The organism is Burkholderia sp. Ac-20349 (assembly GCF_017104865.1).
GTDB lineage: Bacteria > Pseudomonadota > Gammaproteobacteria > Burkholderiales > Burkholderiaceae > Burkholderia > Burkholderia aenigmatica.
Map to the genome: position 1 here is coordinate 1 of NZ_JAAGPM010000068.1, position 41,403 is coordinate 41,403.

The window sequence follows — 41,403 nt, forward strand, 5'->3', positions numbered from 1 at the left end:
GCGGCTGGCTCGACGACCGTCGTCGCGGGCGTCGCGCCGTCGCGCGGCGGCACGACCGCGAACGCGCGCAGCCCGCCGACGATGCCCGTGCCGAGCGCCTTGAGTAGTGCCTCCTTCGCACACCAGACGCGCATGAATTCGCCGGCGCGCGCGGCAAGCGGCACGCTGTCGAGATAGGCGGCCTCGGCGGGCGCGCAGACTTCGCGCGTCAGCGCACGCCAGTCGGCCGCACGATTGCAGCACTCGATATCGACGCCGACGCGGCCCGCGGGTGCCCACGCAAGCAGCGCATGGTCGCCCGCATGCGACACGTTGAAGTCGAGCGATGCGCGATGCGTGCCGTCGAGCGACGGCCGCCCCGATGCGTCGACGACGATCGCCACCGCCTGCGGCGCGATGCCGAGGGCCGTACCAAGCACGTCGCGCAGCGCGGCACGCGTCGCGGCGCTGCGCACCGCATCCTCATGCCGCATGAAGCGCGCCGCCCGCGCGCGCTCGTCATCGCTGAGTGCCGCATACGCGGGCGACGCAAGCGGTACGCGCCAGTCGAAATCGACACGCACGATCCGCACGCCGGCGCGGGACGCGGCGGACGGCACGTCAAGTTCGTGCACGCTCCAGGCGCGAGGTGTTTCGGATGGGGAAGCAGAATCGGACGGGACGAGCATCGACGGGCGGCGGCGTGTGGAACGAAACGTCCGATGTTAATCGATCGGTCGGTGCGGCGAGCCGTTGCGGCCCGCCGGCGTCAACGCCGGCACCGTGGGCCGCGCTGGCACGTGTGATCCCGGCCTGCGCCTGCGTGGCGTGGCCCCACCCCGTCACCCGTTCGCGACGACGCCCGGCACACCGCCGCCCGTTCCACGCCCGCGCGATGCCGGGTGAAGCGCATGCACTTTGCCCGCCGAGTCGGCCGGCAGCACACCGTGCTGCAGCCAGTACAGCGCAAGCGGCCACAGCGTATCGGTGAAGCGGCTGTGGAAAAACGCGAAATGGCCGATCGCATCGACGCCGATGTCGGCCGGCGCGATTCGCAGGTGCGTGACGTCGCTGCCCGTGTAGTAGCCGACCAGCCGCTCGATCGCCTCGACCGTGCCGAACCCGTCGTCGTCGAGACCGATCGCGAGCATCGGCGCGGACAGCCCCGCGAAGCGGGCGGGCAACGCGGCGCGGCTCGCGGCGGGTTCGGCGAGCGGGCCGCGCGTATAGCCCTCCTCGAAGCGCGCCTGCGAGCGCACCCATGACAACGCGACGCCACGCGGCGTGTCCTCCATCCAGCCGAGCCGCTTCGCGGGCACGTAGCCGAACACGGCCGCGAGCACCGGCATCGCGACGTGCCACTTCCACCACATGCGCCGCCGTTCGGCCGGCAGGTAATCGCGCCAGTACGCATACTGCGCGCCGACCGTCACCGCATGCCGCACGTGCACGTTCGATGCCGCGAGCCCGAGCGCGAACCCGCCGATGCTGTGCGCGACGACGTCGATCGGCTGGCCCGGAAACGTGTCGCGTGCGTATTGCAGCGCGGCTTCGCAATCGAGCCGCCCCCAGTCGAGCCAGTTCGCGCGCAGCTTCGCGAGCTGCGCCGGGCGCGACCCGCCGATGCCGCGATAGTCGTAGACGAGCACGTCGCGCCCCTGCGCGAACAGCCAGGCCGCGAAACGAAAGTAGTAGTCGCAACGTACCGACGTCGCGCAATTGATGACCGTCACGGGCCGCGCGACACTGCCGCCGCGATGGCGCCAGACATGGCCGCGCAATGCATAGCCGTCGGCGGCGCGCAGCGTCACGGGCTCGGGCGGCAGTGCGTCCGCCGTGCGGGTGCGCTGCTTCATCTCGCTGCCTTCGTTCGAAATCGTCATCGTGTCTCCGGTCCCATGCTTCAGGGTCGTGCCGAATTGGTGCCTCAGTGCCTGCTCATGCCCATGCCCATGCTTCGCAGCCGGCCGGGGCGTCAACGCACGTGCATCTGCTCCCGCGCCATCCTTCGCTGCCCGCACCAGCCTCCATTGAACTTGACGCGCCCCGCGTTCTCAACCAATCTTGCTGCTCCGTTCGCATGAGTCACGCGCATGTCAACGCCGCTCGTCCGCCTCCCCTCCCTCGACCTCGTCCGCGGTTTCGTCGCCGTCGGCCGCCGCATGAGCATCACGCTCGCCGCGCAGGACCTGTGCGTCACGCAATCGGCGGTCAGCCGCCAGGTACACGCGCTCGAAGCGCATCTCGGCGTCGCCTTGCTGCAGCGCGGCTACCGGAAGATTGCGTTCACGCCGGAAGGCGAGCGGCTGTTTCGCGTCGCGGATGCGGCACTGCACAGCCTGCAGGACACCGTCGCGTCACTCGCCGCCGCGCGCGAGCGTCAGCCGGTCACGATCACCGCGAGCATCGGCGTCACCGCGCTATGGCTGCTGCCGCGGCTCGGGCGGCTGCAGGCGCGCCTGCCGGAGATCGACCTGCGCGTCGCCGCGAACGACAAGGTACTCGATTTGCGCGCCGAAGGCATCGACCTCGGCATCCGCTATTGTCCGCGCGACCGCGCGCCGGCCGGCGCGCTGCGCCTGTTCGACGAAATCGTCGTGCCGGTCGCGCACCCCGCGCTCGCCGCACGGCCCGTCACGAACGCGGCCGCAATCGCCGACCACGTGCTGCTCGAATTCGACGGGCCGCCGCAGCCGCAATTGCAGTGGCGCGCGCACCTGCACGCGGCCGGGCTCGGCGACGCGCGCCCGAAAGGCGTGCTGCGTTTCAACCAGTACGACCAGGTGATCCAGGCCGCGATCGCGGGCCAGGGTGTCGCGCTCGGCCGGCTCGCGCTCGTCGCGCCGATGCTCGCGGACGGCCGGCTCGCGGTGCTCGGGCCGCACACGCAGGCGCTGTCCGATGCGTACGGCTACTGGCTGTTCCAGCACGATCCGGCCCCGCGCCGCGAAGTCGCCGACGTCCGCGACTGGATGCTCGCCGAAGCGGCCGAATGCGATACCGCGATGCGTGTGCACGACACCGCATCGGCGTAAGCCGGCGCGGCGTTTGCGAACGATCCTGATCGATGCCGGGCGCTCCCGCCCCACTCCCTGCCCCCTCGTCGCATTCCCCGCACGCATGCCAACCTGACCGAATGATCGCTTGAGCGACGACGGGCCCGATCGTCTAATCGGATCGAGCGCGGCCGTCTTGCCGCGCGCCCTCATCCGGAGACACGCATGACCCCGATCGAACAGGAAGTCCGCCGCCGCTGGCTGCCCGTACTGGCCGGCGGCCTGATCATGGGCGCCGCGCTCGGCATCCGCCACGTGCAGGGCCTGTTCCTCGCGCCGGTATCGCTCGACCACGGCTGGTCGCGCGAAGCGTTCGGGCTCGCGCTTGCGCTGCAGAACCTGATCTGGGGCGTCGCGCAGCCGTTCACGGGCATGGTCGCCGATCGCTTCGGCTCGCTGCGCGTGATCGTCGCCGGGATGCTGCTGTATGCGGCCGGACTCGTCACGATGGCGCATGCGGCGACGACCGGCATGTTCACGGTCGGCGCCGGGCTCGTGATCGGCATCGCGTTGTCGGGCTCGGCGTTCGCTTCGATCTATGGCGCGCTGAGCCGCCTGTTTTCGCCCGACCGGCGCGGCTGGGCGCTCGGCGTCGCGGGCGCGATCGGCGGGCTCGGCCAGTTCTGCATGGTGCCCGTCGCCCAGACGCTGATCGGCGGCATCGGCTGGCGGCATGCGTTCATCGCGCTGGCGCTCGTCGCGGTGGTGCTCGCGCCGCTCGCCGTGCTGCTGCGCGACCGGCCCGCACAGGCTGCCGGCGCCGCCGGCCCCGACCAGTCGATCGGCGAAGCCGTGCGCGAGGCGTTCGCGCATCGCGGCTTCTGGCTGCTGAACGCGGGCTTCTTCGCGTGCGGCTTCCAGCTCGCCTTCATCGCGACGCATCTTCCCGCCTACCTGCTCGACCACGGGCTGCCGGCGCGCCACGCGAGCGTCGCGCTCGCGCTGATCGCACTGACCAACGTGGCCGGCACCTACGCGTGCGGCCATCTCGGCGGGCTGCTGCGGCGCAAGTACGTGCTGTCGGTGCTGTACCTCGTGCGTGCGCTCACGATGGCCGTGTTCGTCGCTGTGCCGCTGTCGCCCGCGAGCGTCTACGTGTTCGCGGCCGTGATGGGGTTCACGTGGCTCGGCACCGTGCCGCTGACGAACGGCGTGATCTCGCAGGTGTTCGGCGTGCGCTACATCGCGACGCTGTTCGGCTTCGTGTTCTTCGGGCACCAGCTCGGCAGCTTCTTCGGCGTCTGGCTCGGTGCGCTCGTGTACGACGCGACACATTCGTACATGCCGCTGTGGATCGGCTCGATCGCGCTCGGCGTGCTCGCGGCGTTGCTGCACCTGCCGATCAACGACGCGCGCGTCGCGCGTCCGGCGTCGGGCAACGCGGCATGGGCATGATCCGCGCGGCGCTGGCCGCCGGCACGCTCGCGTTCGTCGCGTGGTGCGGCGCAGCCTATTTCAGCTCGGGCGTCGCGTACGCCTTGCTCGAACACGTCGCGTTCTGCAATTGATGCTTCAACCCGGCGCGTGCGGTCAGCGGCGCTTAGGCAATGCAGCCAGCGCATCGAGCGCACGGGCGCGCGCGGCCGCATGTTCGACGAGCGGTTCCGGATAGTCGACGCCAAGCTGCACGCCAGCCGCGTCGAGTTCCAGCGGCGATGCTTCCCACGGCGCATGGATCGATGCGGTGTCGAGGCCGGCAAGCTCGGGCACCCAGCGCCGCACGTACGCACCGTCCGGATCGAACTTCTGCCCCTGCGCGACCGGATTGAAGATGCGGAAATACGGCGCGGCGTCGGCGCCGCAGCCGGCCACCCACTGCCAGCTCGCCGCGTTGTTCGCGGGATCGGCGTCGACCAGCGTGTCCCAGAACCATGCTTCGCCCGCACGCCAGTCGATCAGCAGATGCTTGATCAGGAACGACGCGACGACCATCCGCACGCGGTTGTGCATCCAGCCGGTCGTCCACAGTTCGCGCAGGCCCGCATCAACGAGCGGATAGCCGGTCAGCCCGCGCTGCCATGCGCGCAGCGCGGCGGGATCGTCGCGCCACGGCATCGCGTCGAACTGCGCGCGGAAGTTGTCGGTTGCCAACGCCGGGAAGTGATACAGCAGCGCGTAGCTGAATTCGCGCCAGCCGAGTTCGCTCAGGAATTTGTCAGCGCCTGCTGCGCACGCCGCGCCACCTGCGTTCGCGGCGCCCTGCACCGCATGCCACACCTGTCGCGGCGACACGTTGCCGAAGCGCAGGAACGGCGACAGCCGGCTCGTCGCGGGCCGGTCGGGGCAGTCGCGCGCATCCGCATAGCCGGCGAGCGAGGTCGTCAGGAATGCGTCGAGCCGTGCGTGCGCACCGGCTTCGTCGGGCACGGGCCACGCGTCGCGCAGGCCGCCGGCCCAATCGGGCGCGTGTGGCCGCAACGCGAGCGCGTCGAGTGCCAGCGCCCGGTCGCTCACGGTTTTCGGCCACGGATGAAACCCGATCCGGTCGGGTTCCGGCAGCGGCGCGGTGACCGTACGATCGCGTCGCGCCGCGCGCCAGTACGCGGTGAACACCTGGTACGGCGCGCCGCTGCCCGTCAGCACCTCCCACGGCTCGTTCAGCAGGCTGCCGTTGCTGCTCTCGACCGTGACGCCGCGCGCCTTGAGCGACGCCTTCAGCGCCGCATCGGCATCGCGCTGCGGTTGCGCATAGCGGCGGTTCCAGTACACGCCCGCCGCCCCCGTGTCGTGCACGACGCGCTCGATCTCGCGCTGCGCGTCGCCGCGCAACAGCAGCAGGCGTCCACCATGACGCGCCAGCGCCGCGTCGAGCCCGGCCAGCGATCCGTGCAGCCACCAGCGCGCCGCGCCGCCGAGCGCTCGCCCGGCGCCGTCGCCCGTGTCGTCGACGAATACACATACGAGCAGCCGGCCCGATGCCACCGCGCGCGTCAGCGCGGGCTGGTCGGTCACGCGCAGATCGTCGCGGAACCACACGATCGCGGGAGCAACGGACGGCTTGGCGGGCACGGGCACCTCGATGACGAAAGCGGGAAGAGACACGCATTGTCGCGGCTGCACGGCGTGGTGTCGACGTCCGACGCGCCGGCATGCCCATGCCGTCGACGGTCACCGCAGTCGCGCCACCCGCTGCCCCCGGTGAAACGCCTTAGTCCGTTCCGACGATTCTGCGCCGCGTGCGCCGGCCTACGCTCGATGTCGGGTGCGCCGCGCTGCGCGGCATGTGCGGGCCGCGAACGCCCCCGCACGCCCCGATCCGCACCCGTCACGCGCGCCGACCGATACCGGCGTGAATCCTTCCGACCGCCGCGACGTTTCCCGCCAGCCGGGTACGCGCGGCTTCATCCGATACGCCGCCATGACCAAACCCTCGAATCTCGTTACCTCGATCACCGTCGACATCGACGCGCCGGCCTCCGTCGTCTGGGAAGTGCTGACCGACTTCCCGCGCTACGGCGAATGGAACACGTTTTGCGTCGGCTTCGAAACGACCGGCAGGCTCGGCGATTTCGTGCACATGCACGTGCGCATTCCCGGCACGGAGACCGTGATTCCCGTCAGCGAGATCCTCGTTGCGTACGAACCCGAACGCCTGCTGTCGTGGGAGCAGCGCCCGACCGACGACAACAAGGACGCCGCGCGCCGCGACCAGTACATCGATGCGATCGGCGCGGAGCGCTGCCGCTATTTCACGACCGACCAGTTCCTCGGCATCAATGCGGACACGATCATGCAGCACCACGGTGCGTGGGTGAAACAGGGCTTCGACCAGTGCGCACGCGACGTGAAGCAGCGCGCCGAAGCGCTCCATGCGGCACGCCGGCGCAACAGCGCGTGACCGGGAGCCGTCGATGCCCGATCTGCAAACGCTGTCCGACCATCACGATATCCGCGAGCTGGTCGTCGCGTATTCGAGCGCGATCGACACGCGCGACTTCGACGCGCTCGACGCGGTGTTCACACCCGATGCGGCAATCGACTATCGCGCGATGGGCGGCATCGCCGGCCGCTATCCGGAGGTGAAGGCGTGGCTGCGCACCGTGCTGCCGCAGTTTCCGCAGTACCAGCACCTGGTCGGCAACCTGTCGATCCGGCTCGACGGCGATACCGCGCGCGGCCGCACGATCTGCTTCAATCCGATGGAGGTCGTGCTGCCGGACGGCGGCACGCAGGTGATGTTTCTCGGGCTGTGGTACGTCGACCGGTTCATGCGCACCGCGCAGGGCTGGCGCATCGCCGAGCGCGTCGAGGAGCGCTGCTACGGTCACAACGTGCCGGCCGCGCTCGCGGGCGCGACCGGTTGATCCATTCGCGATGCGCGCACCATGCGATAGCTGCACGGCGCACGCATCTCGGACCATCGCTTCAATCAATCGAGCCGGAACGCCGCCTCGAATCGCTCGGCGAACGCGTCGAACTCGGCTTCCGGCAGATGGTTGATGCCGCCCGCGCGCTTGCGCCCGCCGCCGGTCGGAAAGCCTCGACAGAACTCGTCGGCGCCGAGCGGCCGGCCATCGGGCACGCGCACGCTGACGACGAGGCCACCGTCCGCGCGCGGCGACAGCACCGCGAGCGCCGCATCCGGCGCGTTGCGCATCCGCTCGTTCGCGAGCATGCCGGTCGCGCGCCGCGCCCACGGATGATCAGGCATCCGGACCAGTGTCGCACCCGGCACCTCGCGCAGCGGCGCGAGCGCGCACGCATGCGCCATGTCGTCGCGGTAGCCGTCGCGCAGCGCGGCGAACACGGCCGTCTCGCGCACGAAATCGAGCGGATCGACGCAGGGCAGCATCGCATCGGCGAGCGCCGCCGGGTCGAAATGCAGATCGCCGACACACTCGCCGTATGCGTTGTAGTTCAGGTAGAGCCCGAGTTCGGCGAGCGTGTCGCGTTCCGCCTCGTCGATCCCATGTTCGCGCGCGAGCGCATTGCCAAGCGCCGGCAGTTCGTCGCCGAATGCCGCGACGATCGCCCAGCGCACGTGCCGCCCGCCAAGATACCGGTTCACGATCGCGCTCGTGCAGACGTCGGCCGCCGTGTCGATATGCGCGGCGAAGCGCGGATCGTCGGGCAGCTCGCCCGCGAAGTGATGGTCGAAATAGCGGACCGTCGCGCCGTCGCCCAGCAGCCGCGCGCACGCATCGCGATTCTGGTCGTGCGACACGTCGAGCACCGTGACGAGGTCGCCCGCCCGCGCGCTGATCCGCTCGAGCAGCCTGATGTCGCGTTTCACACCGGTCACGAGCGTGCCGCGCACGCGCTCCGCGAGCCGCAGTTGCTGAAGCGCGCACAGCCCGTCCGCATCGCCGTTGAACGCAAAGAAATGTCGTACTTCGTGGTGGTCCTGCATGATTCTTTGCTCCATCGTCAGGGCATGAAATCGCCGCCGTTTGCGTCGAGCGTCGCGCCCGTCACCGCGTTCGCGTAGTCCGACGCAAGGAACAGCGCCGCGCGCGCGCAGTCGTCGTCGGTCGGCAGCTTCGCGAGCGCGATGTTCGACGCGATCGGCGCGATGATCTGCTCCTCCGTCAGCCCGTACTCGGCGGCCGCCTGCCGGAAATACGTCTGCGTCGGCACGCCCCACATCCACCCCATGTGGATACTGTTCGCGCGTATGCCGTGCACGCCGAGTTCGCGCGCCAGGTATTTTGCCGCAACCGCGAGCGCCCCCTTCGATACAGCGTAGCCGCCTTCCCCTGCAAATGGCTTGCGGGTCGCCTGCGTGTTGATCATCACGATCGCGCCGCGCTTCCGCCGCTTCATGTGCGGCACGACTTCCTGCGTGAGCGCCATCGTGCCGAACACGTTGGTGTCGAACACCGCGCGCCAGCCGTCGAGGTCGGCTTCCTCCACCGGCTCCGGAAACGTGCCGTGCACGAATGCGCTGTTCACGAGCGCATCGATCCGGCCGAAGCGCTCGACGGCCTGCGTCGCAAGCTGCCGGCATTGCGCGCGGTCGGTGATGTCGGTCTTCACCTTCAGCACGTCGCAATCGACGCCGAGCGCACGGATCCGCGTTTCGGCGTCGTCGAGCTTTTCCATCGTGCGCGCCGCGACGACCACGCCGCACGCCCCCTCGCGCGCGGCCTCGACGGCGAGCTTCACGCCGAGCCCCGGCCCGATCCCGGAAATCACGACGATCTTGTCCTTCAGCAACATGGCTTGTCTCCTGGTTATCGTTGGTCTCGCGAGCCCGGCCGTCAGCCGGCGGCCCGCAGGTGCCGCGCGCGATATGCGGCGAAATCGCGCGCCAGTTGCGCATCGGTGAAGCCGAAGCGCGCGATCGAATAGTCGTGCGCGGCACGCTTGTCGCGGCCGTTGCGCGCCATCCAGTCCGTCATCGCCGCGCGCTGCCGCGCATCGAGCGGCATGCCGGCAAAGGCGTACACGGCCTCGGCAACGCCGAGCGGATTCGACACCGTGTCCTCGAATCGCACGTCGAGGAACCGGTCGGCCGGCAGCGCATCGCGCGCAGCCATCGCCGCGCCGATCGCGCGCGCCATCCCCGCGTTCCACTGCGCGCCGACGGCGAGCGGATCGGGATCGTCCGCATACATCTGCCACAGCGTGTGCGCCATGCTCGCCATCGACGGAATCGTCTGCGCCGGATCGCGGTGCGTCAGCACGACCTGCGCGCGCGGAAACACGCGGCACAGCACGTCGAGCGCATGCAGGTGCTGTGGCGTCTTCAGCAGCCAGCGCGCGGCCGGCGCGACGCCGCGCTGCACCTTTTGCCACTGCAGGAACTGCAGCATCCGCTTCAGGTACGTGTAGACCGGCGTGAGATCCTGCTGCGCGAGCCACGCCGTATAGCGCGGCACGTTCGCGTACGAATCCATCGCACACACGAACGCGTGTTCCATCAGCATGAACTCCTCGTCCGCGAGCATCGCATCGAGCGGATGGATCGTCAGGATCTGCGGAATACAGTCGATCATCGTCGCGACCTCGGCCTGCGCGCGCGCGATGCGCACCGTCGGTTCGGCAAGCGTCTCGCCCGCGAGCGGCGCCGGGTAGCGGGTTTCCCACCACGCGGCCGTGTGGAAGCGCGGGTCGACGGCCAGCAGGCGCTGCAGCAGCGTGGTGCCGGTGCGCGGCAGGCCGACGATCACGAGCGGATCGTCGATCACGATCTCCTCGATTTCCGGATGACGCCGGAAGTAATCCTCGATAACGAGCCGGTTCACGAGCTGGCCGACGAGCTTCTCGCGCATCATCTCCGCGCCGCGCGCGGACAGGTTCGCTTCGTCGATCAGCGACGCGCACATCACGTCGAGCGCTTCGCGATACGGCCCGTCACCGAACGCGGTGAGCCCGCCCGTACGCGACACGGCTTCGGCGATCAACCCGTCGGCTGCAAGCAGCGTGCGGATCCGGTCAAGCGGCGCATTCATGCGGCCTCCTTCAGCGTCGCGAGCTTCACCACCCGCGTGCGCGGATGCACCGGCTGCGCGGCCCCGACCCAGCGCCAGCAGATCGTGCCGGTGCGATGCCCGGCCGTGTCGAGCCAGTTCGCGTCGCCCGGCTGCGCGGCCGCGACCACCACCGTTACGCCGCCGACCGCATTCAGCCGTGCGCTGTGCTTGTTCACGCAGATATCGAAGTGCCGGTAATCGAGCGACTCCATCCAGTAGTTGTTGAGCTGCACGTTCCAGAAGTCGCAGTCGGGCACCGTGTCGACGTCGATCACGAGCGCTTCGTCGTCGGCCAGCGACCAGCACGAGTGGTAGTAGTAGATGTTCGGATCACCGCCGACCGACTGGCACAGCGCCTGGTCGGCGGGCGGCAGCGCATTCACGTGCGACCGGTAGCTCGCGGCCCAGTCCGCGAACAGCTTCGCGGTCTGCTCGACGAACTGCGCGGCGCGCGTGAAGCCGCCTTGCAGCACGAGCGGATCGAGCGGCGCCGGGCGATCGCCGGCACCGATACGTTCGATCTTCAACTGCGCCGGCGTTTCCGCACGACGGTCGAGGAAGGTCTGGCGCACCAGTAACGCGTTGGTGCCGGGCTCCATGCGCACCCAGTTGCCCGCGCGCGGCGTTTCGCTCAAGACGATCTCGAAGCTGCCGTCCGGCGCGATCTCGAGCTGCTTCGCATCGAGAAAGCCCGTCTGCAGCATCTTGCCGTCGGTCTCGTAGCCGCCCTTCTGCGTGCCGAAGCTCAGGTACGCGACCGTGCCGCGCCGCCCCGTCACGCGGTATTCGCAACGGCCGTCGAGACGCGCGTACTGGTACAGGTTGTCGGGATTGTCGGCGCCGATCTTCGCGGTCTCGTGCGACGGCGAGAAAAATCCGGGCCACGCGCCGTCCGCGAACTCGACGTGCATTTCGAGCGCGATGCGCATCAGCCGGCTCAGGTAGCGGAATCCTTCCGCGCGCGTCAGCGGATCGTCCGGCGCCTCGGCGCGCAGGATCTGTTGTCCGCTGCGTTTCAGGGTGTCGCAGAAATCGGCCCAGGTCTGGCCCGAAAGCAATTGCGTGGCACGTGTGTCGTCCGTCATGTGTCGTCTCCGCCGATGGTCGAGCGTTCACCTTAAGCGCCACCGCCGCGCGCCACTTCGTCCGGGTGGACTAAGGAAAGATCCGCGCCACCGCCGTGCCGCGGTTTAGTCCACCCGGACGAAGAGCGGCATGCCGCTCGCTCGATACCGTCGGTGTCATGCACGAGACGCCGCACATGTCGCGCGGCACCGGCATGAAACAAGGAGACGAACGATGTTGACCCACTTGGAGCGACTGGAGGCCGAAAGCATCCACATCATGCGCGAGGTGGTCGCGGAGAGCGAGAACCCGGTGATGCTGTATTCGATCGGCAAGGACAGCTCGGTCATGCTGCATCTCGCGATGAAGGCGTTCTACCCGGCGAAGCCGCCCTTTCCGCTGCTGCACGTCGATACGACGTGGAAATTCCGCGAGATGATCGCGTTTCGCGACGAGACCGCCGCGCGCCTCGGCCTCGACCTGCGCGTGCACATCAACCCCGACGGCGTCGCGAACGACATCGATCCGTTCACGCACGGCTCGGCCGTGCACACCGACGTGTGGAAGACCCAGGGGCTCAAGCAGGCGCTCGACCACTACGGCTTCGACGCCGCGTTCGGCGGCGCCCGCCGCGACGAGGAGAAATCGCGCGCGAAGGAGCGCATCGTGTCGCTGCGTTCGGAACAGCACCGCTGGGACCCGAAGCGCCAGCGCCCCGAACTCTGGTCGCTGTACAACGCGCGCAAGCGCAAGGGCGAAAGCCTGCGCGTGTTCCCGATCTCGAACTGGACCGAGCTCGACATCTGGCAGTACATCCAGCTTCACGACATCCCGATCGTGCCGCTCTACTTCGCGAAGGAACGGCCCGTGGTCGAACGCGACGGCGCGCTGATCATGGTCGATGACGAACGCCTGCCGCTGCGCGAAGGCGAAGTGCCGCAGATACGCAAGGTGCGGTGTCGCACGCTCGGCTGCTATCCGCTGACGGGCGCGATCGACAGCGACGCGACGTCGCTCGACGACATCCTGCAGGAGATGCGCGAGACGCGCACGTCCGAACGGCAAGGACGACTGATCGACAGCGATTCGGCCGGTTCGATGGAAAAGAAGAAACAGGAGGGCTATTTCTGATGACACACGTTCTCACCGCGCCCAACACGCTCGCGCGCCACGCACCCGATTCACGCGCTGCCGACGATATGCACGCGCAAACCCAGGATCTGCTGCGCTTCATCACGTGCGGCAGCGTCGACGACGGCAAGAGCACACTGATCGGCCGCCTGCTCTACGAATCGAACATGCTGTTCGACGACCAGCTCACGCAGCTCGAAGCCGATTCGAAGAAGGTCGGCACGCAGGGCGGCGAACTCGATTTCGCGCTGCTCGTCGACGGCCTGTCGGCCGAGCGCGAGCAAGGGATCACGATCGACGTCGCGTACCGCTTCTTCGCGACCGCGCGACGCAAGTTCATCGTCGCCGACACGCCCGGCCACGAACAATACACACGCAACATGATCACCGGCGCGTCGACCGCCGACCTCGCCGTGATCCTGATCGACGCGCGCAAGGGCCTGCTCACGCAGACGCGCCGCCACAGCCACCTCGTCGCACTGATCGGCATCAAGCGCGTCGTGCTCGCGATCAACAAGATGGACCTGGTCGACTACGACCGCGCCGTATTCGAGCGCATCGCCGCCGACTACCGCGCGTTCGCGGCCGAGCTCGGGCTGGCGGAGATCGTCAGCATCCCGATGTCGGCGCTGCGCGGCGACAACGTGATCGTGCCGAGCGCGCGGATGCCGTGGTATGCGGGCCCGACGCTGATGCAGCATCTCGACACGCTGCCGCTCGCCGCGCGCGTCACACGGGACGAACCGTTCCGGCTGCCGGTGCAGTGGGTCAACCGCCCGCACCTGAATTTCCGCGGCTACGCAGGCAGCATCGCGTCGGGCGAGATCCGTGTCGGCGAACGCGTGCGCGTGCTGCCGTCCGGCAAGGAGAGCCGCGTCGCGTCGGTGATCACGCAAGGCGGCGAAAGCGACATCGCGCGCGCCGGCGACGCGGTGACGCTCACGCTCGCCGACGAGATCGACATCAGCCGCGGCGACATGATCGCGCGCGCGGATGCGCCGCCCGAGGTGGCCGACCAGTTCGAGGCGACCCTCGTCTGGATGCACGACGAGCCGCTGCTGCCCGGCCGCCCGTATCTCGTGAAACTCGGCACGCAGACGGTCGGCGCGACCTGCGCGACGCCGAAGTACAAGATCGACGTGAACACGCGCGAGCATCTCGCGGCGCGCACGCTCGCGCTCAACGAGATCGGCGTGTGCAACCTGAGCTTCGACCGCCCCGTCGCATTCGATCCGTACGACCGCAACCGCCACACGGGCGGCTTCATCGTGATCGACCGTTTCACCAACGACACGGTCGGCGCCGGGATGCTGCACTTCGCGCTGCGCCGCGCGCACAACGTGCACTGGCAGGCCGTCGACGTCGACCGCGCCGCGCGTGCCGCGCAGAAGGCGCAGACGCCGCGCATCGTGTGGCTGACGGGGCTGTCCGGCGCCGGCAAGTCGACCATCGCGAACCTCGTCGAGAAGCGGCTGCACGCGCTCGGCAAGCACACGTACCTGCTCGACGGCGACAACGTGCGGCACGGGCTCAATCGCGATCTCGGCTTCACCGAGGCCGATCGCGTGGAGAACATCCGGCGCGTCGCCGAAGTCGCGCGGCTGATGCTCGACGCGGGGCTCATCACGCTCGTGTCGTTCATCTCGCCGTTCCGCGCGGAACGCGACATGGCGCGCGCGATGGTCGGCCCCGACGAGTTCGTCGAGGTGTTCGTCGACACGCCGCTCGCGGTCGCCGAGCAGCGCGATCCGAAGGGGCTGTACCGGAAGGCACGGCGCGGCGAGCTGAAGCACTTCACCGGCATCGATTCGCCGTACGAGCCGCCCGCGCAGCCCGAGCTGCGCGTCGACACGGTCGCCGAATCGCCTGAAGAAGCGGCCGACCGTATCGTCGCGTACCTGCTGCGCGAACGCGCGGCGTAAGCACCGCCAGCGGGCAGCCCGGCGGCTGCCCGCCTGCCCGCGCCGCCTACTCCGTTCGGATGACGCGGGCCGCCAGCCGGCCGGTATGCTGGTCCGGGAATCCTTCATCCCGACCAGGAGAACACGAGCATGTCCATCGCGCTGGCGCCCGGCGACCCGGCCGCGCACGACGGTTTCGACGACGCGGCATGGACGGCGCGCGAACTCAGCGCGTGGCTCGGGCTCGTCTATCAGGGCCCGTCGGAAGCGACCCCGTGGGCCGGCTTCCTCGAAGCGGTCCGCGCGCGGCTCGACGCGAGCTTCACGACGCTCGTGCTGCGCAATCCGGGCGGCGCACGGCACGGCCTCATCATCAACGCATCGGCACACGGCCCGCTGCTGCCTGGCGAGCCGTCGTACAGCGAGCAGTTCTATGCGCTGTGCCCGTTTCTCGACCAGCCGCCCGGCCAGGTCTTCACGGCCGACCGGCTGTTCGGCGAAACCGCGTGGCGCGCGCACGATTTCTATCGGCAGTACCTGCAACCGCTCGACCTGCGCTACATCCTCGGCGCGAACCTGCGCGGCGAACGCGGCGTCGAATGCGCGTTCTTCGTGAGCCGCGCGCACGGCGGCCGCGATTTCGACGCGGCCGAGCGCGCACAGATCGCGACGCTGCTGCCGCACCTGCAGCGGGCGGTCGAACTACATGCGGCGTTCGACGTGCTCGATGCCGAACGCGCGCTGTACGCGGGCACCGTCGACCGGCTCGACGTCGGCACCGCGATCGTCGACGAGGACGGCCGCGTGATCAAGCGCAACCGCATCGCCGAGCGGCTGATCGAGCAGCAGGACGGGCTGTGCATGCGCCAGGAGCGGCTCCATGCATCGTGCCCACTCGACGAGCGGCGGCTGCAGAAGGCGCTGCAGGCCGCGCTCGAGCATTTCCGCGCGGGCGCGCTCGCGCGCATCGAAGCCACCACGCTGTCGCGCCCCGGCGGCGCAATGCCGCTGAGCGTGCTGTTGCGCCCGCTCGCGCCCTACCGCGGCGCCGAGGACCGCCAGCACCGGCCGGCCGTCGCGGTGTTCGTCCGCGATCCGGCGTCGTCGCCGCAGACGTCGCGCGACATGCTGCACCGGCTGTTCCGGCTCACGCCGATGGAAACCGAAATCGCGCTGCTGCTCGTCGACGGGCTGACGCTCGACGAGGCCGCCGCCGCGACCGGCATCACGAAAAACACCGCGCGCGCGCACCTGCGCGGCATCTTCGCGAAAACGGGCGCGACGCGGCAGGCCGTGCTCGTGAAGACGCTGCTCAACAGCGTCGTGTCGATGGCGTAACGGCCGCGGCGGCGGGCGCCGGACGGCGCTGCCCGGTCGATGCACCGCGCGCACGGGTCGCGACCGGGTGTCCGGTGATCGGCGCATACTCATTTCATGTCATATGTCATCAGACATGATTGGATACCCAACCGATCTCGTGAAATTCCCCAATATCTGGGCAAATTTCGGGTAAACCCGCGACGCCTCCCTCGTCTCTCAGGCGTACTATGTTATACGACGACATACCATGCAGACCGCCACCCAGACGCGGACGCGGGCAACCGCCCCGTCCGCCCCCGCCCGATCGGAGACACGCTTGAACCCGCCCTCGCCCGCCCTGCCCGGACGCGACCCGCTCGCGTCCGCCGTCTCGAAAGTGAAGTGGCATGTACTGCCGCTCGTGCTGATCATGTTCATCGCGAATTACATCGACCGCGTGAACGTCGGCTTCGTCGATCGCCATCTCGAAGCGTCGATCGGCATCGGCGCGGCCGCGTACGGCCTCGGCGCCGGGCTGTTCTTCGTCGGCTACGCGCTGTTCGAAGTGCCGTCGAATCTGCTGATGCAGCGCTACGGCGCGCGCGTGTGGCTGGCCCGGATCATGGCGACGTGGGGCATCGTCGCGGCCGCGATGGCGTTCGTGTGGAACGACACGTCGTTCTACGCGCTGCGCTTCCTGCTCGGCGCCGCCGAGGCCGGCTTCTTCCCCGGCGTCGTGCTGTACCTGTCGCAATGGCTGCCGCCGCAGGAACGCGGCAAGGCGATGGCGATCTTCCTCGGCGGCTCCGCCTTCGCGTCGGTGCTGTCCGGGCCCGTCACGGGTGCGCTGCTGTCGGTGCGCGGCTTCGGCCTCGAAGGCTGGCAGTGGATGTTCCTGATCGAGGGGATGTTCTCGGTCGCACTGTGCGGCGCGAGCTGGCTGCTGCTGAAATCGCATATCCGCGACGCCACGTGGCTCACGGCCGAAGAACGCACGGCGCTCCAGAACGCGCTCGACGAGGAGCGCGCGACGCGCGACGTCCGCTCGAACGTGCCGGTGCGCGCCAGCGCGCTGCTGCGCGATCCGCAGATCATGCTGTTCTGCTTCCTGTATTTCGCGATCCAGCTGACGATCTACGCGGCCACGTTCTGGCTGCCGACGATCATCCGCAAGATGGGTGGCCTCACCGATTTCCAGGTCGGCCTGTACAACACGATTCCGTGGATGATCGCGATCGGCGCGATGTACGGCTTCGCGGTGCTGTCGTCGAAGTGGAAGCATCCGCAGCGCTGGCTCGCGTGCTCGCTCGTGCTCGCCGCATGCGGGTTGTTCGCGTCGACGTCGCACGATCCGGTATGGTCGTTCGCGTCGATCTGCTTCGCCGCGCTCGGCTTCAAGGCCGCGTCGTCGCTGTTCTGGCCGATCCCGCAGGGCTATCTCGACACGCGCGTGGCCGCGGCCGTGATCGCCTTGATCAACTCGGTCGGCAACCTCGGCGGGTTCGTCGCGCCGACGGCCTTCGGCTATCTGAAGCAACATACGGGTTCGATCACGGGCGGGCTGTATGCGCTCGCGATCGCTTCGCTCGTCGCCGCGGTCGCCGCGCTGTTCGCGCGCACGCACCGGCGCAGCGATCCGCCGCGCGGCCTGCCGGCCGACGACTCCTTCACGAACGCTTCGATGCTCCGCCATGCCGAACACTGACCGCCTGACCGTCGTCGTCTCGAATGCCGCCGACGGCGACCTCGCCACGTTCTCCCTCGCCGCTGACGGCACGCTCGCGCCGCTCGCCCGCTACCCGGCCGGCGACGTCGCGATGCCGATCGCCGTACAAGCCGACCGCGCGCGGCTCTACGTCGCGACGCGCGACGAACAGCCGACGATCGTCGCGTTCCGCGTCGTGCCGGCCACCGGCGCGCTCGTGCGCATCGGCGCGACCGCGATCGACGCAAGCCATGCGTACCTGTCGCTCGACCGCAGCGGCCGCTGGCTGCTCGGCGCGTCGTACGGCGGGAATTCGCTGAGCCTCTACGACGCCGCGCGCGTGCGCGACGGCGACGGCGCGCCGCTGCAGGTCGCGGGCGGCATCGCGAACGCGCACTCGGTGATCGTGTCGCCGGACAACCGTTTCGCGTACGTCAGTTCGCTCGGCTCGGATCGTGTGTTCAGCTTCGCGCTCGTCGAGGACGCGGGCGGCCTGCGCGCGCTCGAACACGGCGAAACGCGCGTGCCGGCCGGGTTCGGTCCGCGTCATCTGCATTTCGCGGATGACGGCCGTACGCTCGTCGTCGTCAGCGAATTCCAGGCCACGCTCGCGACGTTCACGCGCGATCCCGACACCGGCCGGCTTGGCGATGCACACGTGAGCGCGCGCCATCCGGCCGTCGCCGAACTCGCGCAAGGCCACGCACGGCCGCCCGCGCCCGCCGAGCCGTCGGTCTGGGCCGCCGACCTGCACCTGACGCCCGACGAGCGTTTCGCCTACGTCAGCGAACGCACGTCGAGCCGCCTGCTCTGCTATCGCCGCACCGAGGATGGCAGGTTCGAACCCGCGCACGCGACCGTCACCGAGACGCAGCCGCGCGGGTTCGCAATCGATCCGTCAGGACGCTGGCTCGTCGCCTGTGGCGAACAGTCGGAAACCGTGTCGGTGTATGCGATCGCGCCGGACGACGGCGCGCTGTCGCCGCACGCACGCGTGGCCGGCGGGCGCGGTGCGAACTGGGTCGCGATCGTCTGAAGTCGTGGCGCGCGCGGCATGACTCGGCAGGCCCACAACGTAGGCCGGTACGTCCCCGGGTTCAGCGCCGCTCGCTCGGCGCAACGCCCGTCCAGCGCTTGAACGCACGCGTGAAATTGGCGCGATCCGTATAGCCGACACGCGCGGCGATCTCGTCGACCGGCAGCCGCGTCCCCTCGAGCAGCCGCAGCGCGTCGCGCAACCGGATCTCGTCGAGCAGCGCCGAATAGGTCGCGCCGTACTCGGCGAGCTTGCGCTTGAGCGTACGCGCCGACACATGCAGCTCGCGCGCGACGTCGTCGACCGACGGATAGCCGCCCTCGCCGCAGATCAGCAGGTTGCGCACGCGCTCGACGATGCTTTCCGCATAGCCGAGCCGCGCGAGTTCGGCCTCGCACTGCTGCACGATCATCTGTGCGGTATGCTCGTTCGCGGTGCCGATCGGTTCGCCGAGCAGCGCGGCGTCGCAGCGGATGCGGTTCGCGCTCGCGTCGAAATGGCAGCGCGGCAGCCGCGCGCGATAACGCTCGAACCACGGCGGCTCGGGCCATTCGAAGTGGAGTTCGGCACGCGACTGCAGCGTGCGCCCCGGCACCGGATACAGCAACGAATTGAACAGGATCGCCGTCTCGACCAGGAAGTTCTCGACCGCGAACTGCCGCAGCCGGCCCAGCGGAAACGCTTCGAGCACATCGATGTCGACGATCCCGTCGAGCTGCGCGAGCCGCACCGAAAAGAACGGCACGCGCGTCGGCAGATAGCGGATACCGAGCGCGATCGCCTCGCCGAGCGTCGCGCAGCTCATCAGCCCGAAACCGATCAGTCCCGCTTTCGTCAGGCTGCTGCGCAGGCCGATCTCGATCGCGATCGACGGGTCGTCGGTGGCGTCGAGCAGGTTGAACACGATCGCCGCCTGTTGCAGCGGCGTGATGCGCGCATCGGGTTGCGCGAGCCGGTCGCGCTCGACGCCCGAGCCGGCAAGAATGCGGCCGCCGTCGATGCCGCGCTCCTCGGCCAGCATCAGCATGAACAGCGCATACGCGGACGACACCGTCGCCTTGTTCAGCTGGCGCGCGGCATCCGGGACGGACAGGACCATGCGGCGGACTCCGGAGCGGTTTCGGCGGATTGTAGCGTCGCTGGCCCGCAATGACACCGGGGCGAGACTCTAGCCGCGCCGGCCGGCCAGCGTGGCCCGAAATGACACCGCCATTGGCACCGGCGGCCCTCGCGTGCGGTCCGGCGCGCGCCTATGCTTGTCACATCGGCATTGCGCCCCACCCTTTCCGCAGGAACCCCGGTCGATGAGCCAACCCGCACGAACCGCCTTTCGCAACGACGCGGACAAGGTCGCGTATGTCCGCCGCGAGGTCAACGCCGCGAGCGACGCGATCCGCGCGCGCGTTCCGCTGCTCGACAACCAGAACCTCGTCGGCGCGACCGTGATGGCCGTCTCGGTGAGCGCGATGCTCGCGATCGCCTGGCTGTATGCGCGCGGTGCGATCGCGTGGTACGTCGCGCTGCCGCTCGCCGCGTTCGTCACGTCGCTGATCCACGAGCTCGAGCACGACCTGATTCACCTGATGTACTTCAAGAAGACGCCGTGGGCCTATCACCTGATGATGGCGCTGTGCTGGCTCACGCGGCCCGGCACGATCAACCCGTGGACGCGGCGGCGCATGCACCTGCATCACCACAAGGTGTCGGGCGGCGAATCGGATCTCGAGGAATACGGCATCACCAACGGCGAGCGCTGGGGCGTGAAGCGCCTGCTGATGATCGCGGACGGCATGCTCGCCGTCGTGCTGCGGCCGGCCGCGATGCGCCGCAAGGTCAAGCAGTATGTGGCCGCGCAGCCGGTGCAGGATCCGTCCGAGCGCCTGCAGTTGCGCGTCGAACAGGTGTCGTCGTACATGCCGGTCGGTCACGTGTACTACGTGCTGTGGCACGCGTTCATCGTCTATCACGTCGGCCTGTTCGCGCTGCATGCGTTCGGCTACCCGGTGACGGTGCCGGCCCTCGTCGAACGCGCGATGAGCGTTGTCGATTTCCTGGCCGTGGTGTGGCTCGGGCCGAACTTCGTGCGCAGCTTCTGCATCAACTTCGTCAGCTCGAACATGCACTACTTCGGCGACATCGATTCGCGCAACGTGATCCAGCAGACCCAGGTGCTCAACCCGTGGTGGATGCTGCCGTTCCAGCTGTTCTGCTTCAATTTCGGCAGCACGCACGCGATCCATCACTTCGTGGTGCGCGACCCGTTCTACATCCGCCAGCTGACCGCGCGCACCGCGCATGCGGCGCTGCGTGAAGTCGGGGTGCGCTTCAACGACGTCGGCACGTTCGCGCGGGCGAATCGCTGGGGTGCGTATCGTCCGGCGCGCGGCACGCGCCAGGCTCAGGCCGACGCGTAACGAACTGCATCAGCCGCCGATCGGCGGCATCGGCCCTTGCCCGCGGATCCACGACCAGTTCGCGAGCTCGGCCATTTCCTTGTCGCCACGGCTGTCGCCATACGCGAACAGCTGCTTCGGCGGCCGGTTGCCCCACCACCCGCGCAACCGCACGACCTTCTGCGGCCCCCAGCAGTTTTCGCCGTCGAGCCGCCCGGCGAAGGTGCCGCGCTCGAACGCGAGCCGCGTCGCGAGCACCGCATCGAAGCCGGCCGTCTTCGCCCACTTCTCCAGATACAGCGACGGCGACGCGCTCACCAGCACGAGCTCGTGCCCGCGTGCCCGATGCTCGCGAATGCGGTCGAGCATTTCCGGACGCACGAGGCTCGGCAGGTAGCTGTCGACGAACGTGCGCGCCTGCGCATCGAGCGCGTCCTCGCGCACGGGCCCGAACGCGAACGACGCGAACTTCGCTTTCGCATCGCCGCGCGACAGCAGCCCGGCCTTCATCGCGACGATCCACGGCAGCGCACGCAAGCCGGCCCAAGCAAAGCGTGGCGTGCCGACCGCATAGCGGACGAAATGGCGAAAGCTGTCGGTCGTCGTGATGGTGCCGTCGAAATCGAATGCGGCAACGATGCGGTCAGTCATAGAGAATCGGCGGGAAAGCGATGAGATGCCCGGGAAGATAGCAGACTCGCGCCGGTGTACGTGAAATGGCGTGACGCGGCGTGGCCTGCGCAGCGAATGCACGCGCCGCGGCGCGCGCATTCCGTGCCCGCCGAGCCGTGCGCTCAGCGCTGGGGCCGCGCCGCCAATGCCGCCGGCAGCACGACGTTCATCAGATGATCGGCGCGCGACAGCAGATCGGTCACGCGCTCGTCGAGCCCGCGCAATTGCACGGGTTGCATGCGGATCTGCTGCACCGCCTGCCCGACGATGTTGCGTCGGTCGAACAGCGTGCGCTCGACGCCCGCGTCATCCGGTGCGCGCACGACGTCCGACACCGCGCTCAGCGCCGCGAGCACGACCACGAGGTTCTCTTCTGCATGGCGGACCTTCGCGGCGAGGTCCTCGGTACGGCGCGGAAAGAAACCGAGCGACTGCTTGAGCGCCCCGATCGCCGCACGGTAGTCGACGTGGCCCGACGCGGCCGCACCGAACCAGCGTTCGAACATGCCGGCCTTGCGCGTCGCCTGCGCGAGCATGCCGGCCATCATGTCGGCCGCGCCGAGTTCGTTGAACTCGCGCGTCGCCGCCGCGACGGCTTCGACGAGGTTGCCCGCCGTCTCCAGCGCGCCGTCGCCGATCGTCGCGACCGTCGCGAGCTTGAGCGGGACCAGTTGCCGGATGTGCCGCTCGATGCGCGGCGCGTAGTCGGGATAGAGATTCGGAAAGCTGGCCTGCGCGGCGCGGAAGCACGCTTCGAGCTGCGGGTGGTTCGATTCGCCGAACACCGCGCGGCCGACCGCCTCGGCCGGTGCCGCGCGCACGGCCTTATCGGACGCAGGTGCCGGCCCGAAGTCGAGCGCCTGCGGCGCCGGCCGCTCGGGCGTACGCGCGACCGGCGTCGCGGCCGCAGGCGGCGCGTCGAACGCAAGACGCCCGGGCGTGCGCTCGGGCGTCGTATCGAACTCGAGCCGCTTCGGCTCGTCAGACGGATTCGTCATCGCTGCTTCCTGCCCGGCGCGGCGGTATCCCGCCGGCCGGGCTGCCGCCAGTCAAACCGCGCCGCCGTAAGCGCGCACGAAGTCGCCCAGGCCGCGGTTGTAGCCGGCGCCGACCGCCTTGAACATGAAGTGGCCATCGCGGCGATAGAAGCTGCCGACCTGCACCGACGTCTCCATCGAGAAGTCTTCCTCGAGCGCGTACTTCGCGATCACCGCGCCCGACACCTCGTCGGCGATCTGGATGTAGCTGTTGCGCACCTGGCCGAAATTCTGGCGGCGCGCTTCGGCCTGGTCGATCGTCACGACCACCGAGATTTCCTCGATGTCCGCGGCAAGCTTCGTCACGTCGATGAAGATCACCTCGTCGTCGCCGTCGCCGCTGCCCGTGCGGTTGTCGCCGCTATGCACGACGCCCAGGCACTTCGACGCGGGCATCCCGCGCTTCGGAAAATCGTCGCCCGGCTGGATGAAGGTGTCCTTGCGCTCCATCGTGCGCACTTCGCTGTTGTAGAACACGAAGTGCTGATCCGAGATCAGCTTCGGATTGCTCTGCGCGTCGTACTTGCACAGGAACACCGACACGTCGAGATCGAAATCCGTACCCGTGTCCGTCGAGTTCGCATCCCAACCGAGACCGATGCGGAACTTCTGCGTGCCGGGCGCTTCCTTCGACAGGTTGACGCGACCGCCTTTCGACAAATTGATCATCTGAACCTCTTCTGCTGGAACCGCCGTTGCGCCGGCGGCAATGCCGGGCCGCCCTGCGCGGCCCCTCGTTGATGGTGTTCGACCCGCGCGTCGCGCGTGGTCACTCGCCCGCCACGGCGGTCCGGTCTTCCTTGCGCTGCACGACGATCGACGACCACACGGCCGCGGCGATCATCGCCGCGCCGACCAGGCCGGTGATGACCTCGGGCACGTCGAACTTCACGCCGAGGAACATGATCGTGGCGAGCGCACCGATCGCCCAGAACGCACCGTGTTCGAGATAGCGGTACTGCGCGAGCGTGCCCTTCTTCAGCAGCACGAGCGTCATCTCCCGGATATAGGCCGCGCCGACGCCGAGGCCGAGCGCGATCAGGAAGATGTTGTTCGACAGCGCAAATGCGCCGATCACGCCGTCGAAGCTGAACGACGAATCGAGCACTTCGAGATACATGAAACCCGCGACGCCTTCGCGCACCACGCGCGTGCCCGTCTCCTCGCCGCCGATCAGATCGCCGATGCCGTGCGCGATCACGAAGCTGATCACGCCGAACGCACCCGCGAGCAGGAAGCCCACCTGCTCGGCCGCCGGCACGTAGAGCGACGCGACGATGATGATCGCGAGCGTCAGCGCCACTTCCAGCGCCGTGATGCGGCCGAGATGGCTCATCGGGCCTTCGAGGAAACCGATCCAGTGCTCGTCCTTCTCGGTATCGAGCATGAACTTGAAGAACACCATCAGCAGGAACGCGCCGCCGAATGCGGATACCTGGTGATGCGCGGACGTGAGGATCGCCGCGTACTTCTCCGGCGACTCGATCGCGAGCGTCAGCGCGTCCCACATGCCGATGTGGCCGATCACGGCGACGATCAGCAGCGGGAACACGAGCCGCATGCCGAACACGGCGACCGGCAGGCCGAACACCATGAAGCGGTTGCGCCACTTCTCCGACCAGTTCTTGAGCACCGATGCGTTGACGACCGCGTTGTCGAGCGACAGCGAGATTTCGAGCACCGACAGGACCGCGACGATCAGCATGTCCTTCACGCCGCCGAGGAGATAGGCCGCGATCAGCGCGAGCACCGTGAGCGACAACGGGATCTTGAAGTCTTTCAACATGATGGGGTAATCGAGTTCTGGATAAAAGGCGTGCGGGCCGCGCTTACTTCGCGCGCACCCAGTCGCAGAATTCCTGCGTGATCAATTGTTCGTAGATCTGTTCGTCGCTGACGTCGAGCGATTCGAGATGCAGGAAGCCGACGTTCGGCATCTCGTCCGCGACTTCCGCGAGGAAGCCGAATTCGCTCGGATCGCCGACGCCGACGAGCGACCAGTACAGCGGGTAGTGCTGCGACTCGGCCAGCAGCTGGCGCACGCGCTTGCGGTCGTTCTTCGGGTTCTGGCCGTCGGTGACGAACAGCACCCACGCGGGCAGATCGCCGTTCACCGGTGCGGACGCGGCCGGCGCGGGCGTTTCGTCCGCACCGCCGAACAGCCGGCTCAGGAAGCCGCGCTTCTCTGCGCGCTTCGGCGACGGCTCCGGCGCGCGGAAGAAGAAATCGACGATGTCGTTCATCACCGGCGCGTACTGCGTGCCGCCCCACTTGTCGATCCGCGCTTCAAGCACGTAGTCGGAGATGTACGAGCCGTAGTTGTCCGGCGTCGCGGTCGGCAGGCGATCGTAGCCTTCGGTGAAGGTCCACGTGTCGACTTCGCCGTTGTCGTCGAACTTCAGTGCGATGCCGAGGATCCGGTCGTGCGTCTCCTGGATCACGCCCGACTGGTAGAGCGGCTTCGCCGAGCCGGAGATGTCGAGCGCCGCGCCAACGCGCACGACGGGCGGCTTCAGGATCTGGCGTTTTTCGAGGACGATCGCGACCTTCGCCGCGCGTTTCTCAAGCGTAATCATGCGGTGTTCTCTCGGTTCTTTCAGTTGTGCTTCGGAGCGAATCGGGTGATCAGATCCTGTTCGAGCTGGCGCAGGCGCGGCGCGTCCTGCTCGCGCTGGCGCTTGCCGTCGGCGATGATCTGCGTGATGTCGTCGAATGCGCCGAACAGCTGCTGCTGCGCGTATTCGAACGTGTCGGTCGAGATCACCGGGCGCTGGCCGAGCTTCGCGACTTCCTGCGCGTTCTGGCGGTTCAGGTCGGCCTGCGCGCGGATCGCCTCGTCGGCCGCGTCATACGTCGCGTTCGCGAGCGCCGCGGCGCGCTTCGTGCTGAGCTGCTCGAGGTAGAGCGCGAACGCGTTGGTCCACGCGGGAATCAGCACGGTCTTGATCGTCATGAACTTCGACGTCAGCGTGCGTTTCTGGTCCTGCTCCATCCGGATCTGCGGCGCGAGCTGCTTCGACATCAGCATCGCGCGGTCGAGGTCGTCGAGCTTGCTTTCGAGCGCGTCGACCTTGCGCTTCACGTCGAGCAGGCGTTGCGCGGCGAACGCGTCGTCCGCCGGCTGCTGGCCGGCCTCGAGATGCGCGCGCAGCGTCACGAGCGCCGTTTCGCCGTGCGCCTTCGACTGCGCGAGCTCCTGGTGCAGCGCGTAGTTGTCGTTGTACATCCGCTCGAGTTCGTCGATGCCGGCCTTCTGGCGCTGCGCATGGTTCTCGAGCTCGACGACGAGCGTGTCCATCCGCTTGCTCACCGTCTCGTATTGCGACAGCAGCTTCTCCTTGGTCGAGCGGAACAGCCGCGTGACCTGCGTGAGCAGCCCGCCCTTGTCGGCGCCGCGCGGGTCGAGCCCCTTCGCGGTCGCGATCAGTTCGTTGAGCTTGTCGCCGAACTGGTCGGCATCCGACGCACGGACGCTCGCGAGAATCTGCTGGGAGAAGGCGGCGATCCGCGTGCCCTGCGTCGCGCCGAGCTGGTCGATCTCGTCGACGGTGATCAGGCGGACGTTCTCCGCCGGGCGTGCTGCCGGCACGGCAACGGCGGCGACGACAGGCACTGCGACGGGTGACGCAGACGGGGTGGAAGGACGATCGCTGACCGCATCGGAGTTCTTGTCATCGAATAGCGGCTTCATGTGGCTACCACGTTTCCTTTTCTGCTTTCTGCTGCGTGTTGTCATGCGCGCGAGGCGCGCATCCGCGATTGCCGCCGTGCTCTCTCACGGTCGGCAGACGGACAATAAATGCCTCGAGCGCCTTGCGTCAAGGGAAGGAATTCTTTCAATCAGCATTCATTTTGTAATGTGTCAGGTGGATACGATGCCCGACCGTCGCCGTTCCTGCCGCCATGCGCGTTGGCTGCGCAAGATTTTGAGCCCGCCAAACTTACATGTCTGATCAATGCGAAAGAGAAATGAAACCGGCTGTTCTGGCAGGTTTCGGACGGCGTGCATGCGCGGACGAGACGTCCGCGAGCGCCGATTCGGCGTTACCGTTCCTGCACGCGACTCATGCCGAGCCGAGGCACGATGAACGGCACGGATCGGTCACGAATCGTGAAATCCCAGCGTCCGTCGATCCCCACGAACGTCGCACTGAAATGCCGGCCGTCGGTCCACGTGATGTCGTCCAGATGGCACGATGCGTACATCGCGCCGACCGTACGCTGCGCGAGCGCCTTGAATGGATCCTTCGACACGAGCGTGAACGTGACGGCCTCCTCGAACAGGCAGTCGTAGTCGGTGACGAGCAGATACGCGTCCGGCGTCTCGTACTGGCGAAGCAGCACATAGCCGGAAACAGTGAGGCCGGAACGTACGCCGTTCACGCGCACATGGGTGCGCGACGGCCACGTTTCGTACGGACCGTCGTGCGTTTCGAGCGTGAAGCGCTCGATCGGCTTCATCGCCGCGCCGCTCGGCGGGAGGCGTGTTCCCGATGCATCGCCGCGTCAGTGCGCGGCCTTGCGATACAGCGCGACGTACCCCGCGAGCATCAGCAGCAGCGACCCGCTGACGCGGTTCAGCCACTTCTCCCCGGCCGCCTTCCACACCCGCACCGAATGCACGCCGAGCAGTGCGTAGCCGGTCATCCCGACGACGTCGATCGCGACGATCGTCGCCGCGAGGATCGCGTACTGCGGCGCGATCGCATGCGACCGGTCGACGAACTGCGGCAGCAGCGCGGACATGAACAGGTAGTACTTCGGGTTGCTCATCGCGACGAAAAAGCTCTTCAGGAACGCGGTCCGGCGATCGGGTGTCGCGTGATCGAGCGCCTGCGCGGCGGCAGAACCGCCGGATGACAGCAGCATCCGCACGCCGACATAGGCGAGCCAAGCAGCGCCGGCCAGCTTCAGCGTGACGAATGCCGTTTCCGACGCGTCGAGCAGCACGCCGAGGCCGAACCCGACCAACGCGACCATCAAGACGTCGGCCGTGACGGCGCCGAGCATGCCGACCATCGCGTGACGCAATCCGTACCGCGAGCCGTTGCTCATCGCGAGCAACACCGTCGGGCCGGGCGTCGCGACGCCGACGGACAGGATCAGGGCAAAGGCGAGCAAGGCGGATGGTGACATGGCGTGGCGTTCCCTTTGAACGAACGGCTGGAAAATGCAGGCGGACGGGGCATGATCGCACGACGGCGCGACTGCCCGCTCGACGGTCGTCGGGCGGGCCGCCGACCTCGCGACCCGACCGATTTGCATGGATCGTCGGACGGAGTGGCGGACTGCCGCCAGAGTTTGCTATACTCTCGGTCTTCCGGAGAGATGGATGAGTGGTTTAAGTCGCACGCCTGGAAAGCGTGTATAGGTTAATCGCCTATCGGGGGTTCGAATCCCCCTCTCTCCGCCAGAAATATCGAAAAAGCCCCGCAAAATCAATGATCTGCGGGGCTTTTTGTTTTTTGACCCATCATCAGGCCAAAACTCAGCCGGGTCACTGAACTTCGCAGCTTCTCATACCCACAGTAGTTGCCCGTTCCCACTACGTCATGCGCAATGAGCCACGGCTCACCGTCAGGTTCGGTGCGCAGCGCAAACCTGACAACAGTTTGTGCCACAACGTTCCTACTTTGAGCCAACGTATATCATCGTCGGCCTAGTCGCGCATGCCCTCGGTTAGACTTGGTCCCTGCCGAATCTTGCAGCGTTACCGACAACCCGGTGCTAAACACGTGCGCCACAATCACAACGAAGCACCGCGCAAAAACGACATCCCCTCGAAGCAAGAAGCCTCTAAGCAAGGACAAGTTGCTGCCGTTGACAGCGGTCGTCGCTCGAAAAAAGTCACTGGAACATCACCCTGCACTTGCTTCGCTGTTTGGCGGCACCGAAAGCACCGATATCGTCAGCAAGGTATTCCAAACGCCTACATCGCGTACTTCGTCCATGAGGAGACAGTCGGTCGTCAAGACCTAGATCAGTTTCGTATCGCTGAAGCTGCCGTGGTTGAGTGCGCGGTCGCCGGGAGGAAAGCTGGAACCTTCGAAATTCCGGCCAGTGGTCGCGCCGCCGTCGAGCACATCCTACTGATGCGCGATCAGCAACTGGCGAGCACGCCCGCCCACGTGGTAGCGTCGGCTCACGTGCGCCTAGCCCAATTCATCGCGACCGAAAAACTGTCTCCGATCGCCGACCTGTAAGGTTCGGTTGGTGGTACGCCGGACATCGGCCTTGACGGCCATGTGACCTCAGCCTGCTCGCGTCTGTCGGTAGACTGTCGGGTTCCTGTCGTGTTGCGTCGGCGTTTCGCTCCCCATACTTTGCAACATCGATCAACACGATGGAGCTACGAAATGAACAGTACCGGCAATTCGCAACAAAGCCGCTTGCTCACCCCGGCCGAACTGGCCGTGTGCATCAAGTTGTTCCGGGAGACACGACAATGGTCACAAGAACAACTGGCGGCGATTTCGGGGCTGAGCGTGCGCACGGTCCAGCGTGTCGAGCAAGGCTTGTCCGCCAGCCTCGATACCCGGCGCGCGCTCGCCAGTGCATTCGAATTCGAAGATATCGATGCGCTCAACAAGCCGTTCTCGATCCCTTCCGAAGAAGAATTTAAGGCAGCGAAGGAAAAATTTGACCGGGAGCATGTCACATTGACGGCACTTCCCCTGACCACGGGCAAACAATTGGCGACGCTCGCGGAAACCTGCCACGCGGACTTATCTGAACCGGCTTTCGAGTTGACCCGCGAAGCAGATGAGACTTTTGCCATGCTTGTGGACTATTTACGAGATTTCCGGGATTGCGCCGATGCTTTCAGCGAAACCCAAAAATTCGATGTGTACGACGAGTTGCAGTCTCACATCGACGCGCTCCAGACACTCGGTGTCTCGCTACGCTATGCAGAACGGAAGATGCAGGTGAAGTTCGGGGCGGACGAGAATAGCAAGCCGATGCCCATCAACGTGCTGTACGTTGTCGCCTTTCCGCTCGGCAAGGAGCCGGAGCAATTTGCGACGCCAAGGTCCGGCAATCTTGGCTGGTAAGCGACGAAATTCAATTTCAAAGCTGGGGGCCACGTGGAGCAGTCACGGCGAGGCCCTGCTTGGGATCGACGGCAAAAATGCGAACTATTTCTCGTCATGGCGTCAGAGGAACTGTATGAACGTCAACTTGACTACCGCCTTACCCGTATTTCTTGGTGCACTCGCATCTGGCCTTTTTGCGCTTGTTGGCGTCATCGTAACGTCAGCGCTTGCTCAACGACGGGAGCACGAATCGGACTGGCGTCAAACCAAGATTGAACACTACCAAGAGTACGTCACGGCCCTATCGAATATCATTTCCGGACGCTCCACTGCAGCCGCACAGGAGCGTTACGCCGACGCCGTGAATGCACTGGCGCTCGTGGCATCGCCCAACGTATTGGACGCCGTTCATGTATTCCAGAAGGAAATTTCCTACCGGAATTCGGAACGGAGCGATGCCCGACACGATGCACTCCTGAGTGCGGTCATGCAAGCCATGCGCGTCGATGTCCAGCCGAGTCGCTTTCACGACACACATCGTGAATTTCATTTTCTTGCACCGCCGCCCGCGTCTGGTCCCAAGCAAGATGCTGACGTGGCAAGAAGGTTGTGAAGTGACCAACGAAACATAATCAAGTCTAGGGCGGAGTGGTACTCACAACGTACCGGCGTTGCTGTAACCGTCGGGCGCTCATCCGTACGCGGCCGCGAACAAACGAGGTCAGAGCAAGATGCTTCTATCCAGAATTCAACGAGACTTGTTCGAGTTCACGGAACGCGACCCGGACGACTTCGCTGGCTTGGTGGAGTTCTGGTATCGCGCGAACAGTGAAGCCCTATCTGCGGCGCTAACCGCCCATCATGGGCTAAACCTCATTTTGAACGTGAGGTCGTTCAGCAATTTCGAATCACTCGCGAAACGACTCTTCCTGATTGCAGACACGCTGATACTTCGTGATGCACGAAGTTGGGCTGCTGACAGTGCAGGTTATCGAGACATACCCGTCCCAACCGGGGAGTATCGCCCCGGATTTCTACCCGATGCGCTTAACGAACTTCGCGAGCTTCGACCGTCGCCGCTGACATTAAACTACCGCCCCAACCTTTACTGGACCAGCACCACAAAGACTTTGAACAACGGACTGCATATCGCATATGCAGGGTCAGCCTATCATCCGATCCCTTCTGAGTTCATCGACTGGATCGGCGGTCCCGGCGGCGACTACATGCGAACCGGGCAAGTCGTCTATGCACCCTTCATTCCTCCTCTGGAAATGGAGCTTGAGTTTCTGAAGCATGAGGTCGACCTACCCGGTCAATTCGGCGCAGCCTCGCTCTTTCATCAGCGCCACGATTGGCTTTCTGACAGTCATACCCATGCACTGCTTTCGCTGGATGTGCCATTTTTGGACGGACTCGACATTGCAACCTTGTCAGCCGTCAAACAAGACAATCGCGATGCCTTCAGCACGTTCAGCCGTAGCCTGACGGATGCACCAATCGGCATCAAGTCAGCGTTTGGTACCGAAGGGTTTGTACGCGAGGTTCGAAGCATTCAACGGAATCAGATCGACGCCGCGCTCAGCGACGTAGAAAAGACAGTGCATCGCATCAATCAATCGCGCGCGCTACGGAAGATGGGCATTTTGACGGGGTTGATCGGCCTTAACGCGGCTACCCTCGTTGGCGCTCCAAACGCGACGATCGTGACTGGCCTGGCCTCTGGCGCAGCGGCAATGATCGCCGAGCGGGTTGCTCATCTTAAAGAGCGTGGGGAGCTTCGGGACAAGAAGGGCTACTTCCTTTGGACGCTCAAAAACGCCATCACGCGCTGACCGACATGACGTGCTGCGACGCGACGAGCAACGGCGGCACCGGGCACTTGCAAACGCACAGGTCGTCACTCAACGCGACGCGGCGACCGTCCGGCCCTGTCATTGGCAATCTCGGGCCGACGCATTGAATTTTGCCTATCGTCTTGCACACCGGACAAAACACATCATCGTTCTCATGCGCGATGTGCCTGCCGTCGAGCGCGAACGGCGTAGCCTTGGCTTGCACCGTTCCCGCCACTGTCGTGTGATCACCGTCGAGAATCAGGTATCTCGTCATTGTCGGCGTTACCCGTCTTGCTTCTCGTTCGGCGACCAGTGCCAGTTCGTTGTACCCCACGAACTGCCCTCGATCACCGGCATGATTTCGCCAGCTTCGAAGTAGCGGCGACTTCCCGCCTTTGCTGGCGTGTGCCACCAACCAGCTTCGGGGCACGGGTTACCGCCACGCACACTCTGGCGGGCCGGTTCGCGACTTACAGGCGGCGGAACGATCGTCGGCGGCTCAGGAATCGGCGGAGCACCGGGCAAATCGAACCGCGCTTGCCATGTTCGAGCGTTCTTGTTGTCGGCATTTTCTAGTTGCGGATCGTACAGATGCAAACCATCCGGTTTCGGGTTGCGCAGCTTGCGTAACACGCTGTTGACGAACACGTACGGCTCCGGCAAACCCTCTTCGGGCGCGCCCAAGCGCGGAAATGGTCCGGCTCGGACGAGCACACAATGATTAATGCGCTCGATTTGAATGTCGTCACGGTCAAGGGCCGCACGCAACGAATTTTCACCGCCGAGCCGTTCAACAAACAGGTTGCCAAGAATCGTGTACCAACTGACGCCTTTTATAAAACCCCATCGATGAACTTTTGCGCCGGGACGAAGGTAATTGAATACTGCCGTCAGGGCGTACGGTTCTCCATGATGCGAAACGGGATCGTATTCGTCTCGACCAAAGTGGGCGCAAGCATCGACCTCGATTCCGCTGAACCGTTCGGCAATCGCCCATTCCTGCGCCTGCCACTTGTGGTAGTCATACGCGGTCACTGCCGACAAGCCACCATAGCCGCCCCGCACGTCAAGTTGCTCACAAACGAAGTGCAGGAAATACTCGTACTGCGCTTGACCTTCTGGTTGCGTGACCAACTCCATCGGTACGCTGAATTTCAAGAACGACAGTTCCATTTCCTCCCCTTTCGGAACCTTGTAGCCCGACGGAGCTTCGTAGTCGAATGGGTTCGCACTGCCTGTCAGCGTAGCGATTTGATAGTCGGATGCGACGGTAGAAGTAGGGGCGCTCGATCGCATGACGCTGACTTGGACGAACTCAGCACTATCGCTGATCGCCTTGCGGATTTTCTCAACACCTTTCGCAGTTTTTTTGCTGAACTTCGCCAGGTCCTCATCTTTGCCGGTGATGAGGTGTTTGCCGAACAGTTCATCAAACTTATCGAAGCAAGCGAGCAAGCCACGCCGACCCTCTGGCTTCGAGCCGCCAGCAAAATACACTGTACCGATGACCCCCGGCTTGACAGCAAAGCTGTTGTCGGCCAAACGTACGCTCAACTCTTCGGCGTAGCGTGCATAGGCTGCGAACGGTGTCAGCACCACAGATTCATTGCTCATGTTGAACGTTCTGATTGAGATTCGACAGTAAATTCCCGTGCGATCACGCTGCGGCCGCTGTCACGCCTAGCGCGAGCGCAAGCACGGCAAGCGTTTCCGCCGTGGCGGCTGCGACAATCGCCGCAAGCGCAAGCAGTATTGCCAGCAACGCTTCCGAAAGCACGATGATGATAACCACACCCGCGACAACAGCGGCGACGACAACTAGCCCCTTGATGATCGACGTGCCAATCTGCGCCCAATTGATTTTTTTCAGCAGTTCCCACGTCATGTCCGTCGAACGGACAATCGCATCCCATCCAGCCTTCAACTGCGCAGTCGTATAGCGATAAATTTCGTTGCCTTTTTCGTCCACCCATCGCCATGTCGCTGTCGCCTTGTCCGCGACCCAACTGCCAGCGGTCAGCGCCCACGGAGCGTGCTGCTGTAACCAAGCGTGCGTTTCGGCGGACAAGTAGGCCGCCCCATCATTCGCCGCATCCCATGCGGCTGCAACGGCCGCGTGCCCGACTTCTCCTGCTTGCCGAATCCACGCTTCGTACCATGCAGGTTGGGGAATCGGATCGGCCGATCGAATCGGCGCGCGCAGTTGCCGTTCGCGACGCTTCTGACGTAATTCCGCTTCGCGTTCCTCCGGCGACATGGCAAGCGCACGTTGTCGCGCTTTTTCAAGATCGCCGTGACAGTCGCTGACATCGATCACTGACATGTGACTCATATATTCGCCCGGGTTTCCGGCAATTTTGCGATACGCAGCTTCCTGGCCAGTGCCCCAATTGTCACCGGGAAATTTAACTTCGACCAACCTTAGTGAATTATTGCCGTGTCCGTTGCCGTCGTGATCAACAGGGCTACGCCCCGGCCAGCGATCAGTTGGATTGATCACGATGATCACGTCTGGTCGACGTGTCATGATGAGTCTCACGCCATTGACGACGACATTTTTTCTGCCGGGAGGGAACGGATTCAATGTATGCCGCCGTCCGGGACCCTGCTCTTTCGTACCACCCAGAAACGGTATCGGGGCTTCGATCCCTCTCGACACATAATCAGGAAACATGTCAAAACAGACCTCCGCTTTGTACTGCCACCGAAAGTCGGCTATGTCCTCATCGACGCGGATCGCGGCTGTCATCACGACCTGCTTGAGCGCCGAAATTGTGTTCGTGCCGTCAGGTAGCTGGATGTTGACGAAATCCGGGGCCTGCAGTGCGTATTCAATCTTCTCTTGTAAATAACCCTTCGTACCCGGCGGTAGCTCGGCGTACGTAACCCTATCCTCATTGACGGTCGTGCAGGTCGCGACCGGTTCCATCGTGCCCGCCATGGGTCAGTCCTCCAAGTAGTCGCGTTGAATCATCGGTTTGTCCGAGCCTGCAAACTGCCACGACTCAACCTGAGCAGGCTTGGCCTTCATAGCTTGCAGCGGAACGTCTTGTGCATTCGGCGTGAACACAGGCACCGTCTCGCCAAGATCGTTCGTGTGGCTGAGCACGGTTCGTCCCGATGGCAGCTTCATTTCGTAGGCGTGTCGGATCATCGGTGTACCGTCTGTCTGATTTTTCAGGACATACCGCGCCTGGTACGACGGCTTGAACTGCGGCATCGTGTATGACTCGCTGACCGGCCCGGAGAAGCTGAACGATGCACCCTTGAAGTCAACGCTACCCGGTGCATGTATCGAGACGTTGCCGCCCATGACGCGAATCGTCGCTCCACCGCAGTACAGGACCAGTTCCTGATCGGCTGCGATTTCCATCCGTCCGGCCACCGACAACAATTTCACAAGCTGCTGCGCGATCATTTCAAGATCGCTGTTCTGCGCCTGTATTTCGACCTTGCCGTTGCCAGCAACAGCCTTAATGCCCTGATTGCGGGCGAACAGGCTCAGATGATTTATCGCAGCCGTGTGCATCGAACCGCCCGCTGCGAAATACGAATTCTGACCGCTGATCCAGTTGGCCTGTTGGTCTGCGCTGGCGTGAAGCGACTGATGCGTGGACAGGCCAATCCCTGCCGGACTGCCAAGCAGCAACAGCGATTCAGCAAATGCGTTCGCGTTGCCCGTTCCGCCGCCTGCTGTCCGGCCTCCAGATGCTTCGCCGGATGCCGACTGCTTCGATGCGTCGGTGAACGTCGTCAGCGCATCGATACCAAGTTTCAGACTTTCGGCCTGATGCTGTTCGCTCGCATCCGAAATGCTGCCGAGTAGGTTTTTCGAGCGCGTAAGCTGCTCGCGTGCCTCGTCAACGTCTAGCTGATCATTGTCGCGCGACACAGGATGCGCGCTGATCGACACGCCCCGGCTACCGCGCATCGACGCGTAATGGTCAGCGTGCAGCAGCAAACCCGAACCGAGATAACGCCCGCGAGAGTTGCCGCTCTGCTGAATCAAATAACCCTGCGCGATCGATGCATAGCTGCTGCCCGTGTAGCTGACGAGACGCGTACCGCTTTGGTTCGTGGCGTCGTCGTGAACGAACGAGTTGAATGCCCCCGTGCCGCCAAAGCCCTGCGACTGGAATCCAGACAGCAGCACGTTCGAATGCCATTGCGAGGGCGTCGCTCCGCCATTGACGCGTCCCAAAATGAACGGCTTGTCGCAATCGTTTGCCCAATAGGCGACTAAAACCCATTCACCGGCCCGTGGCACGTGCACCGATCCGTAGCCGTTACCCGTATCGGCCTGCATGGTCGACAGCAGCGGCGATGAAGCGAACGTGCCATCTGGATTTTTGCGGTCCCACGCGAAATGCACGCGTACCTGGTTCCGCTCGTTCGTCCACGCTTCCGATCCTTGCTGTGTCACGACGATTGCGTGTTCGATCGTCATGTTCGGCTTCGGGTGCGCGAGCGGGCTGCGATATTCCACGCTCGCCTCCTGCGCCTCAACCTCGATGACGAAAAATCCTGCTGTTCCGTCTTGCGCGTGCTCCTGCGTCTTGAAGCGCGCCCCATGTACCGCCTGTTGCTCGGCCAGTGTTGCGCGCAAACCGCGCGGATATTCCGTTGCCTGTTGACCAATCGAAACGTTGTTTTCGATGAACCAACGTGCTTCGATGACGAGAAATTCCCGTTTCTTCGGATCGCTGTCGGGGTGGCGTGGATGATTGTTCAGCGTAAATCGCAACCCAGCGTCAAGCCACCGCAGCCCCCCGACACCGAAAAAGCGCCGTGCACGCGAATCCCATCCCTCCACGCGCCGACGTGCGCGAGCTGCGCCGCTGTCTGAATCCGGGTAGCCGTACGCTGTTGGCTGGTAAACCGTCATCGGTGCAGCAGGGATACCGCGTTCCGATTGCCGCCTGCCGTCTGCTGCGTAGGTTGTCGAATTCGGCGCGCTTTCGGTTTGGAAATGCGAAGTTGGCCGCTTGTAGTCGAACGCGCGCGACATATAGAGCAGACTCTGCATCGTCTGCGTGACAGCCCATTGCGTGAACCCGTCCGCCTCGTGATCAGTGTTGCCGCGATAGAATTCGGCCGGTTTTGCTTCCGGCAACGACGACACGCTATCCAGAACAATGAGCGTCGTTTTCAGCGGCTCACCTTCCTTCGTCTGATCGTGGACCCAATAGAAATACCAACCTTCATCTTCGAGCAGGCGATGCACAAAATGCAGGTCGGATTCGCTCTGACGGCACCATGAACGCACGACAGGTTCGCGCCTCAGATTGAAACGGAACCGCCCCTGAAGCTGCGGATACCGGTTGAACACGTCCGAAATGATTTCGCGTGCGTCCTTTTCGAGCCAACCCTCGTCGTTATGGGTCTTGCTCAGGAAAATCAGGGCGGAAGAAAACTCCAGTTGGTACGTTGACATACTGCCATCACCGCCCAAATAGCTGACCTGATGCACGAATCCATGCACAGGGCGATAGACCGAATCGGCGTAAAGCGCCGTCCGCTGTTGAATCCACAGGGTGATGGGCTGGTGCATCAGCGACAGCAACTCAGTATCGCCGCGCAACGATGCAATATCCACGACCCACTGGTAATTGCCACCGATTCCAGACGATCCGCGCGCCCGCAATGGAGTCAACGTGTTCTTGCCAAGCGGCGTATCCAACATCAACAACCGGTCGCGCTGCAACAGGCCTCGATGAACGGCCTCGTACAGATCGCGGCCTTTCAGGTCCCCGGGCGCGGGTGGTTTGAATACCATTTCTTGTTGTCCTTCTCTCAGGTTCGACTACCGTCAGGGAAGCGACGCAAAGACGGTCAGCCAGCGGCGACGTAAAATCGCTCTCGCGCGATTCTAGCCAAAGTTTGAGGAATATTGTCGGACCTGACAGTATTTGATGCAGCTGAAATATCAAGCCAAGATGTGCGCCTGGCAAGCTCAGATGCCACTCGAAGCGACTAGCTATTTGCGCGCCGCACGAAGACCGTTGTGTCCGAAACAAATATGCAAACTGTTAAACGAACTGCATAACAAGTGCTCGCTCGTTGGCGCCGAGTCCACGCAATATATCGGCAATAGCCGTTAGCTGACATGCGCGCGCTTCGATCCGCGCTGCAAAAGCGAACAGAAGCGCCCATCAATCGTCGGTGTGCCGACTGTCGGCTGCGTCCGTGATGCGTACTTGCATTGTCTCCCCCTGCATCCGTGACGCGTGCCTTGCACACACTCATCTGCATCACACGCTTCACATCGATTTCTGCCGCCGGGCATCGAGCATGGGTGCTGGCAATACAATTCAATGCGCCTTTTATCGCTCCATTGTCTTTCTCGGCCCGAAGACACCTCATTCAGCCCGCCATTCGAAACTGAATAACGATCGCATATCCGCGTCGCGCGATTTTCGACAGCTCAAATTTCCGGTATGTGACCGTTAAATGACTTCCCGACAAACAACATTAACGCGTGTAGAGACCATGAAAAGGAGAACACTGATCGCGATCGCCGTAGGCGTAGCGTCCAGTTACGCGAGCTCGTACATCACCTTGTATCAGATGCGATCGGCCTTGGTCGATAACGATGCCGACTCGTTTTCCTCCCATGTCGATTTTCCATCGATGCGCGCAAGTCATGACCATGACGCGCGAGAAAATGACGAATTCCCCCGAGATGAACGGCAGTTCATTCGCCGACCTGGGAATAGTGATGGCGATGGGCTTTGTGAGTCAGGCCATCGACACGATGGTTACACCGACGGGAGTCGTGACCATGATGGCTCAGGGCGCGGCCAAACCGACGCACTCCAGCGTGCCGGCATCCTCTCCCGAACCATTGAAAACGGCTCATGCGGGGTCCGACGGTGGCGCCGCGCAACAAACAACGAGCAGCAAGCCGAAGGCCGACTATTCGGTCGGCTACAAGAACTGGTCGACGGTCACCGCAACGGCGCGAAAAGGAACGGACGACGAGGTGACATTCATCTTCAAGCGTGACGGCCTCTGGTCCTGGAAGCTGAGCGCAGTCAATCTGCCCATCGACAAGTTCGGTTCAAACTGGTTACCAAGAAGCGGACCGGCCCCGGCGCCCGTGCGCAGCCGGTCCACTTCCTCGTTTGGACCAAGCGTGCGGCGCACTGCGAATCCCGAACACCGCACGCTAAAGATGCAAATTCTTCTGACGATATCCGAGATTTCAGCTCCGCAAGTCCGATCCATGCGAACTAGAGCCATGCCGAACGACACCCGCGTCACGGATGCCGGATGTAATCCACCAGCGCCAGCGTATATTCATCCGGCTTTCGATCAAACAGACTCACCACGATCGCCACCGCAAACCCCGCCGGCACCCCGAACACCCCCGAACTGATCGGCTCGATCCCGAACCACGTGCGCCCTGCGAACCCCGTCAGCTGCGTGAAGTACGGATAGGTCGACACGATGTAGTACACGCACACTGCCAACCCCGTCACCATCCCCGCGATCGCCCCGCGCGTCGTCGTGCGCTTCCAGAACACGCCGAGCACGAGCACCGGGAAGAAGCTCGAGGCCGCCAGCGAGAACGCGGCGCCGACCAGGAACAGGATTTTCCCCGTATTGAGCGACGCGACATACGACGCGAACAGCGCGACGCCGAGCAGCAGCACCTTCGAGATCGTCACGCGCCGCTGGCTCGATGCGTCGGGCGCGACCATGCAGTAGTAGACGTCGTGCGACAGCGCATTCGCGATCGTCAGCAGCAACCCGTCCGCGGTCGACAGCGCCGCGGCCAGCGCACCGGCCGCGATCAGCCCCGACACGACATACGGCAGCCCGGCGATCTCCGGCGCGGCCAGCACGACCATGTCCGGCTGCATCTGGATTTCCGACCAGTGCACGATGCCGTCGCGAATCACCTCGACGACGCTGATCAGGTCGGGTTCGAAGTGATGCCATTGCGTGACCCACGCCGGCAATTCGGCGAACGGCCGCCCGACGAGGTTCGCGAGGATCTCGTACTTGATCAGCACCGCGAGCACCGGCACGCTCAGGTAGAACAGCGCGATGAAGAACAAGGTCCACCCGACCGAACGCCGTGCCGACGCCACCGACGTGGTCGTGTTGTAGCGCGTCAGGATGTGCGGCAGGCTCGCGGTGCCGAGCGACAGGCACAGCAGCAGCGCGAGGAAATTCCGCTCGCGCGGCTTGCGTTCGTCTTCGCTCGCGGCGGGAAACGGCTCGTGCATCGGCACGGGCGGCTCGGCCCGGGCCAGCAGGTCGTCGCGCGCCTGCGTCCACGCAACACGCGCCGCCGCCGGATCGCGCGGGAAGTCGGCCAGCTCGCGCTCGCGCTGGCTGATCTCGCGCAGCGGCCCGTTGTGGCGCCGCAAGTCGGCAAGCTGGTCGGCGAGGTGCCGGCGTGCGTCCGCATAGGATGCCGGCAGCCGGTCGAGCCGCGTCTGGATATCCGCGGCTTGCCGGCGATACGCGTCGCGCACCTGCTGCTCGTCGAACGCATCGCGCACCTGCGCTTCGCGCGCCGCGACGCGCTCCATCAGCTTGCCGTAATTGAACTGCGGCACGGGGCCGAGCCCGTTCTTCATCGCGATCAGCGACACCGGAATCAGGATCGCGCTGATCAGGATGATGTACTGCGCGACCTGCGTCCACGTGACCGCGCGCATCCCGCCGAGAAACGAACACACGAGGATGCCCGCGAGCCCGCAGAAAATCCCGATCGCGAAATCGACGCCGATGAAGCGTGTCGCGATCAGGCCGATCCCCTGGATCTGCGCGACCAGATACACGAACGAACACAGGATCGCCGCGCCGGCCGCCAGCGCGCGCACGGCCGTACTCGAAAAGCGCGTCCCGAGAAAATCGGGAATCGTGTAGCGCGCGAGCTTGCGCACATACGGCGCGAGCAGGAACGCGACGAGGCAGAACCCGCCCGTCCAGCCCATCACGTACGCGAGCGCGTCGTAGCCGGTGGCGTAGAGCGACCCGGCCAGCCCGATGAACGACGCGGCCGACAGCCAGTCGGCCGCCGTCGCCATCCCGTTGAATGCGGACGGCACGCGCCGCCCGGCCACGTAGTACTCGACGAGATCGGACGTGCGCGACAGCAGCCCGATCACCGCATACACGGCGATCGGCACGAACAGGAACACGTAGCCGATCCAGACGCCGGAGCCAGTGGCGCGCTCGATCCGCCACATCAGCAGCACGAACCCGAGAAACCCCAGCGTGTAGAGCGCATACGCGCGTATCAGTCGACGCGTCAGCATGGATCAGCGCCCGCCGCGTGCGTTGACGGCAAGCGCCGCATGGTCGTCGTACGCGCGACGCAGCGTCCGGTCGGCGCGCTGCATCAGCCCGATGTAGACGACGATCAGCACGAGATACACGAGAATCGCGCCCTGCGCGCCGACATAGAACGGCAGGCTGAACCCGGCGAAGCGGATACCCGCGAGCGCGGGCGCGAAGAACGGCACGATGAACGACACCGAAAAGCCGATCACCATCAGCACCGCGATCAGCGCGACGTTGAAGCGCCAGTAGCGCGCATGGGCACGCGCGAGCGGCTCGGGAACGGGCGGTGGCGCGGAACGGGTCGGAGCGGTCATGCCGTTATGTAACAAAAAGCCCCTGCGCGGGCAATCGGGATTGCCGCGCAGGGGCTCGTGCGCGTGATGCGCAACCGGTACGATCAGCGCACTTCGGCGAGCTGCTCGAGGATGGCCGGATTCTCGAGCGTGGACGTATCCTGCGTGATCGCCTCGCCCTTCGCGAGCGAGCGCAGCAGGCGCCGCATGATCTTGCCCGAGCGCGTCTTCGGCAGGTTGTCGCCGAAG

Annotated in this window: 38 protein-coding genes and 1 tRNA gene; 17 read left to right on the forward strand and 22 right to left on the reverse strand. The window is 65.2% G+C overall.

Going from position 1 to position 41,403, the window contains the following annotated elements:
- Nucleotides 1–668: 4'-phosphopantetheinyl transferase superfamily protein (locus tag G3N61_RS21825; protein WP_205823548.1), on the reverse strand; the 668-nt coding region annotated here is incomplete at its 3' end.
- Between the two features lie 153 nt (nucleotides 669–821).
- The gene (locus G3N61_RS21830; RefSeq protein WP_205823549.1) at nucleotides 822–1,862 is read right to left on the reverse strand and encodes an alpha/beta fold hydrolase; all 1,041 of its coding nucleotides are present in this window, start codon (nucleotides 1,860–1,862) and stop codon (nucleotides 822–824) included.
- 210 nt (nucleotides 1,863–2,072) lie between these two features.
- Between G3N61_RS21830 and G3N61_RS21835 the strand changes: the two genes are divergently transcribed.
- From G3N61_RS21835 to G3N61_RS40100, 3 genes are all read left to right on the forward strand, one after another.
- A complete protein-coding gene (locus tag G3N61_RS21835; protein WP_205823550.1) occupies nucleotides 2,073–3,014 on the forward strand; it encodes a LysR substrate-binding domain-containing protein in 942 nt (313 codons plus the stop codon).
- 186 nt (nucleotides 3,015–3,200) lie between these two features.
- Entirely contained in the window at nucleotides 3,201–4,430 is a 1,230-nt protein-coding gene (locus tag G3N61_RS21840) for an MFS transporter (protein WP_241017849.1), read from the forward strand.
- Entirely contained in the window at nucleotides 4,421–4,543 is a 123-nt protein-coding gene (locus G3N61_RS40100) for a hypothetical protein (RefSeq protein WP_041492896.1), read from the forward strand. The genes G3N61_RS21840 and G3N61_RS40100 overlap by 10 nt, the downstream gene beginning before the upstream one ends.
- 22 nt (nucleotides 4,544–4,565) lie before the next feature.
- Here the strand turns inward: G3N61_RS40100 and G3N61_RS21845 are convergent, their stop codons facing one another.
- Entirely contained in the window at nucleotides 4,566–6,044 is a 1,479-nt protein-coding gene (locus G3N61_RS21845) for a deoxyribodipyrimidine photo-lyase (RefSeq protein ID WP_205823575.1), read from the reverse strand.
- A 349-nt stretch (nucleotides 6,045–6,393) separates the two neighbouring features.
- Between G3N61_RS21845 and G3N61_RS21850 the strand changes: the two genes are divergently transcribed.
- Entirely contained in the window at nucleotides 6,394–6,873 is a 480-nt protein-coding gene (locus tag G3N61_RS21850; protein WP_089451029.1) for an SRPBCC domain-containing protein, read from the forward strand.
- Nucleotides 6,874–6,886: 13 nt separating this feature from the next.
- Entirely contained in the window at nucleotides 6,887–7,339 is a 453-nt protein-coding gene (locus G3N61_RS21855) for a nuclear transport factor 2 family protein (RefSeq protein WP_205823551.1), read from the forward strand.
- A 65-nt stretch (nucleotides 7,340–7,404) separates the two neighbouring features.
- Here G3N61_RS21855 and G3N61_RS21860 read toward each other — a convergent pair whose 3' ends face one another.
- The 4 genes from G3N61_RS21860 to G3N61_RS21875 are packed head-to-tail and all read right to left on the reverse strand — an operon-like array spanning nucleotide 7,405 to nucleotide 11,535.
- The gene (locus G3N61_RS21860; RefSeq protein ID WP_205823552.1) at nucleotides 7,405–8,385 is read right to left on the reverse strand and encodes an acetyltransferase; all 981 of its coding nucleotides are present in this window, start codon (nucleotides 8,383–8,385) and stop codon (nucleotides 7,405–7,407) included.
- A gap of 17 nt (nucleotides 8,386–8,402) precedes the next feature.
- Nucleotides 8,403–9,194: an SDR family oxidoreductase gene (locus G3N61_RS21865; RefSeq protein WP_205823553.1), complete on the reverse strand. Its 792-nt coding sequence runs from the start codon at nucleotides 9,192–9,194 to the stop codon at nucleotides 8,403–8,405.
- Nucleotides 9,195–9,235: 41 nt separating this feature from the next.
- Nucleotides 9,236–10,429, reverse strand: coding sequence for a sulfotransferase (locus G3N61_RS21870; RefSeq protein WP_205823554.1), 1,194 nt, complete (start codon nucleotides 10,427–10,429; stop codon nucleotides 9,236–9,238).
- The gene (locus G3N61_RS21875) at nucleotides 10,426–11,535 is read right to left on the reverse strand and encodes a DUF1214 domain-containing protein (protein WP_205823555.1); all 1,110 of its coding nucleotides are present in this window, start codon (nucleotides 11,533–11,535) and stop codon (nucleotides 10,426–10,428) included. Before G3N61_RS21875 ends, G3N61_RS21870 begins: the two co-directional genes overlap by 4 nt.
- Before the next feature lie 214 nt (nucleotides 11,536–11,749).
- Here G3N61_RS21875 and cysD point away from each other — a divergent pair, with 214 nt between their 5' ends.
- The 5 genes from cysD to G3N61_RS21900 all read left to right on the forward strand — a co-directional run bounded on the left by cysD (nucleotide 11,750) and on the right by G3N61_RS21900 (nucleotide 18,587).
- The gene (gene cysD, locus G3N61_RS21880; RefSeq protein WP_205823556.1) at nucleotides 11,750–12,646 is read left to right on the forward strand and encodes a sulfate adenylyltransferase subunit CysD; all 897 of its coding nucleotides are present in this window, start codon (nucleotides 11,750–11,752) and stop codon (nucleotides 12,644–12,646) included.
- Nucleotides 12,646–14,568 (forward strand): sulfate adenylyltransferase subunit CysN, encoded by a 1,923-nt coding sequence (gene cysN / locus G3N61_RS21885; RefSeq protein ID WP_205823557.1) that lies wholly within the window; start codon nucleotides 12,646–12,648, stop codon nucleotides 14,566–14,568. Before cysD ends, cysN begins: the two co-directional genes overlap by 1 nt.
- Nucleotides 14,569–14,697: 129 nt before the next feature.
- Nucleotides 14,698–15,885 (forward strand): helix-turn-helix transcriptional regulator, encoded by a 1,188-nt coding sequence (locus G3N61_RS21890; protein ID WP_089450915.1) that lies wholly within the window; start codon nucleotides 14,698–14,700, stop codon nucleotides 15,883–15,885.
- A 298-nt stretch (nucleotides 15,886–16,183) separates the two neighbouring features.
- Nucleotides 16,184–17,551, forward strand: a complete 1,368-nt coding sequence (locus G3N61_RS21895; RefSeq protein ID WP_089450917.1) for an MFS transporter — start codon at nucleotides 16,184–16,186, stop codon at nucleotides 17,549–17,551.
- On the forward strand, nucleotides 17,538–18,587 hold the full coding sequence (locus G3N61_RS21900) for a beta-propeller fold lactonase family protein (protein WP_205823558.1): 1,050 nt from the start codon (nucleotides 17,538–17,540) through the stop codon (nucleotides 18,585–18,587). The genes G3N61_RS21895 and G3N61_RS21900 overlap by 14 nt, the downstream gene beginning before the upstream one ends.
- A 61-nt stretch (nucleotides 18,588–18,648) precedes the next feature.
- Here G3N61_RS21900 and G3N61_RS21905 read toward each other — a convergent pair whose 3' ends face one another.
- Nucleotides 18,649–19,686: an AraC family transcriptional regulator gene (locus G3N61_RS21905; RefSeq protein WP_205823559.1), complete on the reverse strand. Its 1,038-nt coding sequence runs from the start codon at nucleotides 19,684–19,686 to the stop codon at nucleotides 18,649–18,651.
- 205 nt (nucleotides 19,687–19,891) lie between these two features.
- On the opposite strand from G3N61_RS21905, the gene G3N61_RS21910 reads away from it, so the two are divergent.
- Nucleotides 19,892–21,001: a fatty acid desaturase gene (locus G3N61_RS21910; RefSeq protein ID WP_205823560.1), complete on the forward strand. Its 1,110-nt coding sequence runs from the start codon at nucleotides 19,892–19,894 to the stop codon at nucleotides 20,999–21,001.
- 9 nt (nucleotides 21,002–21,010) lie between these two features.
- Here the strand turns inward: G3N61_RS21910 and G3N61_RS21915 are convergent, their stop codons facing one another.
- The 8 genes from G3N61_RS21915 to G3N61_RS21950 form a co-directional block, all read right to left on the reverse strand.
- The gene (locus G3N61_RS21915) at nucleotides 21,011–21,631 is read right to left on the reverse strand and encodes an HAD family hydrolase (RefSeq protein WP_089450921.1); all 621 of its coding nucleotides are present in this window, start codon (nucleotides 21,629–21,631) and stop codon (nucleotides 21,011–21,013) included.
- A gap of 143 nt (nucleotides 21,632–21,774) precedes the next feature.
- Complete coding sequence (locus tag G3N61_RS21920; protein ID WP_205823561.1) at nucleotides 21,775–22,650, reverse strand: hypothetical protein; 876 nt, start codon at nucleotides 22,648–22,650, stop codon at nucleotides 21,775–21,777.
- 51 nt (nucleotides 22,651–22,701) lie between these two features.
- The gene (locus G3N61_RS21925) at nucleotides 22,702–23,358 is read right to left on the reverse strand and encodes a TerD family protein (RefSeq protein WP_089450923.1); all 657 of its coding nucleotides are present in this window, start codon (nucleotides 23,356–23,358) and stop codon (nucleotides 22,702–22,704) included.
- 100 nt (nucleotides 23,359–23,458) lie between these two features.
- Nucleotides 23,459–24,475 carry a DUF475 domain-containing protein gene (locus G3N61_RS21930; RefSeq protein ID WP_043188715.1) on the reverse strand — a complete coding sequence of 339 codons (1,017 nt, stop codon included), beginning with the start codon at nucleotides 24,473–24,475 and terminating at the stop codon, nucleotides 23,459–23,461.
- Between the two features lie 43 nt (nucleotides 24,476–24,518).
- Nucleotides 24,519–25,265, reverse strand: a complete 747-nt coding sequence (locus G3N61_RS21935) for a VWA domain-containing protein (protein ID WP_043188718.1) — start codon at nucleotides 25,263–25,265, stop codon at nucleotides 24,519–24,521.
- A 20-nt stretch (nucleotides 25,266–25,285) separates the two neighbouring features.
- Nucleotides 25,286–26,380 (reverse strand): toxic anion resistance protein, encoded by a 1,095-nt coding sequence (locus tag G3N61_RS21940; RefSeq protein ID WP_205823562.1) that lies wholly within the window; start codon nucleotides 26,378–26,380, stop codon nucleotides 25,286–25,288.
- 353 nt (nucleotides 26,381–26,733) lie between these two features.
- Nucleotides 26,734–27,150 carry a hypothetical protein gene (locus G3N61_RS21945; protein ID WP_089450926.1) on the reverse strand — a complete coding sequence of 139 codons (417 nt, stop codon included), beginning with the start codon at nucleotides 27,148–27,150 and terminating at the stop codon, nucleotides 26,734–26,736.
- Between the two features lie 45 nt (nucleotides 27,151–27,195).
- The gene (locus G3N61_RS21950) at nucleotides 27,196–27,825 is read right to left on the reverse strand and encodes a LysE family translocator (RefSeq protein ID WP_205823563.1); all 630 of its coding nucleotides are present in this window, start codon (nucleotides 27,823–27,825) and stop codon (nucleotides 27,196–27,198) included.
- 186 nt (nucleotides 27,826–28,011) lie between these two features.
- On the opposite strand from G3N61_RS21950, the gene G3N61_RS21955 reads away from it, so the two are divergent.
- The 5 genes from G3N61_RS21955 to G3N61_RS21975 all read left to right on the forward strand — a co-directional run bounded on the left by G3N61_RS21955 (nucleotide 28,012) and on the right by G3N61_RS21975 (nucleotide 31,558).
- A tRNA-Ser gene (locus G3N61_RS21955) sits at nucleotides 28,012–28,102 on the forward strand.
- 322 nt (nucleotides 28,103–28,424) lie between these two features.
- Entirely contained in the window at nucleotides 28,425–28,892 is a 468-nt protein-coding gene (locus G3N61_RS21960; RefSeq protein WP_205823564.1) for a hypothetical protein, read from the forward strand.
- A gap of 153 nt (nucleotides 28,893–29,045) precedes the next feature.
- On the forward strand, nucleotides 29,046–29,741 hold the full coding sequence (locus G3N61_RS21965; protein ID WP_205823565.1) for a helix-turn-helix transcriptional regulator: 696 nt from the start codon (nucleotides 29,046–29,048) through the stop codon (nucleotides 29,739–29,741).
- Between the two features lie 115 nt (nucleotides 29,742–29,856).
- Nucleotides 29,857–30,336 carry a hypothetical protein gene (locus G3N61_RS21970; protein ID WP_205823566.1) on the forward strand — a complete coding sequence of 160 codons (480 nt, stop codon included), beginning with the start codon at nucleotides 29,857–29,859 and terminating at the stop codon, nucleotides 30,334–30,336.
- 118 nt (nucleotides 30,337–30,454) lie between these two features.
- On the forward strand, nucleotides 30,455–31,558 hold the full coding sequence (locus G3N61_RS21975; RefSeq protein WP_205823567.1) for a hypothetical protein: 1,104 nt from the start codon (nucleotides 30,455–30,457) through the stop codon (nucleotides 31,556–31,558).
- Here the strand turns inward: G3N61_RS21975 and G3N61_RS21980 are convergent.
- From G3N61_RS21980 to G3N61_RS21995, 4 genes are read right to left on the reverse strand one after another with little or no spacing between them, the layout of a single operon-like run.
- Entirely contained in the window at nucleotides 31,548–31,835 is a 288-nt protein-coding gene (locus tag G3N61_RS21980; protein WP_205823568.1) for a PAAR domain-containing protein, read from the reverse strand. The genes G3N61_RS21975 and G3N61_RS21980 overlap by 11 nt on opposite strands.
- An 8-nt stretch (nucleotides 31,836–31,843) precedes the next feature.
- Nucleotides 31,844–33,175: a type VI immunity family protein gene (locus tag G3N61_RS21985; RefSeq protein WP_205823569.1), complete on the reverse strand. Its 1,332-nt coding sequence runs from the start codon at nucleotides 33,173–33,175 to the stop codon at nucleotides 31,844–31,846.
- A 43-nt stretch (nucleotides 33,176–33,218) separates the two neighbouring features.
- Complete coding sequence (locus tag G3N61_RS21990; RefSeq protein ID WP_205823570.1) at nucleotides 33,219–34,502, reverse strand: VRR-NUC domain-containing protein; 1,284 nt, start codon at nucleotides 34,500–34,502, stop codon at nucleotides 33,219–33,221.
- Nucleotides 34,503–34,505: 3 nt separating this feature from the next.
- Complete coding sequence (locus tag G3N61_RS21995; protein WP_205823571.1) at nucleotides 34,506–37,337, reverse strand: type VI secretion system Vgr family protein; 2,832 nt, start codon at nucleotides 37,335–37,337, stop codon at nucleotides 34,506–34,508.
- Nucleotides 37,338–38,204: 867 nt separating this feature from the next.
- Between G3N61_RS21995 and G3N61_RS22000 the strand changes: the two genes are divergently transcribed.
- Entirely contained in the window at nucleotides 38,205–38,939 is a 735-nt protein-coding gene (locus tag G3N61_RS22000) for a hypothetical protein (protein ID WP_241017851.1), read from the forward strand.
- On the opposite strand, the gene G3N61_RS22005 is transcribed toward G3N61_RS22000, so the two are convergent.
- On the reverse strand, nucleotides 38,821–40,836 hold the full coding sequence (locus G3N61_RS22005) for a sodium:solute symporter family protein (protein ID WP_205823572.1): 2,016 nt from the start codon (nucleotides 40,834–40,836) through the stop codon (nucleotides 38,821–38,823). The genes G3N61_RS22000 and G3N61_RS22005 overlap by 119 nt on opposite strands.
- Before the next feature lie 3 nt (nucleotides 40,837–40,839).
- On the reverse strand, nucleotides 40,840–41,175 hold the full coding sequence (locus G3N61_RS22010; protein ID WP_205823573.1) for a DUF4212 domain-containing protein: 336 nt from the start codon (nucleotides 41,173–41,175) through the stop codon (nucleotides 40,840–40,842).
- Between the last annotated feature and the right edge of the window lie 228 nt (nucleotides 41,176–41,403).

What these genes read in the sequence shown, in the direction of transcription:
- G3N61_RS21830 (WP_205823549.1), bottom strand. Translation starts at nt 1,862, where the DNA reads ATGACGATTTCGAACGAAGGCAGCGAGATGAAGCAGCGCACCCGCACG.
- G3N61_RS21835 (WP_205823550.1), top strand. Translation starts at nt 2,073, where the DNA reads ATGTCAACGCCGCTCGTCCGCCTCCCCTCCCTCGACCTCGTCCGCGGT.
- G3N61_RS21840 (WP_241017849.1), top strand. Translation starts at nt 3,201, where the DNA reads ATGACCCCGATCGAACAGGAAGTCCGCCGCCGCTGGCTGCCCGTACTG.
- G3N61_RS40100 (WP_041492896.1), top strand. Translation starts at nt 4,421, where the DNA reads ATGGGCATGATCCGCGCGGCGCTGGCCGCCGGCACGCTCGCGTTCGTC.
- G3N61_RS21850 (WP_089451029.1), top strand. Translation starts at nt 6,394, where the DNA reads ATGACCAAACCCTCGAATCTCGTTACCTCGATCACCGTCGACATCGAC.
- G3N61_RS21855 (WP_205823551.1), top strand. Translation starts at nt 6,887, where the DNA reads ATGCCCGATCTGCAAACGCTGTCCGACCATCACGATATCCGCGAGCTG.
- G3N61_RS21860 (WP_205823552.1), bottom strand. Translation starts at nt 8,385, where the DNA reads ATGCAGGACCACCACGAAGTACGACATTTCTTTGCGTTCAACGGCGAT.
- G3N61_RS21865 (WP_205823553.1), bottom strand. Translation starts at nt 9,194, where the DNA reads ATGTTGCTGAAGGACAAGATCGTCGTGATTTCCGGGATCGGGCCGGGG.
- G3N61_RS21870 (WP_205823554.1), bottom strand. Translation starts at nt 10,429, where the DNA reads ATGAATGCGCCGCTTGACCGGATCCGCACGCTGCTTGCAGCCGACGGG.
- G3N61_RS21875 (WP_205823555.1), bottom strand. Translation starts at nt 11,535, where the DNA reads ATGACGGACGACACACGTGCCACGCAATTGCTTTCGGGCCAGACCTGG.
- cysD (WP_205823556.1), top strand. Translation starts at nt 11,750, where the DNA reads ATGTTGACCCACTTGGAGCGACTGGAGGCCGAAAGCATCCACATCATG.
- cysN (WP_205823557.1), top strand. Translation starts at nt 12,646, where the DNA reads ATGACACACGTTCTCACCGCGCCCAACACGCTCGCGCGCCACGCACCC.
- G3N61_RS21890 (WP_089450915.1), top strand. Translation starts at nt 14,698, where the DNA reads ATGTCCATCGCGCTGGCGCCCGGCGACCCGGCCGCGCACGACGGTTTC.
- G3N61_RS21900 (WP_205823558.1), top strand. Translation starts at nt 17,538, where the DNA reads ATGCCGAACACTGACCGCCTGACCGTCGTCGTCTCGAATGCCGCCGAC.
- G3N61_RS21905 (WP_205823559.1), bottom strand. Translation starts at nt 19,686, where the DNA reads ATGGTCCTGTCCGTCCCGGATGCCGCGCGCCAGCTGAACAAGGCGACG.
- G3N61_RS21910 (WP_205823560.1), top strand. Translation starts at nt 19,892, where the DNA reads ATGAGCCAACCCGCACGAACCGCCTTTCGCAACGACGCGGACAAGGTC.
- G3N61_RS21915 (WP_089450921.1), bottom strand. Translation starts at nt 21,631, where the DNA reads ATGACTGACCGCATCGTTGCCGCATTCGATTTCGACGGCACCATCACG.
- G3N61_RS21920 (WP_205823561.1), bottom strand. Translation starts at nt 22,650, where the DNA reads ATGACGAATCCGTCTGACGAGCCGAAGCGGCTCGAGTTCGATACGACG.
- G3N61_RS21925 (WP_089450923.1), bottom strand. Translation starts at nt 23,358, where the DNA reads ATGATCAATTTGTCGAAAGGCGGTCGCGTCAACCTGTCGAAGGAAGCG.
- G3N61_RS21930 (WP_043188715.1), bottom strand. Translation starts at nt 24,475, where the DNA reads ATGTTGAAAGACTTCAAGATCCCGTTGTCGCTCACGGTGCTCGCGCTG.
- G3N61_RS21935 (WP_043188718.1), bottom strand. Translation starts at nt 25,265, where the DNA reads ATGATTACGCTTGAGAAACGCGCGGCGAAGGTCGCGATCGTCCTCGAA.
- G3N61_RS21940 (WP_205823562.1), bottom strand. Translation starts at nt 26,380, where the DNA reads ATGAAGCCGCTATTCGATGACAAGAACTCCGATGCGGTCAGCGATCGT.
- G3N61_RS21945 (WP_089450926.1), bottom strand. Translation starts at nt 27,150, where the DNA reads ATGAAGCCGATCGAGCGCTTCACGCTCGAAACGCACGACGGTCCGTAC.
- G3N61_RS21950 (WP_205823563.1), bottom strand. Translation starts at nt 27,825, where the DNA reads ATGTCACCATCCGCCTTGCTCGCCTTTGCCCTGATCCTGTCCGTCGGC.
- G3N61_RS21965 (WP_205823565.1), top strand. Translation starts at nt 29,046, where the DNA reads ATGAACAGTACCGGCAATTCGCAACAAAGCCGCTTGCTCACCCCGGCC.
- G3N61_RS21970 (WP_205823566.1), top strand. Translation starts at nt 29,857, where the DNA reads ATGAACGTCAACTTGACTACCGCCTTACCCGTATTTCTTGGTGCACTC.
- G3N61_RS21975 (WP_205823567.1), top strand. Translation starts at nt 30,455, where the DNA reads ATGCTTCTATCCAGAATTCAACGAGACTTGTTCGAGTTCACGGAACGC.
- G3N61_RS21980 (WP_205823568.1), bottom strand. Translation starts at nt 31,835, where the DNA reads ATGACGAGATACCTGATTCTCGACGGTGATCACACGACAGTGGCGGGA.
- G3N61_RS21985 (WP_205823569.1), bottom strand. Translation starts at nt 33,175, where the DNA reads ATGAGCAATGAATCTGTGGTGCTGACACCGTTCGCAGCCTATGCACGC.
- G3N61_RS21990 (WP_205823570.1), bottom strand. Translation starts at nt 34,502, where the DNA reads ATGGCGGGCACGATGGAACCGGTCGCGACCTGCACGACCGTCAATGAG.
- G3N61_RS21995 (WP_205823571.1), bottom strand. Translation starts at nt 37,337, where the DNA reads ATGGTATTCAAACCACCCGCGCCCGGGGACCTGAAAGGCCGCGATCTG.
- G3N61_RS22000 (WP_241017851.1), top strand. Translation starts at nt 38,205, where the DNA reads ATGACCATGACGCGCGAGAAAATGACGAATTCCCCCGAGATGAACGGC.
- G3N61_RS22005 (WP_205823572.1), bottom strand. Translation starts at nt 40,836, where the DNA reads ATGCTGACGCGTCGACTGATACGCGCGTATGCGCTCTACACGCTGGGG.
- G3N61_RS22010 (WP_205823573.1), bottom strand. Translation starts at nt 41,175, where the DNA reads ATGACCGCTCCGACCCGTTCCGCGCCACCGCCCGTTCCCGAGCCGCTC.